This is a genomic window from Stenotrophomonas oahuensis (assembly GCF_031834595.1).
Classification (GTDB): domain Bacteria; phylum Pseudomonadota; class Gammaproteobacteria; order Xanthomonadales; family Xanthomonadaceae; genus Stenotrophomonas; species Stenotrophomonas oahuensis.
Window position 1 is genome coordinate 4318117 of sequence record NZ_CP115541.1, and the last position, 54719, is coordinate 4372835.

The window sequence follows — 54719 nt, forward strand, 5'->3', positions numbered from 1 at the left end:
CACCGGCCAGGAAGTACAGATCATGCAGAGAGCGGGAGTTGTAATACAGGTTGTCTACGGTGTCCTGCGGGAAACCCTTGAAGATTTCGTCGCGGTCAGCCGCAGGCAAGTCTTCGATCCGGAAGTTCGGATCGGAGGGAATCTGGCCTTCGACAAGGAATCGTGCGGCTGCATTCGGGGTCGAATCAGTCTTCGCCCACAGCTTCACGAAGTTGACGAAGGAGGTGTCCGGCTCAACACCGGTGGTGTCGGACGGAGCGTAGAGAGTCGGGGCAACGGACGATACTTCGTCCGGCATAGCTACTTTGTCCAAGGCGGACTGGTATTCGTTCGTTGCCATAAGGGCCTCTGTAGGTTACTGGAGCATCTGACGGGCCATCGGGTTGTCCGGGCTGTAGACGCGATCAAGGGTGTTGCGGTACGCACGGCCCTTGCGGGCTTCTTCCTGTGCCTTCTGGAAGTCCACCGCAGGCTGCGTCTTGCGCCATTCGTTCGTGAGCGCCGACAGGTCGATTGCCGGTCCCTGGCCGATGCCGTGGGCATCCACCATGCGGACCTGCACGTCGTTACCGTTGGTCGGCGGGGTGAACTGGAGACGCATCCCCTTGGCACCCTGGAGACCGTCATCGGTCGCCTTCTTGACCAGCATCGGCTGCGCCCATTCAAGGACCGCCTTCAGCTGGTCAGGACTACCTGCGGTCGTCGGAACCACGACGGACTTGCCGTTGATTTCGATGGCCTGATTGGTTGCCTTGAAGCGCTCGGTGGCTAGACGCAAGGCGGCGTCGGGGGATTCCCCCATTCCGGTGTAGTAGCCCGCAAGTTCTTTCAGCTTGGCCGACGCGTAGTTCTTCGATCCGTTGTCGAGGTCAGCAATGGCAGTATCGCCGTCGCCGAACAGGAAGCCGCCACCGATGGTGTCGAGCTTTAGAGAGTCGATCTTCCGCGCGATCTGCGCCTTCTGCTGCTGCTGGGTTGCCTGGAACGTCGGGTCGCCGTAGCGGGCGATGTTGCGGGCGATATCCTCGTCCTTCGCGCCCAGGTCACGCTGGTTCAGGGCAGACTCAAACACTGCGGCCTGCTGGTCGTCAGTGAAATACTGCGAGGTCAGGCCCGAGGCTTTGATGGCGCGGTAGGCGTCAAGGCGGCGAACCACGGTCTGCCCGTTGGACAGGTCGATGTTGTTCATCGCGCCCTTCAGGGTGTCGTTGGCGGATCGCATCCGCTTCGACAGGACCAAGGTCTGCTGGAGCGCCTTCGGGTTGTCCAGGATTTCGGGGCCGGACAGCTCCTTACCACCACCGACGGTGGCCGCGAGGATTTCGTTCTGAACCCGCGAGTTCCACTGAGCTGCCTCGGAGGAAGTCTTCGGGCCGTTCTCCACGCCCACAATGTCGCGGAAGGTGTCAACGCCGAAGGTGGACAGCAGGGACTTTTGGTCGTTCCACTTCTGTGCCTTGTCGTGGCGCTCCTTCATCGCGGTCTGCGAGCGGTTCACGTAGGACCACGCGGCCTCGCGGGATAGGACTCCCGACTTGACCAGCGGCTCCATTTCGGTGATCGCAATGGGCAAGCCGTTATCGATTCGATCCTCAAACGGCGCGAGCTGAACGGTGTTCTCCCACTCCTTCTGAGGCTTGGCGATGGTGTCGGCGTACTTCTGATTCCGCTGACGGGCCACCGCGATGCGGGCCTGGGCCTTCACCCCGTTGATCGGGGAAGCGACCTCGCGCCCGTTGGCGTCGATGTAAGTCTTCGGGATCAGCTCCAGCAGACGGTCGTCATGCTGCGACTCGGCGAGCTGGGCGACTTGATCGATGTAGCCTTCCCAGGCGGCGGTGCGTCCCAGGACGCCCGAGGCGGTCTGAATGATCGAACTCGGGGTGAGCGTGCCGTTGGCATCTGCGCCGTCGGCAAGGGCTGCGATCTGCGCACCCATGGCGCTCTGCGCGTTGGTCTGGTGATCGCCCTGCAGGCCGTGCACACGGGCACCGGCGAAGCGCTGGTAGGCATCCTGAATCAGCGGAGAGAGGGCCTTGCGGGCCGTCGGGTCCGTCAGGAGCGGTGCCATCTGCTTCTGCACCAGGGCGTCGAACTGAGCGAGCTGTTCCCCGATGGGTGCGGTGTGGTCGATATCCTCGTCAGCCGAGGTGAACACGTCAGCCAGCGCGGCGTTGCCCTGGGTGATCGACGCGGCGTGCGTGACGCCCTGCTGGTACGCGGCGTGTGCGGCGTACTCAGGATTCACCTGACCGGCGATTTCGTCGGCCTGCCCCTGGGCCTGCCATGCTCCGGCGTTGGCCTCTTCCTCGCGCTTGGCTGCGCCGACGGCAGAAGCGCCGGTGGTCAGGATGCTCTTCAGGGCATTCCACGACTGCTGGGAATTGTCGCGCGGGGCGATGATCTGCGCCGAAACGGAAAGCTGCGGCTGCGAGACCGGCGCTGCGTTCTGCTGCGTGCGCTGGCGGGAAGCGGTGACAGTCTCACGTGCCATGAGGTTTCCTTATGTTGCGTTGGGTGGGCGCTGGGCGAAGGAGCCGCCTGCGGAGCTGTATGCGCTCGCGCCTGCGTTCAATGCGCCTGCGGCAATCTCCAGGCCGGAGGGCTTCACCACACTGGAGATAGCCACGTCGAGGGACGTTCCGTTCGCCTTGATTGCGTTGTTGAGGTTCTTGCTCTGGAGGCCCTGGGCCTCGTCAAGCTGCTGGTCGAAGGACTGGAGCTGGGCCAGGAAGGAACCGGAGGCAAGGTTGATGCCGGCACCCGACGCGGACGCACGGGCACTTGCGGTGGCCTTGCGGATTTCCTTGGCGCGGGCGTTGAGTTCCTGCGAGGCTTGATCGGCGAGCTGCTGGGCACGCTCTTCAGCCTGCTCCTTCAGCAACTGCTCCTGCTTCTTCGCCTTCTTCCGCTGGTCCACGGCAGATGCAATGGACACAGCAGCGGTTGCAGCAGAGATTGCCCACGCAACGGCGGGCGCTACTACCACACACATTGGTGGAATCTCCGAATGGGGAAGCCCCGTTCGTTGATGACCGGGGGATCGATGGTGTAGCCCAGGCTGGCAAGCCAGCGCAGGCTCTCGGTGTTATCGGCGTCGGCGAAGTTCGCCAGCGTCGTGTACTTCGTCAGGAGGTGCTTGTGCCAGTTGACGGCAACCCAATGGAAGAACTTTCGGTTCTCCTTCAGGTGGTCCGTGGCAATCATCCAGGGCACGCCCTCCCCTTCAATGTCGGGGTTGGAGGCGCACCCATAGATGCAGAACGGCACACCGTCAGCGTCACGAATGACGTTCACTTCGTCGGAGACCTCTGCGGAGTACCGCATCGCGGCCAGTACGGACAGACCGGTTGCCCGGTCCACCTCCTGCACGTCTGCCCCACGCGCGTTGAACGCAACGTGGGTGATATCGCCGTAGGTGGCGACGGTCGTGTGGGTCATCGGAATTGCGCTCGCTTCTGCCAGAACAGCTCCACCTCGGCGCTGGTGAACCAGCTTCCCAAGTGGCTGTCGTTGACGATGGAAATGACGGCGTCCTGCGCGTCGCCGTAGACTTGGAATGAGTAGTCCCCGTCGGTGAACGTGGGCGAACCCACAAGCAGCTCGGCGTTGCCGATGGTCTTGCCGGTGAACTGCGAAAGCAGACCAGGGACCACGGGCTGCACATCGGGCGACACGCCGTAGGGCGCGACCTCGGTGGCGAAGTAGCCGGCGCGGGTGTACGCGAGGGTTACCGTGCGAATCTGAAGGCGACCGGACAGGTCCGGGTTACCCTGAGAGTTCTTCTGATACCAGCGCGAGAACGTCCAGCGCGAGGTGTACTGCACGCCCAGGTAGGAAACGCCCTGGCTCACATTGCCGGGCACCGTCATGGTGTACTGGTCAATCCACCGGTAGCCGTTCGGGTCCACAAGTCCGCCGGCACCCGAAGGCGCGTTAGGCCCACGCACGACTTGCCACAAGCTGCGCTCGTTGTCGGGCACGGCGAAGGGGAAGTCGAAGATGGTGATGTTGTTCACCGCGTTGTAGCCCCCCTGAAGCGCCATGCGGCGGTCGAGGAACACGTCGTAGGACATGCCAGGAGCAACTGCGGTGGCCGAGAGGTTGATGCTCTCAAGGTAGGTGCCATCGGCCCGCGCAGTGACAAGCCACAGGGTGCCGTTGAGCGCCTTGATGGCAAGCACATGGTCACCTGCCGGGAACTCCCAGCGGCCCCACGCGGACTGAGCGAGCTTGTCGCCGTCGTAGAAGAACTTGTAGTGGTAGACACAATTGGGCGCACCGTCGGTGATGACGAACGCGGCCTCAAGGTCCGGACTGACGGTCAACCCTCGGACACCTTGCGGAATGTACCGGGGCACATGCGCGGTCACGTCGTCCGCTTCCGTTGAGTTCGTACCGTCCTGGCGGACGAAATACTGAAGCACCTTCGCCCAGCCGCCCTCTTCCGAGGGGAAGTAGATATCGCTACCCGACGCTTCGGGGGCGACACTCTGCGTTGCCGGGTAGGACGTGACAGGCGACAGGGAACAGTTGCTCGGCGTGAATGCGCCGTTGTTGCCCTTCTCCATGCGGAACTGCGTTTGATCCGAGAACAGCAGGATCGAACCCAACATCGGCAGGGCGTGAAGCATCTTCGTGACCTTGGCTTCGGATGCCTGGATATCAATGAAGTCGTCGTCAAGCTGCTGCGTGACGGTCATCCGCCAGAACATGCCGAAGTCCCCTGCCCGGCTCAGGACGATGTTCTCGTCACAGAGGAAGCCCAGGCGGTTCTCCACGAACAGCACGTCTTTGATCGTGCGGCCCAGGAACGAGGGACCGGGATTGGTCGCAGCGTCACCCGCGCGGCGCGGCCCCCAGGAGAACGGGGCGACCTCAAAGACGCCATCCGGCTGACGGACCAATGCCCAAGGCATCGTCTTCTCGTCAATCGTGTTGTTGGAGTCGTTGTCGGTGACCTCGGCCCAGGTGCCTTGCGTGCGGCGCACGTAGTACCCGACGAAGTTGCTATCAGCGGTGGACTGAATCTTGTAGGTGGCACCTTCGGCAGACCCGGTGGGCAAGTCTTGGAAGGTCTGCACGATGCCGTAGTACGTCCCCTTCTTCGGGTTCGGGGCATACGTGCCGTAGACAGCGCCGGTCTGGCCCGGAGGCCGGTTCGGGCTGTAGTAGTCGTATCCGTTGGTGGTGCGGTCAGAGTCCTTGACGCCCTGCTTCACTGTCACGGACTTGTTCACGATGAACGTGTAGTCAGTGACGGTGGTAGCGGCGAAGGTGTCCCTTGCGGTGGAACCTGCGGGGACGCTGATGTACTGCTTGCCATACGGCCAGTTGACGGCGTGCTGCCTGCCATCCATGCCGAACACGAGGATATCGCCGTTGGTGATGACCACCACGTAGCGCTCATTCACGTCACGATTGATGATGTGGATATAGGCGTCCGACAGGATCGCGGCGGAGATTTTGGCGACGTGCTGGCGCGGTGCGCGCTTGCCGATGCCGTCCACGATGGTGGGCCAGCAGTTGACCATTTCGCGGAGCTGAATGTCGCTTCGGAGAGTATCCGGCTGCTGCGATACGCCGCCGTACAACGCGGGGATCGACTTTGAAGTAAGCATGTCACCTCCGGTTGTAGATGCGGTTGATCGCTGCCGGCGAGCTGAAGAAGTTGGTCGTGCGGCTGCGGAGCTGATAGCGGTCGTGTTCCGCTGCGGCCTCGCTTTCCATCTGGAGGTTGAACTGATGGAGAATCTGTGAGCCGACGATTTGTGCCTGGAAGAGACGGCCTGCGCGGCGCTCGATGTACTTGCGCGCGATCTGCGGGAGGTCTTCATAGGCCAGGAACCACGTCACCTCTGCGGTGACCTTGGCATCGACACCGACGGTGAACGTGCGGTTGCCGGTGTCGTACAACTTGCGTGCGCGCTCTACGTAGGTGCCGTCATCGGGGACGACCTGAAGCGCGTTCGCGGGAATTGGAATGGTGCCGTCCACGTCCCGAGGCATCGGGTAGGCGGTGTCCACGTTGTAGCTCCAGCCCTTCGACTGCACCTCGCGTGAGGTGTCATGAAGGATCATCTGAGCGATACTCACGTCCTTCACGCCGGGGACGCTCAGGGTGTTGACCGGCGACTGACCAATGGACAGCAGCAGGTTGTTCACCGAGTCCAGTTCGGACACGGGAACGTAGTTCAGCGGCGGGAGGGCCATGAGGTGTTCCTAAGTAAAAAGCCCCCACCCCCGGTTAGGGAGTGAGGGCATGCGGGGGCTTACTTGCCCTTCAGCGCCACGGCGCACTTGTTGCGCAAGGCACCGCCGCCAGCGGCCATTTCGGCAACCAGCAGGGTGGCGCGACGACGTGCGTCCCAGGTCTGCTCGGTGTTCAGGTCCAGCACGTGCAGCATCGCCGCAGCGTCTTCGGTGAACACGAGGCCACGGATCTTCGACAGATCACCCTGGTACTTCGACGCGATGTTGGCCGGCAGGCGGCGAACGTCGGTCGGGTGGCCCACCAAGCCATTGGCATTGGTCGAGGCGTTGTACGCGGTCACGTTCTTGCCGAACATGAAGTTGTTCGACTTCAGCACTTCGATATCCGAAATGGTGCGCAGGACGGTCGAAGCGGTCGAACCCTGACCGCCGAAGTCGCGGTTGATGTTCTTGTCCGAGTTCGCGATCAGCGACCACTGGAGCGGCAGGAACACAGAACGCAGCACCGAGGTGTCCACGTCCTGCTCTTCCAGGCCCAGCTTGGCCGAGTTCAGCGCGTCGATCAGGTCCAGACCGGAGGTCATGAAGTCCTGCGAAGCGCCCTCGGTCAGGGTGATGCCGCCACCGTCGCCGGGGAACAGCTCGGCACCCTGCGAAGCCTGATAGACCAGCATCTGCGCCATCACGTCGTACACGCGGGCCAGACCGTTGCCCTGGGCCTTCGCGTACGGGCCGCGCAGGTCGTAGTGGGTCATCATTTCGTCGATGCGGTCCACGTAGATATCGTGGATCAGCAGGCCATCGGCTTCGATGGTCACTTCGTTCTTCAGAACGTCCTTACCGGTCAGCTCGGCACCCGGAGTGTGCAGCTCCGCGAACGCCTTGAAGAAGGCCGGGAACTGTGCGGTGCGACCGCCGGTGATCGAACGGTTGCGGATCAGGCCGTTCATGATGACGTTCGATTCAAACGCCTCCAGAACTTCGCCTGCGTACTGAGTCAGTCGCAGGGCTTCGGTATCCGAACCGACCTGTGCGCCGTAGGAAATGGTTGCATTGCTCATTGCGTTTCTCGCTGTTAGTGTTACGGTATGTGTGGGTTATTGCGTGCGTGCCTTTAGACCAGTCGAAGGCGAGCGCCTGGTTCTCCGCCGTAGCGGGCCAGGGTCAGAACTTCGCGGTCTGCATTGCCTGCATCGTCAGTGCGCCACACTGGTCCACGAGGACTTCGTCGTTGCACTCGTCTGTGCGTCCGAGAGTCCAGTAAAGGGCGTGGAAGTATTCGTGCCAGAACGTCCCCAGCAGCAGCTCTTCCCGGTGTGTCTCCGAAGGTGCCCGAAGATAGATCGTGAGTTCGCCAGGAACCCACAGTCCGTAGACTGCGAGTCCTGCACGCTCATTGAGCTTGTCTTCGGGAAGCACCTTGACGGTGATCCGGTAAGGCCCCAGGGTGAAACTCTTGGGAACCTTGGTCATCAGCGCCGGTTGATGCTGACGCCCAGGTTGACGTTGTTCTTCACAGCGATGGCCAGCTTGCGCTGCACCTCGTCGCGGAAGGACTGGTCCTTCTTGTATTCCGGCTTCCGCATATCGGCCAGCCATTCCGACTTGGTGGTGTAACCACCGGTCAGCTTGTTGGCGGATTCGCCGGTAACCATGCGAGCGTCGATGCCCATGTCGGTGTCGTACCTGTTCTTGAGGGTAGCCACGGCTGCAACAGCAGCGGCCTTGTCTTTACCGAAGATGACGGAGTTGAACGACTCGGCCTCTTCAGCGGTGTAGTTGCCTGCAACGGCCCAAGCGACCATGGCCTTGTAGTTGTCCTCGCCGCCGGCCGCGCCGACGATCTGGAGCGTGCGCAGCTCGTTGGCATCACGCTGACCCTGGACGTAGGTATCGACCTGGGCGCGGGTGACACCGCCGGTCTCCGTCAGGAGTGCGTAGGTCTCGTCGGTAATCGAATCCGACTGCGCCAGCTCTTCGGTGGCCTTTGCCACGGCAGCGGCGTAAGCGGCTTCGTCACGAACAGGCACCTGCGGGGAAACCGCAGCGGCAGCAGCAGCGGCCACTCGGGCGGCTTCTGCATCGGCGTCGGCTTTCGCGCGAGTAGCCTGGGAGGTTTCCAGCTCGGTGTAGGAAGCCAGGAGGGCGTCGGTATTCACCGCGCCGGTCTCGGCGTTCCAGAACTTCTCGGGAACGTTGTCCGGGCGCTGCGGTGCGCCCTCGTTGGTGTTGGTGGTGTCGGTCATTACTGAGCCTGTTGTGCCGCCGCGAGCTGCGACAGCTGTGAAGGATCGATGTCACCCTTCGCCATCGCCGAAGCGAGCGGCGCGGTAGCCTTATCGAGCATGTTGGATGCCATCTGCTGCTGAGCGGCCTGCTGCTGCTCCATCGCAACTTGGTCCGGCGTCTTGACGATTTCGGATGCGTTGGTGACGCCCCAGCCGGTAGCGAGGCGCTGCGCCAGGACGGGTGCCTGGACGAGACCCACGGCCACCTGCGGAGTCACCAACTGGAACAAGTCCTGCATGAAGCCACGGAGCTGGTTGAGCTGATGGTTGCGACCAAGTGCTTGGAAGCCGGTCACAATGACAGGCATCACGGAACCCTTCGGCAACACCGGGATCAGCCGCTTCTTTTCCAGAATGGCAATCGTGCGGTTCACCCAAGGGAACTGAAGGTCTTGCGACTGGACCGTGTAGATGCCGCCCACAACGTCCTCAAGCTCCTGCGCGGTGGCGCGGATTTCCTCTGCGGTGACACGCTCTGCGTTTCGCGTGGTGCCGGCCTGCAGGAGGAATGCCTGGGAGAGACGTTGGGCGAGGTCTTCAGCGGTGCGTTGGGCGACCTGGAAGTCCGCGTACTTGTCGAGCTGGAGAATGTCGATATCGGCTCGGGAGCCAGTAACGCAGTCGCCGGACTCGGCGTTGGCGATATCCTCCATGCGCGTCGAGGACGACGGATGCTTCAGGAAGACGATCTTCGCTGCGGCTGCGGCGAACTGGACGATGGCCTGACAGATGCCGTCGTAGGAAATGAGGTCTCCCATCAGCTCTTCCACGTGGCCTCGGCCATAGTGGGAACCTGGGATCGCCTTCCAGCGACCGACGATCCACGGCGACTTCGCCTCGGGCGCGGAGCCTTCGGAGCCGGGGATGCGGATATCGTTGATTTCCTGCCACCACGTCACGGTGCCGTTGCGCCACTGCACGCCGGTGAACATTTCAACGTCGTTCTTGTCGGTCGGCTCGATGCCGACTGCGGCGCACACGTCAAGGTCCAGGGCGGCCGGACTGACCTTCTCCAGAATGGCGAGGTCGATCATCTGCCCCGAGGGCGCACGACGGGACCGGAACTGGTCCAGGGTGAACATGCGCATGGACTGCATGTCGGGGTAATACAACGTTGCGTTGCCACCGACGATCAGATGCAGGAAGTATTCGTAGAGGATCGGTCGCTGCGGGGATGCTTCGACTTGATCCATAATGTCGGACTCGCGCTGCGCCAGGGCAGCTTCGACCTCCGACGTGTCCTCGTTGCCGGCACCCTGCTGGGCGACCTTCGACAACGTGTAGCGGAACGGAGCGGAACCGGGCGGGAACAATGCCATGAGCATCTTCGACGCGAGGTTGTTGACGCCGCGTGCCCCAAGGGACTGGTACGGCTGCGTCAGGTTGGAACTGTCGTTGTTGCCTTCGGGCGGCAACAGAGAGGGAATCGTCAGGGCCGACGCAGCACGGGCACGAGTCAGCGGCGCGGAATGCGCATTGCCGTTATCGTTCCAGAGACTGCGTGCGGATACCTGCGGTGCCCCCGAGGTATCCGGGGTTGCCATTAGATCGCCAGGAGTGCTTCGCGCACGTTCCGATACCCACCGCTACCACCACCGACGGACGGATTGGCGGACGGGAGGTTGGACGTGGGCGGGAGAGTGGACGGTTCCTGCGAGGTGTCGTACTGCGACGCCACTACAGGGATTCGCTGCGACTGACCGGAGAGGTCCATGCGCAGGTTGTTGCGACCGATGACGCCTCGCGAGGTGCCCGTACCGTCGAGCCAAAAGTTGCTCAGGTACTGGATCGGCTTGTCCTCGGGGGTCTCTTCAGCCGCCGGGTCGTTGGGAAACAGGCCACCGGGGTCGGCCAGCTTCTCCACGTTCTTGTCACCGATGACCTTGTTCAGGCCGGGATGGGTGATCTTGGCGAGCTTCTTCTTGGTGATAGAACACATCAGCGAACCCTCGCGTTGTCGGCAAGGTGCCGTAGGTGATCCAGAAGTCGCTTCTCGCCCAGCTTCATCCAGACCTCTCGGTCGGAGTCAGTGATGCGGGGGGTGGTGTCGCGGGTTTCGTTCAGGAGCTGGACCAGCTCGGAGGCGTCGAGTGCGACCGCTTCTGCCCAGCGCTCGTTATGCGTAGGCATGGGCGCGTCTCGAAAAAAAAGGCCCGCATCAACAACCCTGGGAGAGAGACAGGATTGCCGACGCGGGCCGTGTTGCGATGCCGTCCGTGTGCTGAAGCTACGGACGATCTGTTGCTGGTAGCGGAACCTGGGATCGAACCAGGGACTTCCGGGGTATGAACCCGGCGTTCTGCCTCTGAGCTATTCCGCTGTTTGGCTTCCCCTCCCCGGCTCAGTCACTTGTGACCCAATGGGTTCAGTCGTTTGTGGCCGGGGCTGCGGCGCTCAAGGCGCGGGGGAATCTGGCTGGCAAGGCAGGGATCGAACCTGCGGCCACGCGGTTAACAGCCGCGCGCTCTACCTACTGAGCTACTTGCCAAAAGATGGTCGCCCCTCGGTCATGTTCGACGGTCGCAATGACGTGTCTCTACTGACGGTGAGGGGCGATAGAAGATGGTCGGCCGATTGTCGCCCCCTGATGAGGGGCTATCGTCGGCCGATGGAATGTGGTCGAGGCGGTAGGGTTTGCACCTACACTGACGGCAGATTCCGCCGCTGCTCTACTAGTTGAGCTACGCCCCGTGATGGGATGGCCCCTGCATTTCGAGCGGGGGCCGGGGGATGCCCTTAAGAGACCTTGAGTGTTCTCTTTAGGTATATCTGTCCCTCGAGGGTGCGGGGTGAAAATCACCGGGCTACCGGAGGACTCCACAGACGCACCTTCTTGGCCTTGAAGTCCCAATCGTCGGCACGCAGAATGCGCGCGCATCGGGCCTGCGCCAGGGCGTCGCCTTCCGTCTTCCCCTTCGACTCGTACCCCTTCTTGACAAGCGCCCACATTTCCCGAATGTCCTTGCAGTCGGACAGGCCGGTCACGTAGGGAGACTTTGCGCCAATCCCCTTGCAACCCGGGTAGCCGTCGGTGGAGTCACCGGTCAGCGTCTGCTCCATGAAGTAGCGGTCCGCGTCCCATTGGGACACCTTGACCACCTGCCCTCGCTTCATCTTGCCGGGGGCGTGGAGTTCGCCTGGGATGGTCTTCAAGTCCTTGTCGTCGGACACGACGATCTTGCGGCCCTTGATAAGGGTCGGATGCGTGGACAGAATGCCCATGCAGTCGTCGGCCTCCAGGCCAGGACGCTTGTAGGTCTCGTATTCTTTGGCGAGGAAGTCCTTGACAGCGCGCAGGAGTTCCGGCTTGCGGAGACTCTTTCGGTTTCCCTTGTACTCCGGGTAGACCCCGTAGCGGAAGTTCTCGTCGTCCGTCAGGCAGACCACGATGCGCGTGGCTTTCAGATCGTTGGCGACCTGTTCAACGTCGTTGCGTGCTTTTGCGAACGCCTCGTCCGGGTAGGTGACTACCGACGGTTCCTCTTCCGGACCGTTCCAGTAGTACACCTTCTCGGCGACCGACGCTGCGGCGAACGCGAAGATATCCGCGTCCACCAGCAGAGTGACCGGCGTCACCATTCGATACCGAGGGCCAGCAGAACGTCGCGCGCCTGATGCGCGTTGCCGTCTTCTTCGCCACGGTCCCAGGCGTCATCGACGTTGGAACCCACGCAGTCGTAGGCGGTAATGTCCTCGTCGTTGTCGATGGCATCCCGCAGGGTTTCGCGGCGGGCATCGTTCTGGAGGGTTGCGATCAGATCGTCAGGTACGGTCAGGATCATGCGGAGAATGCTCCTTGGGTCGCCCACTCGATAACGGCGGCGGCGACAATGGCGGAAATGAGGACGGTGAAGGCGATCACCGTGATGGCGTAGCAAACGTCAATGATCTTGTCGATCACGACAGGGCTTCCTGCACTCGGTCGGACATGAGGTGGGCGGAGGTCTTCACCACGCGGTCGGAAGTCGGCCGGCCTGCGTACTGGCCCACGCCGCCGTCGCGGTACACCGTCACGCTCTTGAACTTGCCGTCCGGCATGACGCGTCCGATGTTCGTGTAGATACTGCTACAGGACGCGTGGGCGTACACGAAGTAGTCGCCAGCTTCTAGGGGGTTGCCCATCAGGTCTTTCATGCTTTCTCCGGGTGCCGCTTGTACCACTCAGCGAGACGTGCTTCGTACTCGCGGTAGCGCTGTTGATAGTCGGGGCCGTCACCGTTCGGGTACTCGCGAACGTCGCAGACATAGCTCTCCTGAACAACCGGGATGGACACCGTGTTCGGATAGACGCCCATCGTTTGGTAGGTGATGTAGGAGTCGTGGTGCCCCTTGAGGCATTCGCCGTAGTCGCCGAAGAACGGCGGACTCGGCTTCCAGTCGGGGACCAACATCAGCACGAGGAACCCCAGGAACCCGCTGGTGAGGACGCTTGCGCAGAACCAGTCGCGGCCCCTCACAGCGACCACCGATCGGCGTCGATTTCGATTGCCAGGAACTTGCCGGGGATGATGAACTTCCGTCCGTCGCGCGTCTCAAGCCGGTGATTCGTCGGGCGGATGCAGATGGAGACCACGTTATCGACGCGGATGGTCTGACCCCCCGCGAAGGTGTAAACGCGGGAGCGTTCCTTGACTTTATTGAACGTCAGGCCGGATGCGCTCATGCGGTGATGACGCCCATCCAGCGCAGAACGAGAACCACTACATAGACCGCCAGCGCCAGCGGCAGGACGGTCGCGGCAACATACATGGTGGCCCACAGCAGGGCGGCACAGATTCCAACGATGATACGCATAGGTGTTCTCCAGGGAATTAGTTGATGGGAAGGCCAAGGACGGCGCGACCCACGGCTCGCACCTGCTGCTGGACCAAGGAGTCAACGAAGTACCGGCCAACGCCGGCGTCACTTTGGGACGCCACGTAGGTGTCGAGCATCCCTTCAGCGCAAATGAACTCGTCGTCCAGCTTGGTGCGCAGACCCAAGGCCAGCGTGCGGGTGCCTTCGTTGAGCGATACGGACCATTCGCTGTTGTCGAGGTTCGGCAGGGTCAGCTTCATTTGCTCTCCAGAATCTTCAGGACGCTGGCCTTGTCGGCGTTGCAGCGCAGGAACCCGTCCTCGGCATTACCTCCGAACAGGTAGAGGGTGTAGGTGGACGACACGGGATCGGCCATCACGGCGTCGAGGGACTTGTAGTTGCCCTCAATGACCGTCGGTTGCAGGAACGGTCGCGGGTCCGGGCGCGACACCGAAGTGGGCGCGGCGCAGCTCGTCAGGAATGCGCTCGTCAAGATAAGCGCGAGTGATCGGATCATTGGCTCTCACGGTTTCGATGCGGGTGACCGTCTGCAAGCGCGCGTCACGAATGGCGGCGTCAAGCTGCTGACGAGTGATGACCTCGGTGGCGAGGGTGTCCTGGGCGCGCTGGAGGGCGGCTACCTGCGACTTCAGTGGGTCGATCTGACCCACCTGCTCGCTCATGTGGTTGTAGTTCCACACGAAGTAGCCGCACACCCCCAGGAACGCCAGGAGGACAAGCCCCTTGGCGGTCTGGAGATATGCGTCCATCACTTCACCGGGCGTGCCAGAAGGGCGTCGCGGAGCGCAGGCTTCCACCAGCCGAGGCCGGCAAGGAACGCGTTCCACAGCGCCGGGGTGACCAGTGCGGTGACCAGTGCAGCCACGTTGGCGTCGGCGTCTTTGCCGCCCCAGGTTGCGAAGGTGACGCTGAAGGCGACGAGGAACACCACGGCCTGCGTGGCGACCTCATGGGACTTGTCGTCCCACTTGTCGGGCAGCAGGCGGCGGATGCGTTGGGTCAAGCCGAAGCCGGCGAGGATGCCGGCAGCGACGGACCACACTTCACGCGGAACCTCGTTCACCTTCGACAGAGCGGAGGTGATTTCAGAGAGCATCGATCAGACGCTCCACGGTCTCGCCGCCCTTGCGGAGGCTGAAGGTCGCACCGGTGACGGCCACACCCACGAGGATGAAGGCCAGCCACACGACCAGCGAGAACGGCAGGCACCACGCGTAGTACGCGCCGATCTTGAGGTCAGCCCAGGCACCCTTCGCGAGAGCCTTGATGTGCGGCATCACGTAGTTCCGGGTGACGGCGCGGTTGAACGCCTTCTCTTCCTTCAGGATTTCCTTGGCACGGACACGGGCGACGTACAGCTCGCGCTCCAGATCGGCCACGTCGTCGTACAGGTCGAACGCCAGTTCGTTGATGCCGGCCTTCGATTCCGACAGGTGTTCCTTGATGGCCGGGAGTTCAGCCTTGAGGTTGCGGATTGCGGTGCGAATGCTCATGCGGTTACCTGTGATGGGTGGTTCGCTTCAAGAGGCCGAGGGCTTCCTGTACGCGGGTACGGGCGCTGCCCTTGGGAAGTTCGCGGAAGTGGATGCCCAGGTATGCCTGGGGGCCTTTCTCCACGAGGAACGGTTCGATTGCTTCCAGCACCGTCTGTGCCTTCGCGCCGTAGACGCGCCAGACCCACGACAGACGGGTCTTCTCGTCGCCGGTGTTGTGCACGTCGATGGCACCGCCGAAGGCGGCTTGATACCGCTCCAGCGTGGGCTTGTAGGTGTTGGTGATGCGGACACACAGAGAGCCGCCGGCAGTGCCGATGGAACCCTCACCGTCGAAGAAGCCGGCCAAGTAGGCCAGCTCCTTCTCGGTCATCGGCTCCGGAACGTCAGTGGGTTTCTGACCAGTTGGCACCAATGTCAAAGGCACCGGCGAGCGGACACCGGAAACCGAAATGCTCACCGGCGAGTCGGATGGAGTCAGCGGCAAGCTGACCAAGTTCTGTTGCAACATCGGGATGGGCTTCCATCTGGAACTCGTCGTGCACGTTCGCTACGAACTTGACTGCACGCATGAGGGGGTTGGGGTGGACAGCGAGTGCTTCGGCCAGGATGACCAGGGCCTTCTTCATGGCGACTGCGCCTGCGGATTGGAGAAGCGTGTTGAGTGCGGCGTGCTGACCGCGAACGTGCAGCAGACGACCGTCGATGCCCTTCAGGTGGCCGCGCTTGGCGGCAGCAGCCTTCACGGCCTTGGTCAGCTCGGCGAGTGCCGGCAGACGTTCCATCAGGCGTGCCCGGCGCTTGCGCCCCAGGGTTGCCAATGCGCGGTCTCGGTCCTTCTTCGCCCCTTCGGACGCGTCGAACTTCTCCTGCTGCACAGGCGTCATGTCGTCGTAGATCACGGAACCCAGCTTGTGATCGCCGGCACCGTAGATCAGCGCGTAGATGAACGTCTTCGCGGCGTCACGCTTGTTGAGGCCGACGGCGTGCTGGTTCACGGTGTGAACGTCAGTACCGTCTTCCTTCTTGCCGTTGACCACGGCCTCGCCGTAAGCGCCGTTGTCCCAGCGGGCCATGTAGTGCGCCAGGGCGCGAAGCTCCAGACCCTCGGCGTCACAGCCGACAAGGACGAGACCCCAGCCTGCGATCCACAGTGCACGCATGGGCTTCCACTTATCGGCCTGCGCCACGTTGGGCTTGCTGTGCGTCATACGGCCCGTCACGGCACCGTTGGTGTTCACGCGGCCATGGATGCGGCCATTGCGGCACGCCTTCAGCCACGCTTCCTTGCCGTCTGCGAGCTGGCCCAAGCGCTTGACGATGGTCAGGTACTCGGTCAGCTTCTTCGCTTCTTCCCACGGCAGCGCCGAGAGAACCGTTTCGTCCACCTTGGGCTTACCGCCGTCGGTGAACTCCGTGGGTGTCCACCCGTAGAGCGTCTTCAGACGATCCGCGATGTGGTCACGGGAGCCAGGGTTGAACACGACGGTCTTCCAGACCTCGTACACCTCGCCTTTGACGCGGCCCAGCTTCTTGTTGTTCACCTTGGAAATGGCGCGCTTCGCCAGAACCTGCCACGGCGGGAACACGTCACGCAACGACTCGTCCAGCCCGATCTTCTCCTTCAGGAGCTGGCCGTGCAGGACGGTGGCACCCTCGTAATCGAAGGCGAACCCGTTGGCGGACTGCTGCTGAATGATGACGGCGACCGCCTGCTCCAGCGTCAGGCACTCCAGGGAGTAGTCCTTGCCGTCGATCTTGTCGAACCACGCATCGGTGACCGTCACGTCCTGCGCGCAGTAGTCGTCCATTTCCTTCAGGAACGGAACGTTCGCCCAGGTGTACCCGAAGTCCTTGGGGTCGAAGTCGCCCTTGTGGATGCCGAGGCGGTAGCCCCAGGCGGCGAGCTTGTGCGTGCCGATCAGGCCCTTCTTCCGGAATTCTTCCGGCAGCTTGCCGGCGCGGAGTAGACCGAAGTCCACGTCCGCCATGTTCGTCCAGATGACGCGGGACTCCACCAGGGTGTCTCGCTGCACGGTCCCCGGGGTGGGCTTCCAACCGTACAGCTTGAAGAACACCGGATCGTCGTAGCCGACGATGTTCTGACCACCGATTGCCGGAGCGTCCGAAAGCATCTTCAGGCCGTCAGCAATGGTGCCGTCACGCGGCGTGGGGGTGCCGCAGTGGTAATGCGAGTGGTCAGTGAAGCGGTACACGCGCTTGGTGGCGCGGTCGAGGATGTTCAGACAGTGGACCTTGGTGACCTCTTCGAGGAGGCCATCGGTCTCCGCGTCATAAATGAGCATGAGGTTCCTTGGTCAGTAGCCCCCGGCGACGCGAGGGAGACGTGCGATGTAGCGATAGGCCGTGACGGTGGACACGAAGGCGCGTGGACTCAGGTACGGGCCGTCGGTGTCGTAGAGGTCGTCCTGAATCTCGTCCAGGGCTTCCGGACGATCCGGCTCCAGGTGGTCCTCCAGCGACACGTCGAGCGTGTAGCCGTAGTCCTGCACGTAGTGGTTGATGCGCTTCACCGTGCGGGGGGTGCCGTTGTTCACGAGGATCACGAGAGTCTTCGTGACGGCATCGCCGACGGCACCGTGACCGAACAACGTCCGGAGACCACCGTCGGCGTCGTACCACGCGGCCATGCGGCAGCAGCGGAAGTCGAAACGCGCGATGGTGTCTTCCGGCGTGCCGTGCATGAAGCCAATCAGGTTGAACTCCATGCCATCCACGTTCCGCTTGAACACGGCGCTGCGGCCCTTCCACTCCATGAAGGTATAGTCCCGCGAACACATGGCGACGAAGGCCGCGTCGAAGTCCTCCCGGTTCTGGAAGCACAGATCAACGTCGGCCAGCTTGGTCTTGTCGTAGTAAGCACGGAGGGCACCGCCCGCGAGGATCGCGGTACGGCGAACAGCCTCCGGCAGCTCCGCGAGCAAATGCTTCGCGTAGCGCGTGACGGTCTGAGTCATGGTTGTTCCAGTTAGAAGGCCGGACCCGGTGGAATGAACAGTTCGGGGTCAGGCAGGTTGTCCCCGGAGGGCCAGCTATCCACGAAGGTGCGGAGCATCACGAGGTTGCACATCATGTGACCGATGTGGCTCTCGCCGGATTCGGCATCAGTGGCCTCGCCGTCGATGTACTGCAAGGCGTGACGTGCGGCGCACGCCAGGGGGATATTCCAGTCCATGCCCTTGGCCCAATTCCACTCGGCGTACTTCTTCCTGCCGTAGTCGAACACCTTGGCGCACGAGGACCAATGGTCCTTCAGGTAGCCCAGGGAGCGCTCAAGGTGCGCCACGTCGCGTTTCGTCTGGAAGTCGCCAAGCGCCTCCAGGGACTTCAGTACGTCGATCATCGCGGAGCCGGGAACCAGCTTCGGCCCCAGCTCACGACGAATGGACCGCGCAATGACTGCCAGCGGGATCAGGTCGAGCGGGGCCTTGCCGGAGTTGTAGCGCGCGCCGGAGCCGCGTGCGGTGGAGTTCACGTCACCCACCGCCCCTTTCGGGGCAGTCGGCGGGAACGATGCGGTGGGGATTTTGAAACCGGGATAGACAGGTTGACGCGGGAACATGTTCTCTCTCAGAAGTCGTTGTTGGTTTCGTCGCGGAAACCGTGGTTGCTCTCTTTGCGTTCCTCTAGGGAACACTCGGTCATCCGACCGGTGCCTTGGTCGTACATCAGGCCGAGGCAGAGACCGTTGGAGTCGCCCGTGAAGCGGTCTTTCAGGACGCGCAGGATTCGTGGGGAACCCGGCTCCTGCTTGTTGCCTTCGACGGCGAAGATGAAGTGGCTCCAGAAGACGATGGAGCGCGAGCCGCGAAGGTGCTTCTCCAGCACGCGGCCACCCTCTTCGTGGGACTTACCCTCGGGCGTGGCGCAGTGGCTGATGTAGTAGAGCGTGGAGTCCAGCTCCATCATCAGCGAGGCCAGCTCGGCCATCATTCGGTCGATCTGCTTGCGCTCGTCGTCGCCTTCCATCACCGCAGCCAGGGCCGTAATGTGGTCGAGGAAGAAGTCCTGCACGCCGAACGCGTGGCGCATGTACCGCATCTGCTCGATGACACGTTCGTAGGTCAGACCGCCGAAGTGATCGAAGAGATAGACGCGGCCCTTCAGGCCACCCAAGGTGGACTTCAGCTTGTCCTTGTCGTACTCCACGCCGGGGACGTGGTAGCGCACGCCGTCGAGGACGCCAGCGATGGTCTTTGCGGTGTGATGCGGCGGTTCTTCCAGATGGAACAGACCGATCGGTCGGCGTTCCTTTTCGAGGATCGACGCCTGGACTTGCTTGAACACCGTGGTCTTACCCATGCCGGTGCCGCCTGCGAAGCCGTAGACCTCACCGCGACGGCGACCGTACGTCAACGCGTTGAGCGTCGGCCATGCCCATTGCAGCTCGGACATGCTCACGTCTTCCGCAGCCTTGTCGGCCACGTCTTCGATTGCAACGATGCCGTCCGGACGGTACTCCTTCGCACCCCAAATGGCGTCGATCACGCGGGCACCCTCGCCTGCCAAGTGCGCCTCGTTGGCGTCCTTGAAACCCGCGATGCGGGCGACCTTGCACTGGCCCGGAGCGAACAGCGGTGCGCACTCCTGCGCGGCCTTCTGCCCCACGTCGTCGTCATCGAACATCAGGACGACTTCTTGGAACTTCTGGAGCCACGTCAGCATGCCGGAGAGCGTCTTCTTCGCCGCCGGTGCGCCGTTCGGCAGAGAGACCACCGGCCACTTGTGGGACTGGAGCTGCGAGACCGTCAGTGCGTCGATTTCGCCTTCGACCACCACGACGCGCTTGCCGCCGTCGCGCCACAGCCACTGGCCGTACAGGCCGACATGCTTGAAGTCGCCGACGGTCTGGAAGGTCTTGTCCGCCCACCGCAGCTTCTGTGCAATGGGCCGGCCGGCTTCATCGCGATAGGTCGCGATCTGGCACAGCTCGTCGGTCTTGGTCTTCGGATGCGGGACGCGACCGACCGTGTAACCCCACTTCTTGCAGGTCTCTTCCGTCAACCCTCTCTTTGCGAGGGCGCGCACATCGCCGTGGTGCATCGGGCGGCTCTTCTTGCCACCCTCCTGCGCCTGCGGTGCTGCGCCCTCGCCGGGCGTGTAGTGGTTACAGACGAAGCAGTAGGCGTGTCCATCGGTGTAGAGCGCATTACCATCGCTGCTGCCACATTCATCGCAGGCACCCTTGCTTACGAGTTCGCTGTCGTTATACGTCTGTTCCACGTTGGAGATACCTCAGATGGGGTTATGGATCAGCCACTCCTGTACGTCGAAGGAGGGGCAGGCTTTGCCGGAGTTGAGTTCGCGGTGACCGACGATCCGTGCATTCGGATAGGTCTCGCGGAGGCGCTTCAGCAGGAACTTCAGCTCGTGGTACTGCTGCGGAGTGAAGTTCGCTTCGGGCTTGTTCACGTCGCGCTCGGAGACGCCGCCGACAAGGCAGATGCCGAGAGACTTGGCGTTGTAGCCCTGCGCATGCGCACCGACCACGGAGTCCTTGCGGCCCTTTTCCAAGGTGCCGTCACGACGGATCACGTAGTGGTAGCCCACGTCGTTGAAGCCGCGCTGGAGGTGCCACTGGCGGATTTCCTTCACGCCAATGTCCATGGACGGACGTGTGGCCGCGCAATGGACCACCAGATACTTCACGTTCTCGGGAGTCATGCGCCGGACACCTCAACTTCGATGCAGTCCTCTGCATCCCAGGTCTTCTCGATGTAGAACGAATGGACCAGCTTGTCGTCTGCCCATACCTGGGCATCGGTCATCGCATCGAGAACGCCCTTGGCGTAGTTGTCCACGTCAGGTGCCGGCGCAGCCAGCTTCGTGGTCTTCGGCTTGGCGACACGTACGATGATTCGCACGGCCACCGGGGTGGTGATGATCGAATCACCGGCGGTCTGCTCACGGATCATCCGCGCCAGCATCGCCTTGTATTCGGTGTATTCCTTCGGGTGGTACATGGACACGATGGCCTTGCCACCGGGTCGCGGAATCGCACGTCCACGCGGACGCGGCGTAGGCATTGCCTTCGCCTGGAGAATGAGTTGCATGGGTAGGCTCCAGAAACGCGAAAGCCCCCTTGCGGGGGCCTTCGGTTTCATCAGGGGGACTTAGAAGTCTTCTTCGGCCGAGGTGTCGCCGGCATCGCCGTCGGCATCGCTGTCGTCCACTTCACCGGCGCTGTCGTCCACGGCGTAACCACCGTCCTCGGCACCGAAGCCGTAGGCCGACGCGTTGCGCTGACCGCCGGTCACCAGCTCGATGACCTGCACAGCTTCCAGACGCAGCGTCACGCCAACTGCGTTCTCGTTGGCGGCGTAGTACGGGAACAGTTCCACGGCACACTTCACGAGGCTACCGCCGTAGATCAGCGGGGGCTTCTTGCCCAGGGACTTGCCCTGGCCGTCGAACAGCTCCGGCTTGCGCTCCCAGGTCTGGCCCGTCTTCGGACCCGACTTGTACTTGCCGCTGGCCTTCATCTTGACCTTCAGGATGATGCCGCCGGTTTCGTCGCCGGTGGCGTCGTCCAGCTCCGGTTCGCCAATATCGCGGGCGGTGATTTCCTTCGCCTTCTTCTTGGCCTTGCCGTCACCGGTCATCAGCTCGGCGCGCTTCTCTTCCAGGAATTCGTCGCGGACCTTGACGGCCAGCTCCAGAATTTCCGGCAGCGTCATGCGGGTCTTGCCCCGCAGACCGTCCACGGCCTCTTCCGGGTTCCCGTAGCGCAGCTTGGTTTCGTACACGCCATCGGCGTCGAACTTGGTGTCAGCCACGTTCAGCTTGGGGAACACTGCCGGTGCGCGCGGCAGGAGAATCTTCGGGTAGGACGGACGGTTGTTGTTTGCCATTAGGCGGTTACCTCTTCAGTTTGCGTTGCCGACTTGCGGGCGGGGCGGGTGGGAGTACGCGGAGCCGGCGTCGGAGCGGCGGATGCCTCTTCCGTGCCGTCGTCCACGATGACTTCCCCGGTCGTCACGAACGCACCACGCATCGGAACGCGGTCGATGACGAACAGGAAGGCATGCTGGGAATATTCAAAGTCCACGGTGCCGTTGATGGCTACCGTCAGGCCGCGCGTCAGGGACAGCACGGTGCCCTTCTCGTCCACCTCGGCGACCGAGACGACGGGCTGGCAGTTGCCCGCGCCGCGTTCGGCGTTGCGTGCGATGGCTTCGTGGTCCATCAGGAGAACCTTGCGGGAACCTTCGGGAAGAATCTTGGTCATGCGGTAATCAGCCTTTCGCGCAGTGCGCGGGTATAGAGAAGTTCCATGAAGGCATCGACCTGGGTCTCGCCGTTCGGGATGGTGTAGAGGACGTCCAGCTCTTCGTAGGTGATCGTCCGGGTCTCGTCCAGCATCTGCTCGGCGAACCACGTGCACGCGGCCTCGTAGTGGCAGATCAGCGCGAGCATGAAGTCGCGGGTGATGGTGACGCGGGCGGTGTACGCCTCGTCCACACTGATGTTCCTGTAGTCGGAGACCGCACGAGCGAAGCGCGTCCGTCCGTAGTTGCAGGCGTAGATGCCCTTGGCGTCGAGGTCAGGCAACGCGAACGCGTACAGGCCGTCGGCCTTATGCGTGGTAGTCATAGAAGTCCTCACCGCTGCTCTGCGCGACCGCGAACACCACCTCTTCGGCGGACATGCGGCTCAGGGTTTCGTCGGCGATGTAGCCCTTCTCGTTCAGCTCGCACAGAGCGTCAGTGACTGCACCGGTGCGCATTACAGCTTCCCGCCCAGGAGCATCATCAGGATCACCTGACGCTGACCGTCGGAGAAGTGCGGCGCACGCAGGATGCCCGGCTTACGGCGGCGGATGGCCGACGCGAGGATGCGCTTCTGCTTGCGGTTGAACGGACCACGGGTTTCGACCTGATTGGTCATGCTGCTCTCCTGTTATGCACGGCGAAGCTCGGCCTTCGCGTAATCGCGGAGTGCCTGGAGCTGATGGGTGAAGGGGGATTCGGCGTCGGCCATGGCGTTGCGTGCCACGGCCACCACGTCGTGAGGGTTGAGTTCGCACGCCTCGCTCATTGCGACGAGGGCCAGGGCGGTGCCGACCATTTGGTCAACGGGACGTGCCTGCTGAACGTGGTTCACCGCCGCGACGGCGAGTTGGCGACACGCCGGGATTGCCGGCATGCCGAGTTGGTCACGAACCTGTCGGGGTTCCATGGGTTGCTCCGTGAGTGGTCACCACGAGAACTGCGTGGCGTCGAGGTAGACCTGGGAGTGCCTGCGCATGACGCTCAGGACCGGGCGGTCGGGTGCGATGGATCGGTGGGTGAGCCGGACGAAGACGCGCCAGCCGGCCTCGGTGGCCTTGGTGCCGCGATGCGGCGTGCGCTGATTCATGGAGTACCAGTGCTGCGGCTGGATGGGCTGCGTCGGGTTGCCGTGGTCACGGATCGCCTCGGCCAATGCACGGTGGCTTACCGGCTCCTTCGACAGCGCCAAGGGTTCAGCCAGGAACTCAGTCAAGGGACCGTCGGACACCCACAGCAGCATCGGCACGGTCCACTCGTCACCGGTGAGGGAGTAGTCCACCTCGCCGTCAGCGCCGCGCGGCACGTTGTCGCAGTGCCAGTTGGGGATGCATGGGTACTGGTTCGCCATGAGCATGTGGACCTTGACGTCCACCTCCCACTCGTCCGGGTTGAACACCGGAGCGTTGTCGAAGAGCGGCTTCAGGTCCGGCATCAGTTCGCCCGCCTGCACCAACGGGCAGCGGAACAGGCCGTTGTGCATTCGCTGGATAGTGTCCTGCGGTAGGTCGAGCGGCGCGTGGCCGGCGTGGTGCGGAGTGTGGAAGTAGAACTTGCGCATGGTCTCTCCATGTGTGCGAAGGCCCGACCGAAGTGGCCGGGCGTTTGTTTGTGCGAGGGTGTGGGGTGAAACCCGGAGCTGCCGTCCATGGCAGCACTTCCACTTGTGGAAGTATCAGGCAAACAGATACAGGGAGTCCCTGACACCCTCAAGGTTGAGGTTTCCGACTGGGGGCAGCTCAGGAATCTTCTCGATCAAGTCCGGGTGGTCCTTCAGTTGTTCGATCAGCTCGTCCCGCATGTCGGCCAGCAGGTTGCCGGCGTACTGTTCAATGAACGCCTCGCGGATCACCGCGTGCAGCATGTCGGTGTCCGCCGCGTGGGTGCCGAAGGAGTCATGGATCACCGCGAGGGCGGTTAGGCCGTTCTCCTTCCCCCACAGCGCGGTCCGCATCAGGTGTGCACCGTCCAGGCTGTGAACGTAGTTCGGGGCCACGCTGCTTGCCTGCTTCCGACCGTCGATCTTGTCGGTGTCGGTGACGAGGGTCAGGGTGACGCGCTTGCCGTCCACAAACGTCTCGATGCGCTGGCCCTCTTCGACCCAATACGCCTGACGCACCGGCAGACCCATTGGGGTCGTCCAGCGCATCGGCTGATTGGTCGCTGAGATTACCTTGGAGGCGGACTGCACCCAGGTCATCGCGCCGCGAGCTGCGACCACGATTTCGCCCAGCGCTTCCCAAATCACGTCGGCGGCGTACACGGACGACTTGAACACGTGTGCGTCCTTGCCCAAGTAGTCCTCGCCCTCCCCCTTCACGGCCTTGGCAATCATCTTCGCCATGCCCAGCTTGGTGGCCGCGTAGCACAGCGTCATCGTCGGCTGCTTGGCGATGGACCGCTTGAACTTGCCGTTCCAGGCGACGCTGAACTCCGGCTGCTTCTCCAAGCGTCCGTCGGACAGCTCCTGGCCCTTGTTCGACACCTGGGTGTAGATATCGCCGGGCTTGTCCTGCGGCACGAGGTTCACCGCAGCGCCGCCCACCGGGTCGCGCAGCAGGGCCGAGAAGTGCTGAAGGCCAGAACAGGAACCGTCCATGTGGATCGGCAGACGGGACACGTGCCCTTCCCCGTTGTAGGTGTAGGACACGAACTCCATGCACGCCGCCAGTGCCGACACCGGGCTGTCTGCGGTCTCCCAAAAGCGCTCGCCGTCGCGCGGGTCCAGGCCGCTGTCCAGCAGCTTGTCCGCGTTCTCTTCGACCCACTTGATGCGGTCCGCGAAGGACACCTTATCTACACCGAACAGGTTGGCGATGTGGACCTTGAGCCAGTACGCGCCCCGGGCACCCAGCGGCTTGCCTTCGGCGAACTGCAAGAGACCCTTGGCAACGTCGTCGCCCTGCGGGTTGAGGTAGGCGGCGAACGGATAGACGCGGCCCCGGAAGTCGAGGCTGTGCGGGAAGTAGATAGCCTCTTCCGGCGCGAACCGGTCGGCCACGTACAGCTTCTGTGCCATCTGCACGCGCTGGCTGGCCCGATGCTCGTTCTCTTCGTAGACGGCGGCAGCGGCCATCTTCCATTCCTTCAGGGCTTCCTGCTGGTCCAGCGTGAGCTGGGCGACAGGGACACCTTCGGGTACATCATAGGGACGCGGCGGCAGGGGTTCGTCCCGGCGCTGAACGAGGGCCGGCGAGTTCTCCTGCGCGTCCCACATATCGCGGATCACGTCGAGGACACGCGTATTGATCTGCCACGGGGTTGACTGGATGGCGTTGATGGACTCGTAGACCTGGCTCAGGTCCGCGTTCTTCAGGTCGTCAAGGTACTCCCGGCTGTTGGTCCGGACGAGGCGCGGGTTCAGCACCTGGGTCACGTAGCCGCCGTGGTACGGCGAGGTCCAGTCACGCGGCGGGTGGACCATGGGGAGGTGGATCGGGCACAGCAAGGCGCACTTGGCGTGGGCCTTCTCCAGCTCGGCCAGATGCTCCGGGGTGAAGTGGAGCTTGATGGGGGTATTGGCGGACCCGTCGGTCATACGGGCCGCAACCACCATGCCGGTGGCCTCAATGAACAGGTCCAGCAGCTTCTTCCCCACCAGCAGCTTCTCCCGCTCGTCCCATGACACGGCGCGCTTGCCGTGCTTGGCGATCACGCGCTGGAAGACGGCGCTGCGGTGCCGGCCGCTGGTGGACTTCTTCAGTTGCTCCGAAACCTTGTGGAAGAGGCCGGGCTGGCTGTCAGCCATCAGCTTGATATCGAGGTGCGCCTGAATGGCGTTACCGATGCTCAAGGCGACCGCCTGAAGCATCCGGGCATCCGCTGCGCCGTTGATGGCACACCGGGCGGTCAGGTAGGCCGCTTCCTCGGGGTCGATCCGGGCCACGTAAGGCAGCGCGTTATGACGCGGGCCGCTCTTACCGGTCTCGGCCTCTTCAATGAACTGGACGATGCGCTCGGCGGTCGGCAGGACGGCCTTCCGCAGCATGCTCACACCCGGGCGAGTCTCGGCTTCCTGCCCAGCTTCATGAGACTTCTCGTATGCCTGTGCACCGAGGGCCAGGGACTCAGCCTCCAGCTCCACCTGCCGTGCGAACAGGGGGGTCTCACTTAGGTTGCTCTTAATGTTCACTTTAGGTTTCTCTTAAGGTTTAGGGCTTCGCCCGAGGGTGTGGGGTGAAACGCAGAGGCCCCGTGGAAGTAGTTCCACTTGTGGAAGCTCCGGACAAAAAAAGGGCGAACCGGGTGTGCCAAACCGCTGGCACACTCAGCTCGCCTCAGAGGAAATGTGTGGCACACCGGCCGTTTTATGTGCCAGATGTGCCACGGGGACTTACGCTATGTCATTGAACTGCCTAGCTTTAAAGAGGATCGAGTCCCACCTTCGGCACCATGGAAATGAAAAGGCCAGATCGAAAGATCTGGCCTTTTGTTTTTCAATCCAGCCTCATTGGCCCGTAACGACCATCAACTTTCCTGCGACGTCACTTACCGAAGATGTAACGCGTGCGAGCCTCCAGGGACCACTCACCCAGCATTCGATCACCCCCCTCCTGCACATGGCTGAGGGGGCGCGGTCCCTGGGTGATGTCACGGCCAGCTGCCCGCATCGCAGACTTGCTCAAAGACGGATCGTAAAGCACGCGGTGAACCGCTTCGGCCACCATCTGTCTTGTGCTTTTACCTGCTGTCATCGGCACTCTCCACCGCAGAATCCGTAACGATGCTAGCACCGATGCCAACTGGCGAACGATCGTTCAGGACAAGAAACGCGACCAGGAAAAGCAACGAACCGAACAAGATCGAGCTCGCAATGCCCCCGGCCACGCTCAATCCAAACTGCGGCCAGAACCGCCGCCCCTGACGTATTTCCCCCATCAGCGCAGAGTGCTCAACGTCCTTCCGGACCGATTCGGAAAACGCAGCCTGAACCAAATCTGCGTGGTTCTTCAGAATCGCCTCTGCAACACCCTGAGACCTGACGAGTGCAGCCGCAGGCAGGGCCTCGTACCAGCCCCGAACCTCATCATCAGTTGCGCCCCGTCCCATGTGCTCGGCGTGATGCTTCATCCACTCAAACTTCTGCTCCTCAACTACCGCATATGTAAGGAGGCTGAGTAGCCAACTTCCAGGAAGGTCCTGCATCAACTGGTCGTAGATCTCTATCGAACCCGTGAACCGCGCCATGGATACTCCCGAGATTGGATGAATCCATGGTTACACGCGCGAAGTCGGCATCGAAGCTGATCGACGCCGAACACAACGTCAGAGTTCCCGTACATCACTGTAGGCAAAACGCTACGGCGTCAGTAGAAGAAACGAAATCAACGCCTCCGCGCCACCACCGGCACACCCGCCTGCGCCGCCAGCGCACGTGACAGTTCCTGCGCTGGCAGGATGTTGAACAGGCGCGAGTAAAGCGCGGCCATGCGCCCCAGATCCCACACCCCGAAGCGGGCGCAGATGCCGGTCACGGTGTCGCCAGGGCGGGCACTGCGCAGCGCGCTGCGGATCGCATGCAGGCGCTCCACCACATAGAACTGGCGCGGGGCCATGCCGAAGGCGTCGCCGAACGCGCGGTTCAATGACCGCTGCGAAGCCCCCACCGCGAACGGAATGTCCGAGAACGGCACCTCGCCGCGCAGGCTGCGCTGGATGTGGTCAATTCCGCGGCGCACGATCTCCTTGCGCGGCAGCGGTGGCCGACCGCGCCGGCTGGCTGCAAGCGAGGGACACACCGGCAGCGGCCGGCACTGCAGCACCGCCGTAGTGATCTGTGCAGCAAAGGCCTGCTGGGCAGCCGGCTCGGCAAACGCCTCCGGGTTCTCTGCATGCACGTCGAAGGCGCGCTGGGTCAGCGCCACCACCTCGGCCACGGCCTGCGGGTTGGACCGCACATGCGTGGTCCGGTACAACGCCTGGGTATCCAGCCCCATCCGCACCGCCTGCCCCAGCACCCGCGCTTCCGCCAGGTCCACCCCGAGGAAGCGCGCCGGCACCCGGGTGAATCCCTGCATCTCCTGGCGCGGGGCCATCCAGATGTAGCCGTCGTCGCCGACCTGCTCGCCTTCCAGTTCGGTATCGCTGCCCGGCAGCGACAGGTACACACCAAAGCGGGCGGCGTGCAGCGCGCCACGATAGGTCACCGACGCACCATCCATGCCGTGCAGCACGCCGATATCGCCGATCTCCAGCGTACTCAATACCCAGGCCGCGTCGCTGCGCCCGGTAACCCGCATTTCTCCGTCAATTCCGTTGACCGCGTTTGAGTACGCCTCGAAGTCCGGAAAGGTCAAAGAAGGCATTATTTATAATGAGTGGATAATGTTTGAAATTATGTGCGGAGCGGTCAGGAAAACTCACCAATCCTCACGCGGCCGCATACTCTACGCGGATTTGACACCGGTTGTGCACCGCCATTGGTAGGGGGTGAAAGGCCGCTTTTTTGGCGGTCTTTACGTAGCGAACCGCCTTCACCGCCCCTAAGAATGTGAACACCCTGCAGCACAACGAATGGACGGTGGGGGCTGTCCAAACGAAAGGTTGCAGGGTGTGTTTGTTTCGATCCGGGGGAAAATATCCGCATCGCGCGGTGTGGCCGCGGACTTAATAGAAAGACCGGTTCATCCGGCATGAGTCCGCAGTGCCGCCCGAACGGGGGTTGGGCACGGATTGTCCAAGGGGTGTTTTCGCATTACCTGCCGTACGAAAAGGGCCAGATTCCCGATCTGGCCCTTTTCTCTTATACGAGTCGCAGCACCGGCTGCCCGGCCGCCGCAGGCTGTCGCGAACCCCGGCTGGCTCCGACGTCCACCTTGAACCCGGCCACGGTGTGCAGCAGTTCGGTGGACTGCTCTTCCATGCTGCGTGCGGCCGCCGAGGCCTCTTCCACCAGCGCGGCATTCTGCTGCGTGCCCTGGTCGATCTGGTCGACCACGATGTTCATCTGGCCCAGGCTGTCACTCTGCTGGCGCGCGGCGTCGCTGATCTCGCGGATCAGGTCGCTGACCCGTTTCACGTTGCCGACAATCTCGTCCATGGTGCGCCCGGCCCCCTCCACTTGTCCGGTGCCGATACCCACCTTGTCGACCGAGTCGCCGATCAACTGCTTGATCTCCTTGGCAGCGGTAGCCGAGCGCTGTGACAGCGACCGGATTTCCGAGGCCACCACGGCGAATCCGCGTCCATGCTCGCCTGCCCGCGCGGCTTCGACCGCCGCGTTGAGTGCCAGGATGTTGGTCTGGAAGGCGATACCGTCAATCACCCCGATGATGTCGACGATGCGCCGCGACGACTCGTTGATCAGCGCCATGGTGCTGACAACCTCGTGCACCACCTTGCCGCCCTGCGCGGCGACATCGACCGCACCACTGGCCAGCTGGCTGGCCTGGCGGGCGTTTTCGGCGGTGCTGCGCACGGTATCGGCCAGGTCCTTCATCGACACCGCGGTTTCTTCCAGCGAAGCCGCCTGCTGCTCGGTGCGCTGGGAAAGGTCGGCGTTGCCCTGGGCGATTTCGCTGGCGCCGAGTGCGATGGTATCGGCGGCGAATTTGATCTGGCCAATGATGCCGGCCATGGTCTCCATCAGCGCATTGACGCCGTGGCACAGTTCGGCAATCGGTCCGGTCTTGTCGTCCGTGGCGATCTGGTGAGTGAGGTCGCCCGCCTGCGCGGCCGCGACCACCTCGCGGGTCTGCGCCACCGCCGCCTGCAGGGCATTGGCATCGCGCACCTGGGCAGTCACATCCGTGGCGTACTTCACGACTTTGAAGGCGCGGCCGTTCATGTCCATGATCGGGTTGTACGAAGCCTGGATCCAGACCTCACGCCCGCCCTTGCCCAGCCGCCGGTACTGGCCGGCATCGTATTCGCCGCGACCCAGCTTTTCCCAGAACGCGCGGTACTCCGCGCTTTCCCGGTACGCCGGCTCGACGAACATGCTGTGGTGGCGGCCGCGTACTTCATCCAGGGTGTAACCGGTGGTGGCCAGGAAGTTCTCGTTGGCCCCCAGGATGCGGCCGTCCAGGCTGAACTCGATCACCGCCTGCGACTTGTTGATGGCCGCCAGCTGGCCGGCGAAATCGGCCGCCTGCATCTTCTGCGCGGTGATATCGGTGGCGAACTTCACCACCTTGTAGGCGCGCCCGTTGCTGTCGAACACCGGGTTGTAGGAGGCCTGGATCCAGATCTCACGCGCGCCTTTACCGAAGCGACGGTACTGCCCCGCATCGAACTCGCCACGCCCCAGCCGCTCCCAGAATGCACGGTACTCCGCACTCTGTGCCTGGACCGGGTCTACGAACATCGAATGGTGATGCCCCTGCACCTCCGCCAGCGTGTAGCCCAGCGTCTGCAGGAAATTGTCATTGGCGGTGAGAATGGTGCCGTCCAGGGCAAATTCGATCACCGCCTGGACCCGGTGCAACGCCGTCACCTGGGCTTCCAGTTCCTCGCGATGACGGGCTTGCGCCGCATCGTGATCCCGACGCACATCGCGACGGGCATGGAACAGTGCGCGCAGTCCGCGCCACGGGGAAGCTGGCAGCGCCACGGCACTGCGTTCGGTCAACGGCATCTGCATGCCAGAGATAAGCATTTTTGCGATCCTCGATGTTCGGTTGGCGGATGGGCTACGAAACAACGCAGACGTCCGGGGGCAAACAACGACGTCACTCCAGCCAGCCCCATGTGGAGCAGGCGCAGAAGGGTATCGACTAACTTGAGATAACCTTTAGTAGAAACTCGCGTGATAATGAATAATTAATATCAAAACCAGGTCACAGTTTTATATCGCCCATTCATTCATGTGTAAATACCCGTCGGGGATTCACTCAGAACCGCCATCATCTGGCGAGTCGAGCGGATCCGGCCCACCGTGCACCGGGTCTTCCACCTGCACGTTGTTGCGGCCCAGCGCTTTGGCGCGATAGCACTGGGCGTCGGCCGCGGCCACGGCCGCATCCACGCTGGTGCCACCGTGGATGGCGGCGATGCCGATGCTGGCCCCCACCCCCAGCCGGGTGGTGTCCCAGGGAATGGTAAGCACCTGCAGGGAATGCAGCAGATCGGTGCCGATCCGGCGTGCCCGCCGCAGTGAGCAGCCGGCCAGAATGACGGCGAACTCGTCGCCCCCCAGCCGTGCCACGATGTCGGAATCACGCACGCCGTGGCGCAGGGCGTTGGCCACCGCCCACAGCATGGCGTCTCCGGCCAGATGACCGTGGTTGTCGTTGATCGGCTTGAAGTTATCCAGATCGATGAACATCAGCGAGGCCGACTGCCCGGTCCGGGCCACGCGGGTGATGGCCTGCTGCAGGTGGGCCTCGAAGCCACGGCGGTTGGTGAGTTCGGTCAGCGGGTCAACCTCGGCCAGATGTCGGGCCTCGCGCTGACGGGCCCGCTGCTGGGTGACATCACGGATGACCCATACCGCGCCGTTGATCTCGCCTTCGTCGTCGCGCAGCCAAGCCCGGGTCAGGTCCACCGGCAGCAGGTGGGCCCCAACCGACAGCAGCAGGTCAGAATGCAGATCCACGGCATTGCTGTCCGGGTCCAGCAACACCTCCAGTTCCAACGGCGAGCGCGGCGCATATTCCGTGGTGAGCTCGACCACGTCCTGGATCTGGCTGCCGGTGAACGACGCAGCTCCTTCCCCGGCCAGGGCACGGCTGGCGGCGGCATTGGCATATTCGATGCGGCCGCGCAGGTCCAGACTGAGCACCATGTCGGCCACCGCATCGAGAGTGACCCGGGTGCGCTGGGCCGATTCGCGCAACTGCTGGCCGCTCTGGTGCTGGGCGGTGATGTCTTGGATCTGCGACACGAAATGCAGGGGTTCGCCATGCGGGGCACGCACCAGCGACACCGACAGCCGTCCCCACACCAGGTGCCCGCCCTTGCCCAGGTAGCGCTTGGTCATGTGGTAATGGTCGCGCCGCCCGGCCAGCAGGTCCTGCACCATGGCCAGATCGGCGTCCAGGTCGTCGGGATAGGTCAGAGTCTGGAAGTCGATCTCCAGCAGTTCCGCGCGGGTATAGCCGAGAATGCCGCACAGCGCATCGTTGACGTCCAGCCAGCGCCCTTCCAGTGACACCAGGGCCATGCCCAGTGCGGCTGAATTGAAGGCACCGGCAAACTTTTCCGCCGCCAGATGGGCCTGCTCGCGCACTTCCAGCAGCGGGGTCAGATCCACCGCCATGCCGACGTAGCCCATCCGCTGACCGTCGCCGCCATTGAGCGGGCTGATCGACAGCCGCACCTGGCGATGTTCGCCATCCTTGCGCACGAAGGTCCACTGGTGCGACCAGGTGCCTGTAGCCGCGCGCGCGGTCAGCGCCTCGAACACGGTGGGCACGCGACCGTCGGCATCGGCCTCGGGCTGCAGGTAATCGTGCATTTCATGCGGATCGTGGAACAGGCCTGGATTGACCCGGCCAATCACCTCTTCCGGGGTGTAGCCCAGCAGTTTCTGGGCCCCGCTGTTGAACAGGTTGACCACCCCGTGCACATCGGTGGCGATGACCGCGACTTCATCGGAGGCGTCCACCACGGCCTGCAAGCGCTGACGGGTATCGGCGGCGTCCTGGCGGGCGTTCTGCAGGTCGCTCACGTCGGCGTGCGCCCCGGCCATGCGCAGCGGTCGCCCCTGCGCGTCACATTCGTACACCCTGCCCCGGTCCTGCACCCAGATCCAGCGCCCATCCTTGTGTCGCATCCGGCACAGGCTTTCGTACTGCGCGGAGCGGCCCGCCAGATGCTCCCGCAGCAGCGCATTGGACTGCGCCACGTCGTCGGGATGCGCCAGCTGCAGAAAGGTGTCCGCCGTGATGGGAGCCAGCTCCTCACGGGTGTAACCGACGATCTGCGCCCAGCGCTCATTGACCTGCATCTGGTCGGTGCGGCAGTTCCATTCCCAACTGCCCATGCCGGTGCCGTCGATGATCATTTCCAGCCGACGGCGCTCCTCGGCCTCGGCCTGCAGGGCAGCCTGCGCATCGAGCAAGGCAGCCTGCGGCGTCACGCGCGCGCCACCGTGCGGGCGCGGTTTCCCGCCCCACCCTCGACCGGACTGCACTGACGTGCCTGCTGTTCTGTCATCTGGCCCCTCCGCCAGTTCGCAGCGTACAGGGATTGAATGCAAAGCGTGATCAAACTTCTGTCAACGCGCCTCCGCAAACGACACAGGCTGCCCCGAAGGCGGCCTGTGATCAGGACAAACGCGGGTTCAGCTACCGCGCTTGGCCCGGGCAAACGCGTCAGCCAGCGCGTTGTTGGCGGGGGGTGCCGAGGTGCCTGGGCGCGGACCACCGCCCTGCGGACGCCCTCCAGGACGCGGGCCGCCACCGTCGCGACGACCGCCCCCGGCCGGCCGGGCATCACGTTCGCCCGGAGCCTTGGCCGGTGCCGGGCTGTCTTCCAGACGACGGGTCAAGGCGATGCGCTTGCGCGCCACATCCACTTCCAGCACCTTGACCTTGACGATGTCGCCGGCCTTGACCACGTCGCGCGGGTCTTTGACGTAGGTGTCGGACAACGCCGAAATGTGGATCAGGCCATCCTGGTGCACGCCAATGTCGACGAACGCACCGAACGCGGCGACGTTGCTGACCACGCCTTCCAGCACCATGCCCGGGCGCAGGTCCTTGATCTCTTCGACGCCATCGGCAAAACGCGCGGCCTTGAACTCCGGGCGCGGGTCACGGCCGGGCTTTTCCAGTTCCTTCAGGATGTCGCGCACGGTCGGCACACCGAAGGTTTCATCGGTGAACTGCTCGGCCTTCAGCTCGCGCAGGAAACTGCCGTCACCAATCAGTGCCTTGATCGGGCGCGCGGTGGCGGCCACGATGCGCTCCACCACCGGGTACGCTTCCGGGTGGACCGACGAGGCATCCAGCGGCTGGTCGCCATCGGCGATGCGCAGGAAGCCGGCGCACTGCTCAAAGGTCTTGTCGCCGAGGCGCGGTACTTTCAGCAGGTCCTTGCGGCGTTTGAACGGGCCGTTCTCGTCGCGGTGGCGCACGATGTTCTCGGCCACGGTGGAGGACAGGCCAGACACGCGTGACAGCAGCGCTGCGGAAGCGGTGTTGACGAACACGCCCACCGCATTCACGCAGTCTTCCACGCGCGCATCCAGCGCGCGCGCCAGGCGGTACTGGTCGACGTCATGCTGGTACTGGCCCACGCCAATGGCCTTCGGCTCGATCTTGACCAGTTCGGCCAGCGGGTCCTGCAGGCGGCGGGCAATGGACACCGCGCCGCGCAGCGACACGTCCAGGCCCGGGAACTCCTTGGCAGCGAATTCGGAGGCCGAGTACACCGAGGCTCCGGCTTCGCTGACCACGATCTTCTGCAGCTTGGCTTCGCCCAGCAGCTTGATCGCTTCACCGGCCAGCTTGTCGGTTTCGCGGCTGGCGGTGCCATTGCCGATCGCGATCAGGTCGACGTTGTGCTTGGCGCACAGATGCTTGATCGTCTGCAGCGACTGCTCCCACTGACGCTTGGGCTCATGCGGGTAGATGGTGTCGGTAGCGACCAGTTTGCCGGTGGCATCGACCACGGCGATCTTGCAGCCGGTGCGGATGCCCGGGTCCAGGCCGAGCACGGCCTTCGGTCCTGCCGGTGCGGCCAGCAGCAGGTCCTTGAGGTTGTCGCCGAACACCGAGATCGCCTCGGCTTCGGCCTTTTCGCGGGCCTGGTTGAACAGGTCCAGCAACAGGTGCATGTGCAGCTTGGCGCGCCAGGTCAGGCGGCAGGCGTCCAGCAGCCAGCGGTCACCCGGTCGGCCGGCATCGCGGATGCCGGCGTTGAAGGCCACGCGGCCTTCGGCATACACATGACCCGCTTCGGCATCGCTGCCCGGGTCGAGCTCCAGGAACAGGATTTCCTCGCGGCGCGCGCGGAACAGCGCCAGCAGGCGGTGCGAGGGAATCTTTGCCAGCGACTCGGCGTGTTCGAAGTAGTCGCGGTACTTGGCCCCCTGCTCTTCCTTGCCTTCGGCCACGCGTGCGCGGATCACCCCGTGTTCGCCCATCCAGCCGCGCAGTTCGCCGACCAGGGTGGCGTCTTCGCCCCAGCGCTCCATCAGGATGGCACGGGCCCCTTCCAGCGCGGCCTTGACGTCGGCGACACCCTTTTCGGCATCGACGAAGCCTGCTGCGAACTGCTGCGGATCCTGGCTGGGGTCGGCCAGCAGGCCGTCGGCCAGCGGCTCCAGCCCGGCTTCACGGGCAATCTGCGCGCGGGTGCGGCGCTTGGGCTTGTACGGCAGGTACAGATCTTCCAGGCGCGACTTGGTGTCGGCCCCCAGGATCTCCGCGCGCAGTTCGTCGCTCAGCTTGCCCTGCTCGTCAATGCTGGCCAGCACGGCCGCGCGACGGTCTTCCAGCTCGCGCAGGTAGGTCAGGCGGGTTTCCAGGTTGCGCAGCTGGGTGTCGTCCAGGCCACCGGTGACTTCCTTGCGGTAGCGCGCGATGAACGGAACGCTGGCACCTTCGTCCAGCAGCGCGATGGCGGCGCGGGCCTGGGCGGTCTGGGCACCGATCTCATCGGCGATGGTCTGGGCGATCTGCAGGGCGAGCTTGGTATCTGACATTGCTTCCGGCCGGGGCCGCTGTGCGGAAAACCCCGATTGTGGCAATGCCGGCCCGCCGGGGAAACCCGTTGACAATCGACCCGCGTTGGGGGCGGAACTGCCTTGGCCGTTATCGATAATGCTGGGCGGTACGCTGACGCACCGCGTCGTCGAGCATGGTTTCCAGCGCCATCACCCGCACGCGGCCAATGCCCTGCAGCTCCATGAAGCGTTCGGTATAGATTTCCGGCCCCTGCGCGGTGTCGGCTTGGGACTTGCTGAAACCCAGGGGCACCACGCCCTTGTCGCCATCCTTGCTACCACCGACATAAAGAACGATTGCCATGTGATGTGTTTCTCCTGATACGTCTACAACAGCATGCAGCTTACGCCACCCATGCTGAAGATTCGGCGTGCAGGCTAATAACGTTTGTTTGCATGCAGATGACGTCGCGATAGCGACGCTTTACTTACACGAAATTAACGCCCAGATAACGTCGTGGGCCACCAGCCCTTTCCGGTAAGCGCATAGATGTCGGCCGCGCGCTCGAACGGATTGCGCGCGCTTACCCCGCCACACGCCAGATACACGGGCAGGTAAAGCGGCCCGAGCACCAGATACTGGTAAACGTGGGCGCGCTCATGATCGTGCAGGCCGATCACCGGCTCGCTGCACCACCCGGCCTGGTGGGCATAGGTGCGGCACGGCACATCCAGGGTTGGACCGGTATGCAGGACGACGTTGCCGAGGGTAATCGCGCCACCTGGACCCCAGGGGTAATGGCGGAACACGATCGCCAGGTCGCGTCCACTCCAGTAGGGCCGTGCACCAGCGAACAGACCGGCCAGGCCGCCGAGCAGTCCGACCACGGTGTTGGGCACTGTCCACAGCGCACCCAGCCCCTGCAGCAGGCGCAGGGCCGCTCGCGACAGGCTCAGTCGGCTTCGTTCGGGATGAGCAGCCATAGGATCAGGTAGACCAGAATGCCGGGGAAAGCGGCCGAGGCAATGGACACCACCACGTACAGCACGCGCAGCAGGGTCACGTTCCAACCAAAGCGATGTGCGATGCCGCCCATCACCCCGGCGATCATACGGTCATTGAGCGAGCGCGACAGCGTTCGCGGGGCAGTGTTCATGGGCAGGTCCTCCAACGGTGATTGAAGGCTACGGTAGCGCCCGCCGTGTCTACGGCGTGCGTTGGGGGTGTGGTTGCCGGGCAAGCCCGGCACTACGTCCGCGCCTGCAGCCACTCGGTGATCGTCGACGGTACTTCGCGCTGGGCGCGACCGGACACGTAGATACCGATATGACCACCGCGGAAGCTGCTTTCGCTGTAGTCCTTGCTGCCTATCCGACCGCGCAGCGCGCGCGAGGCATCCGGCGGCACCAGGTGGTCCTGCTCGGCGTAGATGTTCAGCACCGGCAACGTCACCTGCGCCAGGTCCACGGTTTCGGTGCCGATGCGCACGCCGTCATGCATCAGCCCGTTGCCCTGGTAGAACTGCTTGATGAAGTCACGGAACGCTTCGCCAGCCAGGTCGGGCGAATCGAAGATCCACTTTTCCATGCGCAGGAAATCCTCCAGCGCCGCCTTGTCATCCAGGATGTCCAGCAGCCCCACGTACTTCTGCACATTGAGGCGGAAAGGCTTGAGCATCAGGTAGCTGGCGTTCATCAGGTCGGCCGGGATATTGCCCAGCGTATCCACCAGCAGGTCCACGTCCACGTGCCGCGCCCAGTGCGAGAGCATGTTGTCGGGCGTCTGGAAATCCACCGGGGTGACCATGGTGATCAGGTTGGCCAGCTTGTGCTGCCGCAGCGCGGCATAACACAGCGCGAACACGCCGCCCTGGCAGATGCCGAGCATGTTGATCGGGTTGCCGTCATGGGCCGCCACCAGATGGTCCACCGCGCCATCGACGAAGCGCAGAAGATAGTCTTCCAGGGTCTGGTAGCGCTCGGAGCGGTCCGGGTAGCCCCAGTCCAGCACGTACACGTCATGGCCCAGTGCCAGCAGCCGCTGGACCAGCGAGCGGTCGGCCTGCAGGTCGACCATGTAGGGCCGGTTGACCAGCGCGTACACGATCAGCAGCGGGGTGCGATGCACCGGTGGCTGCTCGCTCACGAAGCGGTACAGCCGCACCTTGCCGTCGCTCCAGACTTCTTCGCGGGCGGTTGCACCGTAGTCCACGTCGTCCACCGACGGCAGCAGCTTCAGGCCGTCCATCAGCTTGCGCTGCATGGACAGGGTTTCCTGCAGCAGGTCTTCGGCGTTGAAACCGAGGGGGCCTTTCATGGCGTGCGTTTCCGGGCAGTGGATTTGGATTCCGATTTGGGTTTCGGTTCCGATTTGGGTTTCGGTTCCGATTTGGGTTTCGGTTCCGATTTGGGTTTCGGTTTCGGCTTGGCCTTGGGTGCCGGGGCCTGTGCGGCCGCCATGCGCCGTACCATCCGTTCCAGCTCGGTGATGCGTCGGTGCGCGGCATCCATTTCGGTGCGGGTGGGCAGGCCTAGTGCTTCGCAGAGCCGCTCCACTTCATGCTGCGCCGCCCCGCGCAGGCGCATCTGCGCATTGCCCAGCGACGCATAGACCTGCTGGAACGGCTCGGACAACGCCACCTTGGCGTAGGCCTCCTCGGCCGCCTCGATCCACAGATCGAACATGGCGCGGGCGCTGGTCAACTGGTTGCCGGGCTGCTCGTGCTCGGCCAGGCGCTGCTCGAACAAGGCGTAGGCGTCGTCCAGCGCCTGCCGGATCTGGTCCACGTAGGCGCGGGCATGTTCCTGGAAATCCTGCTGCGCGCGCATCAGCGCCTGCCAGCGGGCCTGGTGCTCGCGTGCCGGGCCGAATGCCGGGCTCTGCAGCCAGGGTTCCAGGTCTTTCTGCAGCCGCTCCAGCAGGGCCAGCAGATCCGGGCCACCGGCCTGGGTATGGCCGCGCGCGCCCTGCAACATCCACTTCAGCATGCCGTCGCCCTGCCCCTCCACAGCCTGCTTCCAGGCCTGGGCGATGTCGGCGCTGCTGGCGTCCTGGCCGGCAAACTGCGCGGCCACCGCCTGCATGGTGCCGTACCAGCCACCGGCCTGCTCGCGAAAGCGGTGCACGGCGTCTTCGGCCTGGCGGTTGCCGGGCGCGTGGCCCGGGGCGGACATCAGCTGGGCCCAACCTTCTATTGTCTGCTGCCAGCTGCCCGGAGCATGCTCCCCCCCCGCACCCGCCGTACCCGCCGCCTGCCGCAGTGCATCGCCCCAGGCGCTGAAGTACTGGCGCGCCAGCGCCTCGAAATCTCCTGCGTCGTGGTTACCGCCAGCGCTGCTGCTCATGGCTTGGGAATTCGCAGGGTCTTGCTGATCATCAACGAACCCGACAAGGCAAACAGCAGCACCATCGGGTGCAGCTGCCAGGGGCCCAGCTGCCAACCGCCCAGCCACAGATCCGGGCCAATGGCCCCCAGGCTGGCCGCCACGGCCAGCACCACTACCAGCGCCAGGCTGGTGGGAATGGGCGTACCCTCGAAGTACGGCACCTTGTCGCCCTCACCCGCCAGGGCTTCGGCGGTGACGTTGTAGCGGGCCAGACGGCTCACACCGCAGCACACGAAGTAGCTCAGCACCAGCCAGTCCCAGCCGCCCTGCATGCCGCAGGCATAGGCCAGCGCAGCCGGGGCCACGCCGAATGAGATCACGTCCGACAGCGAATCCAGTTCGCGGCCCAGGGTGGAACTGGACTTGCGCCAGCGCGCGATGCGCCCGTCAAGGGCGTCGAAAATGAAAGCCAGCGGGATCAGCGCCATGCCCCACAACAGATAGCTGCGCTCGCCATCCTGCAGGTAGCGCATGGCCGCGAACACCGCACCCGTGCCGCAGAAGGCGTTGGCCAGGGTGAACCAGTCGGCCAGCTGGAACTCGCGCAGCATCGAGAAGTGACGTTTCATGGAAGCTCGAAGAACGGTAGTGCGGAAAGAGTACCGCGAGCAGCCCAGACCGTGACAGCCTTCACCATACGGTGCCTTCGCATGGCGCTCACGCGATGCCGACCTGCGGTGAATTTTTAGCCACCCATCTTGACAGCGAGGGGGGCTGGGGGCCGTCGGCGTTTATCCACAAACTTGCCCACCGGTCATCCACACCCCCTGTGCATAAGTCACAACCGCGTATACGACCACGACTCCATGCTGCCATCCCTATACGGCATCACCCCGTGGAACGGGCGCGGGTCGGCATCGAACACCAGCGGCAGGAACTGGCGGTCGCCCTCCCACATCGGCAGGGTGTCCAGCTTGTCCACGTCCACCCACTCCAGCGTCCCCTCGGGATTGGCCGCCAGCGGGGTGCCGGTGTAGTCGTCAATGACGAACACGAAACCGAACCAGTCCTCGCCGTGCTTGCCAAACCCCGGCCAGCTGATGGTGCCGCGCAGGCGCATGCGGCCGCAGTCGATGCCGGCCTCTTCCTGGATTTCCCGGCGCATGCCGGCGGCCACGTCTTCGTCGCGCTCGACTTTGCCGCCGAGGCCGTTGTACTTGCCCAGGTGGTGGTCACCAGGACGGGCGTTGCGGTGGATCATCAGGACTTGCCCGCCATCGGGCGAAAGCACGTAGCCGAGGGTGGCCACGATGGGGGTGTAAGGCATGGTGTACGGGTTCTTTGGGGTAAGAGTTGGTTTATGCGGCCAGGAGCAGCCGGGCAAGCCCGGCTCTACGCGGTGGCGTGCGGCATTTCAGCGAGGGCCGGAACCACGTCACCGTCGCGACGCAGGGTGGCGACGCCATGGCCGCGTTCGGCCAGGTACTCCAGCCATTTGCCCAGGAAGGTGTTCATGCGCATGCGGTGGCTGATCAGCTCGGCCGGCGGCGGGTACATCCCGACCACGTCCTGCCAGCGCCGGCCCACGTAGCAGTGGGTAGTTTCGGCCTGACGGGCGTCACGGTACAGGCGCACGTAGGCCGAGGGGTCCGGCTGGCCGGTGACCGGGTCGGCGAAATCGTAGGTCAGGCGTAATTCCACGGTGTAGCGGTGGCACTCGATCACGTCCAGGCGCACGTCAAGCCCATCGCCGACCGAGGACACGTAGCTGCCTGCGGCCAGCTCGGACGGGGCGAACAGCCGCACCAGATGCCGGTAGTTCTCCGCGTACAGGCCCATCAACCAGCTCAGACGGCTGAGTCGGGGGATGCGTTCAATACGGGGCGATGCCTGGGCCATGAATCCGATCCTACACGTTGGTAGATCAAACGTGGGGATGGATGAGACCGGCCAAAAGGGATGCTGCCGTCACGACCAACGATCGTGACCTACCGGTTCAGGCATCCCAGACGGTAGGTCACGACCGTTGGTCGTGACCCGGCCCACGCATCAATAGTGCTCGCGTTGCAGCCCCAAGGTCGCCAGCACCTTGCTGGAAATCTCCTCAATCGAGGTATGCGTGGTGCTCAGGGTCGGAATGCGCTCCATCCGGAACATGGTCTCGGCCGCTGCCACCTCGCGCCGGCAGGTGTCCAGGTTGGCGTAGCGCGAGTTGGGGCGGCGCTCCTGGCGGATCTGCTGCAGCCGGTCGGGGTCGATGGTCAGGCCGAACAGCTTGTGCCGGTAGGGGCGCAGCCGGGGCGGCAGGCGGTCGCTTTCCAGGTCTTCGTCGGTCAGCGGGTAATTGGCCGCCCGTACCCCGAAATGCAGGGCCAGGTAGATGCAGGTCGGGGTCTTGCCGGCCCGTGAAACCGCTACCAGGATGACGTCGGCATCGTCGTAGTTGATGGCAATGCCGTCATCGTGGCTCAGCGCGAAGTTCATCGCGTTGATGCGCCGGTGGTAGGTCTCGAAGTCCACCATGCCGTGCGCCTGGCCGACCCGGGAATGCCGGTTCACCGCCAGCTCACGCTCCAGCGGCTCGATGAAGGGGGCGAAAACGTCGAGCATCAGGCCCCCGCTTTCGGCCAGGATCATGCTCAGGCCGCTGTCGACGCAGGAGCTGACCACAATCGGCCGGACCTGGTAGCGCTCCCCCGCCGCGCGGATCCTTTCACAGGCTTCCCGCGCTTTTTCGGGGTCGTCGACGAACGACATGCGGTCGGTAATGAAGCTGAATCCGGAGAACTGGGTCAGCAGGCTATGCCCAATGGTTTCAGCGGTGATACCGGTTCCATCGGATACGTAGAAGACCGGACGGATCATCGTCATGTGCCTGTGAACCCCTCTGAAGCCTAAAAAGGCCGTCGATACAAGCTTGTGCCGACGGCGGTCTGCCCGGCATCATATCGGCTTCTTCCTACGGACGTGGCCATCCAGCCCGCCTCGGGCGATGGCCAAACGGAGCATCGCGCTTGAACGAGAACATCCTGTGGTTGCACGAACTGCGCCTGGCCGACCTGGCTCGCGTGGGCGGCAAAAATTCGTCGCTTGGCGAAATGATCGGCAATCTGGCCGGTCTGGGGGTTTCTGTCCCCGGCGGTTACGCAACCACCGCTGAAGCCTTCAAGGACTTCATCGCACACAACGATCTTTCCAAGCGCATTTTCGACAAGCTGGCCACGCTGGACGTGGAAGATGTCACCGCGCTCACTGCGGCCGGCAAGGAAATCCGCGGCTGGGTGATCGACGCCCCGCTGCAGCCGCAGCTGGACCAGGACATCCGCGCCGCCTATGTGCAGCTGAGCAATGAAAACGGCGGCGGCGACGTGGCCGTGGCCGTGCGCTCCTCGGCCACCGCCGAAGACCTGCCGGATGCCTCGTTTGCCGGCCAGCAGGAAACCTTCCTCAACGTGACCGGTGCCGACGATGTCGTGCACAAGGTCAAGGAAGTGTTCGCCTCGCTGTACAACGACCGCGCCATTGCCTACCGCGTGCACCACGGCTTCAAGCACGAAGACGTGTTCCTGTCCGCCGGCGTGCAGCTGATGGTGCGTTCGGGCGTGGGTTCGTCCGGCGTGCTGTTCACCCTGGACACCGAATCGGGCTTCCGCGACGTGGTGTTCGTCACCTCCAGCTTCGGCCTGGGCGAAATGGTCGTGCAGGGCGCGGTCAACCCGGACGAGTTCTACGTCTACAAGCCCACCCTGACCGCGGGCAAGCCGGCGATCCTGCGCCGCTCGCTGGGCAGCAAGGCGATCCGCATGGTCTATTCGGATGTGCCGGGCGAACGCGTGCGCACCGAAGACACCCCGGCCGAACTGCGCCGCACCTTCTCGATCAGTGACGAAGACGTGCAGGAACTGGCCAAGCAGTCGCTGGTCATTGAAAAGCACTATGGCCGCCCGATGGACATCGAGTGGGCCAAGGACGGGGTCAGCGGCAAGCTGTTCATCGTGCAGGCCCGCCCGGAAACGGTGAAGTCGCGCAGCCACGCCACCCAGATCGAGCGCTTCGCGCTGACCGAAAAGGGCGGCAAGGTGCTGGCCGAAGGCCGTGCCGTGGGTGCCAAGATCGGCTCGGGCGTGGCCCGCGTGGTCAAGACCCTGGACGACATGAACCGCGTGCAGCCGGGCGACGTGCTGATTGCCGACATGACCGACCCGGACTGGGAACCGGTGATGAAGCGCGCCTCGGCCATCGTCACCAACCGCGGTGGCCGCACCTGCCACGCCGCGATCATCGCGCGTGAACTGGGCGTGCCGGCCGTGGTCGGCTCGGGCAATGCCACCAAGGTGATCGAAGACGGCCAGCAGGTCACGGTCAGCTGCGCCGAAGGCGATACCGGCTTCATTTACGAAGGCAGCCTTGCCTTCGACCGCACCACCACGGACCTGGGCAACATGCCACCGGCTCCGCTGAAGATCATGATGAACGTGGCCAACCCGGAACGTGCCTTCGACTTCGGCCAGTTGCCGAACGCCGGCATCGGCTTGGCGCGCCTGGAAATGATCATCGCCAGCCACATCGGCATCCATCCGAACGCGCTGCTGGAGTACGACCGCCAGGATGCCGCCACCAAGAAGAAGATCGACGAGAAGATCGCCGGTTACTCCGACCCGGTTGGCTTCTATGTGGACCGTCTGGCCGAAGGCATCGCCACGCTGACCGCCTCGGTCGCCCCGAACCCGGTGATCGTGCGCCTGTCGGACTTCAAGTCCAACGAGTACGCCAACCTGATCGGCGGCAACAACTACGAGCCGCACGAAGAAAACCCGATGATCGGCTTCCGCGGTGCCAGCCGCTACGTCGACCCGAGCTTCGCCGCCGCGTTCGCACTGGAGTGCAAGGCCGTGCTGCGCGTGCGCAACGAAATGGGCCTGGACAACCTGTGGGTCATGATTCCGTTCGTGCGCACGCTGGAAGAAGGCCGCAAGGTGGTTGAGGTGCTTGCCCAGAATGGTCTGAAGCAGGGCGAGAACGGCCTGAAGATCATCATGATGTGCGAAGTGCCGTCCAACGCACTGCTGGCCGAGGAGTTCCTGGAGATCTTCGACGGCTTCTCGATCGGCTCCAACGACCTGACCCAGCTCACCCTGGGCCTGGACCGCGACTCCTCGATCGTGGCGCACCTGTTCGACGAACGTAACCCGGCGGTCAAGAAGCTGCTGTCGATGGCGATCAAGGCTGCCCGCGCCAAGGGCAAGTACGTCGGCATCTGCGGCCAGGGCCCGTCCGATCACCCGGATCTGGCCGAGTGGCTGATGCAGGAAGGCATCGAGTCGGTGTCGCTGAACCCGGACACCGTGGTCGATACCTGGCTGCGCCTGGCCAAGCTGAAGGCCAACAGCTGAGCGCTGCGCTGACATGATGTTCATCGCGTTCGGTTCACACTGATCGCATCCAAAGCCCCGCCTATGCGGGGCTTTGTTTTTCCAGCCTTACCCCGGAGACCCCATGCTCGCTACTGCCGCGCCGATCACCACGCCCGCCTTCTTCCGCCAATGGAACTGGCAGCACATTCTGGAAACCTATGGTGTGCCGCTGCTGTCGGCACTGGTGGTGCTGCTGATCGGCCTGTGGCTGGCACGCCGCCTGTCCAATGTGATGCCGCGCGCTACCGCGCGGGTGGGCGTGGACCCGATGCTTGGTACCTTCCTGCGCAATGTGGTGTATGCCGCCGCGCTGGTGATCGTGGTGGTGGTGGCGATTGCCACGCTGGGCGTGCCGGTGTCACCGCTGCTGGCGGTGCTGGGTACGGCCGGCCTGGCGGTGGGCCTGGCCCTGAAGGATTCGCTGTCCAATATCGCTTCGGGCGTCATGCTGGTGACGCTGCGCCCGTTCCGCGTAGGTGATGTGGTTACCGTCGCTGGCCAGACCGGTAGCGTGCGCGAAGTGCGTATTTTTCAGACGGTGATCACCGGCGCGGACAACCAGCACACCACCATTCCCAACAACCTGATTACCGCCGCGCCGATCATCAACCTCACCGCCGAGCCGACCCGGCGGGTGGAACTGGTGATCGGTATTGGGTATGAGGACAACATCCAGCTGGCGCGCGATACCGCGCTGGCGCTGGTGAAAGCCGATCCGCGCGTGCTGGAAACGCCGGCCCCGGACGTGGTGGTGTATGAGCTGGGTGCGCATTCGATCAACCTGGGCATCCGCTGCTTTGTGAAGTCCGCGGACTGGTTCGGGACCAAGGTGACCTTGCTGGAGCAGATCAAGCTGGGCTATGACCAGGCCGGGATCAATATCCCGTATCCGCAGCAGGACATGCATCTGTATCTGCACGGGAAGGATGGTGGCGTCCAGACCGCCGATGCGCTGATTCGCGATCATTGATACGTTGACACGCATGGCGTGTCACTACGTAGTGACGCGCCATGCGCGTCATCACGATGCGTCGGAACTCCCCGCCACCACTGCATACGCCGCGCGCACCGTCTCATACCCATACGTGCGCTCCAGCCGACGCACGATGAAGTGCCCGCGCGCCATGTCCTGGTAGTAATCGGTGAACATGGTGTTCAACGTCGCCCCCGCCACCGCGCCGACAATCGGCACCGCCTGCGCGGCGAACTTCTCGGTCACCACCACGCCAAAGCGTGCGGCCACCTTCTCCACGATCTTGGCCAGCCACTTGCCGGCTTCCTTGGGCGTCAACCCGATCATCACCCCGCCTCCGCCCACGGCCACGCCGGTCAGCTCGGCCGACAGGTGCCGCATCACCTCGGCGGTGAAGCCACGGGTGATGTAGTAGCCCGTTTCGCTGGCATCGTCCTGCCCCGAATTACCGCCCAGTGCGAACACTTCCAGGCAGGCATGGCGGGTGGCCATGTCGCTCATGTCGAAGCCTTCGCTGCGGGCCACGTCGGCCACCGCGCGCATCATGATGGTGGTGGACAGCGGCAGCTCGACGAACAGCGCGGTGAAGCCAAACGCCCCGCCGATCGCGCCGGTGGCCGCGGCGGCCGCCTTGTGCCAGCGCGTGGACGCGGCCTTGCCGGGCGTGTTGTCCATGCTCCACAACGCCGCCTGGGCCGACTTGAACAGGGCCGCCTCGACCGCACCGTGAATCCGTTTGGAGACCGACTTCGGCAGCTTTTTGACCGCGAACTCGAGGGGCGAACCGATCAGGTTCGCCATCTTCGCGGTCAGCGTGGGCGATTCCAGCAGCGCCACCGCCCTGCGCAGGTCAGCGTAGTCCCGCGAGGTGGGCAGGATGTGGGACTGCAGCGGCGGTGGAACGGCGGGCAATGAGGTGGTCATGGCCCGGATCATAGCGCCGCATTGTTGAACGAACCGTTGTTGCGTGGGTACCGACCAACGGTCGGTACCTACCGATCAGGCGGTACCGGTAGGTCACGACCGTTGGTCGTGACGCTCTTACGCCGGCAACCCCGACAACGCGCCCATGAACTGCCGGTAATGGCGCAGCTCGGCAATCGAATCGTGCACGTCGCTCAGCGCGGTATGGCTGGCGGTCTTGCCCACCCCGGCGGCCACGGTCGGAGCCCAGCGCCTGGCCAGTTCCTTCACCGTGGAGACGTCCAGGTTGCGGTAGTGGAAATACTTCTCCAGGCGCGGCATTTCACGGTGCAGGAAGCGGCGGTCCTGGCAGATCGAGTTGCCGCACATCGGCGAGGCACCGGCGCGGATCCACTGCGCCAGAAAATTCACCGTCGCTGCCTCGGCCTGGCCCAGGGTGACCTGGCTTTCGACCACGCGCTGCCACAGCCCGGAACGACGGTGCTGGTTGCGGTTCCATTCGTCCATGGCTTCCAGCCGCTCCACCGGGTGGTGAATGGCGAACTCCGGGCCCTCTGCCAGCACGTTCAACTGCGCGTCGGTCACCACCGTGGCGATCTCGATGATCGAGTCGTTGTCGGTATCCAGACCGGTCATTTCCAGGTCGATCCAGATCAGTCGTTCGCCTTCCGCGCCGTTGTCGGCCATGTGTTCAAACCTTGTACGAAAGCAACATGATACCGCAGCCCCGGCCAACGGCCGGACATCAGCCAAGCGTCGGCAGCAGCGGCGGCTTGCCGCGCTTGGCGCGGAAATAGTTGGTCAGCCGGGTGCTGGCTTCTTTCGCCAACACCCCGCCATGCAGCTCGACGCGGTGGTTGTGCCGCGGGTCTTCGAGAAGATTGAACACGCTGCCGCAGGCCCCAGTCTTCGGGTCCGTAGCGGCGTACACCAGCCGCGCCACGCGCGCATGCACCACCGCCATCGCGCACATCGCGCACGGCTCCAGGGTCACGTATAGCGTGCTGCCAAGCAGCCGGTGATTGCCCAGCGCCCTGCCCGCCTGGCGCATGGCCACGATCTCGGCGTGTGCACTCGGATCATGCTCGGCGATGTTCAGGTTCCAGCCCTCGCCCAGCAGTTGACCTTCACTGCCGACCAGTACAGCACCCACCGGAATCTCGTTGAACTCGCGCTCGGCACGCGCGGCCAGTGCAAGCGCATGCTGCATCCAGTATTCGTCCTGGTCGTGCACCGGCACGCCCAGCGGCGGCGGCGGTGGCAGCCGCTCAACCATGGCCGTTGGCCTTGCGCAGGAACGCCTCGAATGCGGCCAGGGTGGCTTCACTCACGTGATGCTCGATGCCTTCGGCATCGCGCCGGGCCGAATCAGCATCCACGCCCAGCGCCAGCAGAAAGCGCTCCACCGTCTGGTGGCGGGCGCGCACTTCCACCGCCAGCTGCTCGCCGGCCGGGGTCAGGAACACCCCGCGATACGGGCGCTGGATCGCCCAGCCTTCCTTCACAAGCCGCTTGAGCGCCTTGGCCACCGTGGGCTGGGCCACGCCCAGGCGGGTGGCGATGTCGACCTGACGGGCCTCGCGGCCATCGGCAATCAGGTCCGCAATCAGCTCCACGTAGTCTTCCACCAGCTCCGAGCGGCGCGCTTCACGCACCTGCGCAAAGCCCTCCACATGAACCTGGGCGTCGATCAGGGGGGCGGGCTTGCGGCTGCTGCTCGGCATGCGGGCAATGGTCCGTGGCGGGGCCGATGGGGAACTGGCGTGTAGTCTAACGCAGCCGGCCGCCCTGCCCTCAGCGCCGGCTCAGCCGCGCATGCGACGCTGTAACCGGGTCTCGAACAACACTTCGCCGTCCAGATTGCGCGCGACCAGCGCACCGCCGTGCGCGCGGGCGAACTCGTGCGCGATGAACAAGCCCAACCCCAGCCCACGGCTTTCGTGGAAACTGGCCTTGAACGGCTCAAACAGGCGCGGCAACAGGGCTTCGGGAATCTGACCCTGGTTGCGCACCTGCAGCAGCAGCGATTCGCCCGGGTTGCCGCGCACCTGCACCTGCACCGGCGAGCCGCCCCCGTGCAGGACGGCGTTGCCAACCAGGTTGGACAGCAGCTGCGCCAGCCGGTCCGGATCGCCGTGCAGGCAGGTGTCGCCCTCGATCTGTAGATCAATGCGCGCCTGCGGATGCGCCCGCGACAGCTCCGCCACCACCGCGCCGGCCACTTCCGCCACGTCACAGTCGCTGTGGTGGATGCGCAGCCCGCCACTGCGAATGCGCGAGAAATCGAGCAGCTGCTCGACCATGCGCCCCATCCGCTCGGCACTGTTTTCCAGATGCTTCAGGGTCTGCTGGACTGGCGGATCTTCTGGCAGGTCCAGCGAGAGTTTGTCGGCACAGAGCAGAATCGCCGACAGCGGCGTGCGCAGATCGTGGGTCAGCACGGCCATCATCGTTTCATTGAGCTTGAGCGCGTGCTCCAGCGCCTGGTTGCGCGCTTTCAGCAGTTGCTTCTGCTGGTACAGCTCGATGAACACATTGACCTTGCTCATGATCACCTGCGGCTCGATCGGCTTGTGCAGGAAATCAACCGCACCACTCTCATAGCCCTTGAACGCACGCACCGGGTCATTCGGCGATGCGGTGAGGAAGATGATCGGCACGTCGCGGCTGCGGGTCGAGCCGCGCATCAGCTCGGCCAGCGAGAAACCGTCGATCTCGGGCATGTGCACGTCCAGCAGCGCCAGCGCCACGTCATGCTCCAGCAGCAGCTCCAGCGCCTGCGCGCCCGAGGCGGCGCAGAGGATGTTCAGGCCGTCGCGTCGCAGCAGCGCCTCCATCGCCACCAGGTTCTGCGGAATGTCATCGACAATCAGCAGGTTCACGCACTCGGTCGGCGCATTCAACGCAGTGGGCTCGATCAGATTCATCGGGCAAGACCCTTGATACGTGTACAGATGGAAGAAAGCGGCAGCACCGCGTCGGCTCCGGCATGGGCCAGCGCGGCGGCTGGCATGATCGGCGAAAACGCGTCGTCCGGACATTGAATCCACGCGTGGCCGCCGGCCTGGCGCACTGCCGCCACGCCGGCACTGCCGTCGTTGCTGGCCCCGGTGAGCAGGATCGCCAGCACGCCCGCGCCGAACACCTCGGCCGCGCTCTCGAACAGCGGGTCGATGGCCGGGCGCGAGTACAGCACCGGGGCGTCGACCGAAAGCGCCAGCGTTGCGGCATCCTCGACCAGCAGATGATAGTCCGGCGGCGCGAAGGTGACCGTGCCCGGCAGAAGCGGCTGCTTGTCGTCGGCCTCGCGCACCGGCAGCGGGCAGCGCATGTCCAGAAGGTCAACGATGCGGCTGGGCCGGTCGCGCGGCAGGTGCAGCACCACCAGCACCGGCAGCGGCAGGTCGTCAGGCAGGGCGGCCAGCAGGGTCTGCAGCGCGCTCACCCCGCCCGCCGAGGCTCCCACCACCAGCAGCTTGAAGTCGACGCGCGGGTCGGCAGACAGGCTCATGCCACCTTCCGGTACAGGCGCTGCTCGCGCGCGCAGGCTTCAAATTCATCGGCATGCTCGCCGAACTGCAGCGATTCCTTGCTGCCCAGGCCCAGGAACCCTCTGTGCACCAGCGCCTCATGGAACAGGCCGATGGCCCGGTCCTGCAGTGCGCGCTGGAAGTAGATCAACACGTTGCGGCACGACACCAGGTGCACCTCGGAGAACACCGTGTCGGTGGCCAGGCTGTGGTCGGCGAACACGATGTTGCGCTTGAGCACACGGTCAAACACCACACTGCCGTAGCCACTGTTGTAATAGTCCGACAGCGATCCGGTACCACCGGCCGCCAGGTAGTTGCGGCTGAACTGGGCCAGCCGGTCCAGTCCGAACGCGCCGGCTTCCGCGGCGTGCAGCGCCTCGGGATTGATATCGGTGGCGTAGATGATGGTGCGGTCCAGCAGCCCCTCTTCGTGCAGCAGGATCGCCAGCGACCAGACCTCTTCGCCGGTGCTGCAGCCGGCGATCCAGATCTTGATCGACGGATAGGTGCGCAATACCGGAATCGCGTGCTCGCGCAGCACCTTGAAGTAGGCCGGGTCGCGGAACATTTCCGAGACCTGCACGGTGAAGAACTGCATCGCCTGGGCGAAGGTATCGGGTTCGCTCAGCAAGCGGTGCTGCAGATCGCCCAGATTGGCACACTCGAAGCGAGCCATTGCGTGACGCATGCGCCGACGCAGCGAGGCCAGCGCGTAGTCACGGAAATCATAGTGATAGCGCTGGTACACCGCCTCCAGCAGCAGCTTCAGTTCCAGATCGAACAGCTCGGCCTCGTTCATCGACGCGAGCACCATACGCGGCACAACGAGACCAGCTTGTCCACGTCGATCGGCTTGGAGATGTAGTCATTGGCACCGGCCTGCAGGCAGTGCTCGCGGTCATCGGGCATGGCCTTGGCGGTCAGCGCGATGATCGGCAGGTCGCGCCAGCGCGCCTCGCTGCGGATCTCGCGCATGGCGGTCAGCCCGTCCATTTCCGGCATCATGATGTCCATCAGCACCAGGTCCACTTCCGGGCTGAGTTTTTCCAGCGCTTCGCGACCATTGCGGGCGATCTCCAGCTTCACCCCCAGCGGCTCCAGCACGCTGGACAGCGCGAAGATGTTGCGCACGTCGTCTTCGGCCAGCAGCACGGTACGTCCGTCCAGCACCGCATCACGGCGGCGCGCCTCGCGCAGCAGGCGCTGCTGGTCGGTCGGCAGCGAGGCCTCGACGCTGTGCAGGAACAGGGTCACCTCATCCAGCAGACGCTCGGGCGAGCGCGCGCCCTTGATGATGATGCTCTTGGAGTAGCGGCGCAGGCGCTGTTCCTCATCGCGGGTCAGCGCGCGACCGGTGTAGACGATCACCGGAGGGAAAGACAGCGCTTCGTTGGCCGCCATGTGCTCCAGCAGGTCGTAACCGGTGCCGTCGGGCAAGGCCAGATCGGTCACCATGCAGTCGAAGGTGGACCCGGCCAGCGCCGCCATCGCCTCGGCAATGGTGCCCACGCCGACGATCTCCAGCTGGTCGCGGCCCAGCAGCAGCTTCAGGTTGGAGCGCAGTTCGCTGTCGTCCTCGACGATCAGCAGGCGGCGCACGTCGCGTTGGTTGGTGGCTTCCAGCTGCTGGATCGCCTCAACCAGGCGTTCACGCGTGGCCGGCTTGATCACATAGCCGATCGCGCCCAGCTCCAGCGCCACCTGCGAGCGTTCCAGGCCACTGACCACGTGCACCGGAATGTGCCGCGTGGCCGGGTCGCGCTTGAGCCGTTCCAGCACGCTCAAGCCCGACACGTCCGGCAGACCGATGTCGAGCAGGATGCCGTTCGGGCGCAGTTCGGTGGCCAGAGTCAGCGCTTCTTCGGCGGTCTGGGCGACCACGCAGTCGAAGTCGAGCTCATGCGCCATCTGCACCAGCGCGCTGGCAAACGCGGCATCATCTTCCACCGCCAGAATCATGCGCCCGGCGCGGCTGCGGCGGCCCCGGTCGTCGATCACACGCGGGGTTTCGCTGGCTGCTGCCAACGGCGCTGCGACTGGGGCCTTGGCCGGCTGGGGCGCTGCCACGGGCTGGCGCACATCCGGCGCGGCATGTGCCTCGCCCAGGGTCTCGCCGTTGTTTGCGATCAGCGGCAGCTCCAGGGTGAAGCTGCTGCCCCGCCCGGGCTCGCTGACCACGCTGATGCTGCCGCCCATGCGCGCCGCCAGATCGCGCGAGATCGACAACCCCAGCCCGGTGCCGCCATAACGGCGGCGGGTGCTGCCATCGGCCTGGCGGAAGGCTTCGAAGATGACTTCGGTCTGTGCCTGCGGGATACCGATACCGGTGTCGGTCACGGTGAACTGGATGCGGCCCGAGGCGGTGCCACGCACGCTGAGGGTGACGCTGCCGTGCTCGGTGAACTTCACCGCATTGGCCAGCAGGTTCTTCAGGATCTGCTGCAGGCGCTGGCTGTCGGTCACCAGCTGCGCGGGCGCGTCGGCGTCGGCCTGCAGCACCAGGCCCAGGCCCTTCTGCTCGGCCAGCGGCTGGAAGGTGTCCTTCAGACGCTGCAGCACGCTGGATACCGCTACGTTCTCGTCGGTCAGCTCCACGTGGCCGGCCTCGATCCGCGACAGATCCAGAATGTCGTTGATCAATGCCAGCAGGTCGTTGTTGGAGGAATGAATCGCCTGGGCGTACTTGACCTGTTCTTCGGACAGGTTGGCATCCTTGTTGTCGGCCAGCAGCTTGGCCAGGATCAGCGCGCTGTTCAGCGGCGTGCGCAGCTCGTGCGACATGTTGGCCAGGAACTCGGACTTGTAGCGCGAGCTGGCCTCCAGTTCATTGCTGTTCTGGACCAGCTGGGCCTGCGCCAGCAGCAGCGCCTGCTGGCGCGACTCCAGTTCATGGGTGCGCTCTTCCAGCTGCACATTGGTCTGTTCCAGCTCCACCTGCTGCTGTTCCAGATTGGCCTGGGAGTGCAGCAGGCTGCGGCTCTGTTCTTCCAGCTCTTCGTTGGCCACCCGCAGTTCTTCCTGCTGGGTCTGCAGCTCTTCACTCTGGCGCTGGGTCTCTTCCAGCAGCTCCACCAGCTGCTCGCGCAGCAGTGCTGCGCGCATTGCCACGCCGATAGGCTCGGCCACCTGGATGAGCAGTTCCAGCTCCAGCGCACGCGCCGGCGAGGCCCCCACCCGACCCAGCTCGATCATGCCGATCACCTTGCCATCGGCGGTGATCGGGCCCAGCAGGCGCTGGTGCACCGGGGTCATGCCCAGCGGGCTTTCAATTTCCAGCACGCTGTCGCCCTGGTCGAGCCGGCGCGGCTCGCCCAGGCGCAGCACTTCACCCCACTGCCCGGCCGCCGAAGGCAGCGCCTCTGGCAGCCGTGCCGGCAGGGCCGCGCCACCCACCAGCATCAGACGCTCGCCCTGCAGGCGGTACAGCGCGCCGACTTCCGCGTTCAACCGCGCACACAGCGTGCGCATGGCCTCGTCGGCCAGCACGCGCGGGTCCGGGTCGCCGCGCAGGCTGACCGTGACCGCGTTCTCGCCTTCCTGCAGCCACAGCGCGTCGGCGGCGATGCGCCGCGACTGGATCGCCTTCATCACCGTCAGTGCCATCAGCAGGAAGCAGACGCCACCGATGGTGCGGTTGACGAACGAGAACGCCGAATTCGTGCTGGCCGGGGCGATGTGGTAGCCGATCATCAGCAGGATGGTGGAACCCACCGCCACCAGGAACGGCACTTCGACCCGACGCTGGAACAGGGTCACCCCGACCGCCATGAAATACGTCAGCCACACCGCATAGCCCAGCGGCACCACGAACTCCAGCCCCATGGTCAGGGCCATCAGGCCTGCCGATGCCAGCCAGATCCAGCGGTCGCGTGCGGTGGGCGCAGAATTCATGGGGTGTCCAGATACAAAAGGTTTCTGATGTTACCTGAACGCGTTAAAGGGTGTTATGCGTCAAAAGTAAGCACTTCATGCACTTTTCTTGACATTTCTTTCACAAATCACCCCGGCGAGCTGCTTGTGATACATCCAGGGCTCGTGTGTCCCAGTTTTGGTAGTGTCTTTCGGCCTACCGCCGACGGCCGTGAATCGCGTACAGTTGCGTATTGATCCGTTGCACCTGCCGACGCCCGAACCGGGCGCAGGTGAATGCGCGCGGGTCATCATCTGTCTTAGAGGAAGCCGAGCATGTCTGAACCCCTTCGCGTGTTGATGGTCGAAGACCAGCAGGACCTGCGTGAGTTGATGGGACAGGCCCTGCAGGACTTCGGCATCGAGATCCACACCGCAGTGGACGGCCCGGCCGCGGTGCAGATGATCGAACAACACGGCGATTTCGACGTGGTGTTCAGCGACATCAGCATGCCCAACGGCATGACCGGCGTGCAGCTGAGCGAACACGTGGCGCGCGCCCTGCCCAATGCCCGCATGATTCTTTCTTCCGGCTACGCCCGCTCTCATCTGGAAGAGCCGCTGCCCGAGCATGTGGAGTTTCTGCCCAAACCCTACCGGCTCAATCAGTTGATCAAGCTGCTCAAGAGCCCGGCCACCACGTCCTGATCGTCATCGGCGTGAACGCTTCATGTCGCGCTGCGACACTTCACGCCAGCTTGCAGCACAGTCGCGATAGTGAACCTGTCTTCCGTATGACAGGGCACACGGAATGCTCGACCGAAGTCAGGAACTGGAGCGGATTGCGCTGATTGAAGCGCTCAATGTGCTGGACCCCGCACTGGGCCGCGCGTTGGACCCGATCACCGAACTGGCGGCATTTACCTTTGACGTACCGATCGCGCTGATCTCGATTGTCGACAGCGAGGCGCAGCACTCGATCTCACGGGTGGGGCTGGATTCGGTGGTCCGGGTGGAACGTCAATGGTCCATCTGCGCCTGCGCGA

At 63.9% G+C, this 54719-nt stretch carries 64 protein-coding genes and 3 tRNA genes (2 of these 67 only partly in view); 4 read left to right on the forward strand and 63 right to left on the reverse strand.

Annotated elements, in window-relative coordinates; all coding sequences use genetic code 11:
* The 55 genes from PDM29_RS19210 to ppsR form a co-directional block, all read right to left on the reverse strand.
* Window positions 1-298: the beginning of a hypothetical protein gene (locus PDM29_RS19210; protein ID WP_311191625.1), read on the reverse strand. It extends 4328 nt beyond the left edge of the window; only the first 298 of its 4626 coding nucleotides appear in the window; its start codon is at window positions 296-298; its stop codon lies beyond the left edge, outside the window.
* Between the two features lie 57 nt (window positions 299-355).
* Entirely contained in the window at window positions 356-2494 is a 2139-nt protein-coding gene (locus PDM29_RS19215) for a hypothetical protein (protein ID WP_311191626.1), read from the reverse strand.
* 9 nt (window positions 2495-2503) lie between these two features.
* The gene (locus tag PDM29_RS19220; protein WP_311191627.1) at window positions 2504-2938 is read right to left on the reverse strand and encodes a hypothetical protein; all 435 of its coding nucleotides are present in this window, start codon (window positions 2936-2938) and stop codon (window positions 2504-2506) included.
* A gap of 44 nt (window positions 2939-2982) precedes the next feature.
* On the reverse strand, window positions 2983-3441 hold the full coding sequence (locus PDM29_RS19225) for a hypothetical protein (protein ID WP_311191628.1): 459 nt from the start codon (window positions 3439-3441) through the stop codon (window positions 2983-2985).
* Window positions 3438-5621, reverse strand: a complete 2184-nt coding sequence (locus PDM29_RS19230) for a phage nozzle protein (RefSeq protein ID WP_311191629.1) — start codon at window positions 5619-5621, stop codon at window positions 3438-3440. Before PDM29_RS19230 ends, PDM29_RS19225 begins: the two co-directional genes overlap by 4 nt.
* Window position 5622: 1 nt before the next feature.
* Window positions 5623-6213 carry a hypothetical protein gene (locus PDM29_RS19235; RefSeq protein ID WP_311191630.1) on the reverse strand — a complete coding sequence of 197 codons (591 nt, stop codon included), beginning with the start codon at window positions 6211-6213 and terminating at the stop codon, window positions 5623-5625.
* 59 nt (window positions 6214-6272) lie between these two features.
* Window positions 6273-7274, reverse strand: a complete 1002-nt coding sequence (locus PDM29_RS19240) for a major capsid protein (protein WP_311191631.1) — start codon at window positions 7272-7274, stop codon at window positions 6273-6275.
* Between the two features lie 103 nt (window positions 7275-7377).
* Window positions 7378-7686: a hypothetical protein gene (locus tag PDM29_RS19245; RefSeq protein WP_311191632.1), complete on the reverse strand. Its 309-nt coding sequence runs from the start codon at window positions 7684-7686 to the stop codon at window positions 7378-7380.
* Window positions 7686-8459, reverse strand: a complete 774-nt coding sequence (locus PDM29_RS19250; RefSeq protein ID WP_311191633.1) for a capsid assembly protein — start codon at window positions 8457-8459, stop codon at window positions 7686-7688. The genes PDM29_RS19245 and PDM29_RS19250 overlap by 1 nt, the downstream gene beginning before the upstream one ends.
* On the reverse strand, window positions 8459-10045 hold the full coding sequence (locus PDM29_RS19255) for a portal protein (protein WP_311191634.1): 1587 nt from the start codon (window positions 10043-10045) through the stop codon (window positions 8459-8461). The genes PDM29_RS19250 and PDM29_RS19255 overlap by 1 nt, the downstream gene beginning before the upstream one ends.
* A complete protein-coding gene (locus tag PDM29_RS19260; protein WP_311191635.1) occupies window positions 10045-10440 on the reverse strand; it encodes a hypothetical protein in 396 nt (131 codons plus the stop codon). Before PDM29_RS19260 ends, PDM29_RS19255 begins: the two co-directional genes overlap by 1 nt.
* The gene (locus PDM29_RS19265; RefSeq protein ID WP_311191636.1) at window positions 10440-10631 is read right to left on the reverse strand and encodes a hypothetical protein; all 192 of its coding nucleotides are present in this window, start codon (window positions 10629-10631) and stop codon (window positions 10440-10442) included. The genes PDM29_RS19260 and PDM29_RS19265 overlap by 1 nt, the downstream gene beginning before the upstream one ends.
* A 115-nt stretch (window positions 10632-10746) precedes the next feature.
* Window positions 10747-10821 (reverse strand) — tRNA-Met (locus PDM29_RS19270).
* Window positions 10822-10913: 92 nt separating this feature from the next.
* Window positions 10914-10989: transfer RNA gene (locus PDM29_RS19275), tRNA-Asn, on the reverse strand.
* 128 nt (window positions 10990-11117) lie between these two features.
* Window positions 11118-11192, reverse strand: a tRNA-Phe gene (locus PDM29_RS19280).
* Between the two features lie 105 nt (window positions 11193-11297).
* The gene (locus PDM29_RS19285; protein WP_311191637.1) at window positions 11298-12080 is read right to left on the reverse strand and encodes a hypothetical protein; all 783 of its coding nucleotides are present in this window, start codon (window positions 12078-12080) and stop codon (window positions 11298-11300) included.
* A complete protein-coding gene (locus PDM29_RS19290) occupies window positions 12074-12283 on the reverse strand; it encodes a hypothetical protein (RefSeq protein WP_311191638.1) in 210 nt (69 codons plus the stop codon). Before PDM29_RS19290 ends, PDM29_RS19285 begins: the two co-directional genes overlap by 7 nt.
* A complete protein-coding gene (locus PDM29_RS19295; RefSeq protein WP_311191639.1) occupies window positions 12280-12402 on the reverse strand; it encodes a hypothetical protein in 123 nt (40 codons plus the stop codon). The genes PDM29_RS19290 and PDM29_RS19295 overlap by 4 nt, the downstream gene beginning before the upstream one ends.
* Window positions 12399-12635, reverse strand: coding sequence for a hypothetical protein (locus PDM29_RS19300; protein ID WP_311191640.1), 237 nt, complete (start codon window positions 12633-12635; stop codon window positions 12399-12401). The genes PDM29_RS19295 and PDM29_RS19300 overlap by 4 nt, the downstream gene beginning before the upstream one ends.
* Complete coding sequence (locus tag PDM29_RS19305) at window positions 12632-12898, reverse strand: hypothetical protein (protein ID WP_425508694.1); 267 nt, start codon at window positions 12896-12898, stop codon at window positions 12632-12634. Before PDM29_RS19305 ends, PDM29_RS19300 begins: the two co-directional genes overlap by 4 nt.
* Before the next feature lie 56 nt (window positions 12899-12954).
* The gene (locus PDM29_RS19310; RefSeq protein WP_311191641.1) at window positions 12955-13164 is read right to left on the reverse strand and encodes a hypothetical protein; all 210 of its coding nucleotides are present in this window, start codon (window positions 13162-13164) and stop codon (window positions 12955-12957) included.
* The gene (locus tag PDM29_RS19315; protein WP_311191642.1) at window positions 13161-13295 is read right to left on the reverse strand and encodes a hypothetical protein; all 135 of its coding nucleotides are present in this window, start codon (window positions 13293-13295) and stop codon (window positions 13161-13163) included. Before PDM29_RS19315 ends, PDM29_RS19310 begins: the two co-directional genes overlap by 4 nt.
* Before the next feature lie 17 nt (window positions 13296-13312).
* The gene (locus PDM29_RS19320; RefSeq protein ID WP_311191643.1) at window positions 13313-13558 is read right to left on the reverse strand and encodes a hypothetical protein; all 246 of its coding nucleotides are present in this window, start codon (window positions 13556-13558) and stop codon (window positions 13313-13315) included.
* Window positions 13559-13702: 144 nt separating this feature from the next.
* On the reverse strand, window positions 13703-14068 hold the full coding sequence (locus PDM29_RS19325) for a hypothetical protein (protein WP_311191644.1): 366 nt from the start codon (window positions 14066-14068) through the stop codon (window positions 13703-13705).
* Complete coding sequence (locus PDM29_RS19330) at window positions 14068-14415, reverse strand: hypothetical protein (RefSeq protein WP_311191645.1); 348 nt, start codon at window positions 14413-14415, stop codon at window positions 14068-14070. The genes PDM29_RS19325 and PDM29_RS19330 overlap by 1 nt, the downstream gene beginning before the upstream one ends.
* Complete coding sequence (locus PDM29_RS19335; RefSeq protein WP_311191646.1) at window positions 14405-14812, reverse strand: hypothetical protein; 408 nt, start codon at window positions 14810-14812, stop codon at window positions 14405-14407. The genes PDM29_RS19330 and PDM29_RS19335 overlap by 11 nt, the downstream gene beginning before the upstream one ends.
* 4 nt (window positions 14813-14816) lie before the next feature.
* Window positions 14817-15185, reverse strand: a complete 369-nt coding sequence (locus PDM29_RS19340) for an LAGLIDADG family homing endonuclease (RefSeq protein WP_252744626.1) — start codon at window positions 15183-15185, stop codon at window positions 14817-14819.
* Window positions 15186-15198: 13 nt separating this feature from the next.
* Window positions 15199-17118, reverse strand: coding sequence for a DNA polymerase (locus tag PDM29_RS19345; RefSeq protein WP_311191647.1), 1920 nt, complete (start codon window positions 17116-17118; stop codon window positions 15199-15201).
* Between the two features lie 12 nt (window positions 17119-17130).
* On the reverse strand, window positions 17131-17790 hold the full coding sequence (locus PDM29_RS19350; RefSeq protein ID WP_311191648.1) for a Gabija anti-defense Gad2 family protein: 660 nt from the start codon (window positions 17788-17790) through the stop codon (window positions 17131-17133).
* An 11-nt stretch (window positions 17791-17801) separates the two neighbouring features.
* Window positions 17802-18395: a dATP/dGTP diphosphohydrolase domain-containing protein gene (locus PDM29_RS19355; protein ID WP_311191649.1), complete on the reverse strand. Its 594-nt coding sequence runs from the start codon at window positions 18393-18395 to the stop codon at window positions 17802-17804.
* An 8-nt stretch (window positions 18396-18403) separates the two neighbouring features.
* Window positions 18404-20056 (reverse strand): toprim domain-containing protein, encoded by a 1653-nt coding sequence (locus PDM29_RS19360; protein WP_311191650.1) that lies wholly within the window; start codon window positions 20054-20056, stop codon window positions 18404-18406.
* Between the two features lie 12 nt (window positions 20057-20068).
* A complete protein-coding gene (locus PDM29_RS19365; protein ID WP_311191651.1) occupies window positions 20069-20497 on the reverse strand; it encodes an N-acetylmuramoyl-L-alanine amidase in 429 nt (142 codons plus the stop codon).
* Window positions 20494-20886, reverse strand: coding sequence for a RusA family crossover junction endodeoxyribonuclease (locus tag PDM29_RS19370; RefSeq protein ID WP_311191652.1), 393 nt, complete (start codon window positions 20884-20886; stop codon window positions 20494-20496). The genes PDM29_RS19365 and PDM29_RS19370 overlap by 4 nt, the downstream gene beginning before the upstream one ends.
* Window positions 20887-20946: 60 nt before the next feature.
* Complete coding sequence (locus PDM29_RS19375) at window positions 20947-21684, reverse strand: hypothetical protein (protein ID WP_311191653.1); 738 nt, start codon at window positions 21682-21684, stop codon at window positions 20947-20949.
* Window positions 21684-22061, reverse strand: a complete 378-nt coding sequence (locus tag PDM29_RS19380) for a hypothetical protein (protein ID WP_311191654.1) — start codon at window positions 22059-22061, stop codon at window positions 21684-21686. The genes PDM29_RS19375 and PDM29_RS19380 overlap by 1 nt, the downstream gene beginning before the upstream one ends.
* Window positions 22058-22426, reverse strand: a complete 369-nt coding sequence (locus PDM29_RS19385; RefSeq protein WP_311191655.1) for a hypothetical protein — start codon at window positions 22424-22426, stop codon at window positions 22058-22060. Before PDM29_RS19385 ends, PDM29_RS19380 begins: the two co-directional genes overlap by 4 nt.
* Window positions 22410-22559, reverse strand: coding sequence for a hypothetical protein (locus tag PDM29_RS19390; RefSeq protein ID WP_311191656.1), 150 nt, complete (start codon window positions 22557-22559; stop codon window positions 22410-22412). The genes PDM29_RS19385 and PDM29_RS19390 overlap by 17 nt, the downstream gene beginning before the upstream one ends.
* Complete coding sequence (locus PDM29_RS19395; RefSeq protein ID WP_311191657.1) at window positions 22559-22720, reverse strand: hypothetical protein; 162 nt, start codon at window positions 22718-22720, stop codon at window positions 22559-22561. The genes PDM29_RS19390 and PDM29_RS19395 overlap by 1 nt, the downstream gene beginning before the upstream one ends.
* 12 nt (window positions 22721-22732) lie before the next feature.
* Window positions 22733-23011, reverse strand: a complete 279-nt coding sequence (locus PDM29_RS19400) for a hypothetical protein (protein ID WP_252744638.1) — start codon at window positions 23009-23011, stop codon at window positions 22733-22735.
* Between the two features lie 18 nt (window positions 23012-23029).
* Entirely contained in the window at window positions 23030-23662 is a 633-nt protein-coding gene (locus PDM29_RS19405; protein WP_311191658.1) for a hypothetical protein, read from the reverse strand.
* Window positions 23663-23776: 114 nt separating this feature from the next.
* Window positions 23777-26233 carry a DNA-directed RNA polymerase gene (locus PDM29_RS19410; RefSeq protein WP_311191659.1) on the reverse strand — a complete coding sequence of 819 codons (2457 nt, stop codon included), beginning with the start codon at window positions 26231-26233 and terminating at the stop codon, window positions 23777-23779.
* A gap of 548 nt (window positions 26234-26781) precedes the next feature.
* Window positions 26782-27288: a hypothetical protein gene (locus tag PDM29_RS19415; RefSeq protein ID WP_311191660.1), complete on the reverse strand. Its 507-nt coding sequence runs from the start codon at window positions 27286-27288 to the stop codon at window positions 26782-26784.
* Window positions 27289-27425: 137 nt separating this feature from the next.
* Window positions 27426-28406: an AraC family transcriptional regulator gene (locus tag PDM29_RS19420; protein ID WP_311191661.1), complete on the reverse strand. Its 981-nt coding sequence runs from the start codon at window positions 28404-28406 to the stop codon at window positions 27426-27428.
* Window positions 28407-28843: 437 nt separating this feature from the next.
* Complete coding sequence (locus tag PDM29_RS19425) at window positions 28844-30697, reverse strand: methyl-accepting chemotaxis protein (protein WP_311191662.1); 1854 nt, start codon at window positions 30695-30697, stop codon at window positions 28844-28846.
* 231 nt (window positions 30698-30928) lie between these two features.
* Window positions 30929-33121 carry a PAS domain S-box protein gene (locus PDM29_RS19430; protein WP_311191663.1) on the reverse strand — a complete coding sequence of 731 codons (2193 nt, stop codon included), beginning with the start codon at window positions 33119-33121 and terminating at the stop codon, window positions 30929-30931.
* A gap of 204 nt (window positions 33122-33325) precedes the next feature.
* Window positions 33326-35692, reverse strand: coding sequence for a Tex family protein (locus tag PDM29_RS19435; protein WP_311191664.1), 2367 nt, complete (start codon window positions 35690-35692; stop codon window positions 33326-33328).
* 109 nt (window positions 35693-35801) lie between these two features.
* On the reverse strand, window positions 35802-36017 hold the full coding sequence (locus PDM29_RS19440; RefSeq protein ID WP_311191665.1) for a hypothetical protein: 216 nt from the start codon (window positions 36015-36017) through the stop codon (window positions 35802-35804).
* Between the two features lie 134 nt (window positions 36018-36151).
* A complete protein-coding gene (locus PDM29_RS19445; RefSeq protein ID WP_311191666.1) occupies window positions 36152-36637 on the reverse strand; it encodes a hypothetical protein in 486 nt (161 codons plus the stop codon).
* A complete protein-coding gene (locus PDM29_RS19450) occupies window positions 36607-36810 on the reverse strand; it encodes a PspC domain-containing protein (RefSeq protein WP_311191667.1) in 204 nt (67 codons plus the stop codon). Before PDM29_RS19450 ends, PDM29_RS19445 begins: the two co-directional genes overlap by 31 nt.
* Before the next feature lie 92 nt (window positions 36811-36902).
* Window positions 36903-37970 carry a class III poly(R)-hydroxyalkanoic acid synthase subunit PhaC gene (locus tag PDM29_RS19455; RefSeq protein WP_311191668.1) on the reverse strand — a complete coding sequence of 356 codons (1068 nt, stop codon included), beginning with the start codon at window positions 37968-37970 and terminating at the stop codon, window positions 36903-36905.
* Window positions 37967-38998, reverse strand: coding sequence for a class III poly(R)-hydroxyalkanoic acid synthase subunit PhaE (phaE, locus tag PDM29_RS19460; RefSeq protein ID WP_311191669.1), 1032 nt, complete (start codon window positions 38996-38998; stop codon window positions 37967-37969). The genes PDM29_RS19455 and phaE overlap by 4 nt, the downstream gene beginning before the upstream one ends.
* Window positions 38995-39609, reverse strand: a complete 615-nt coding sequence (locus PDM29_RS19465) for a CDP-alcohol phosphatidyltransferase family protein (protein ID WP_311191670.1) — start codon at window positions 39607-39609, stop codon at window positions 38995-38997. Before PDM29_RS19465 ends, phaE begins: the two co-directional genes overlap by 4 nt.
* Window positions 39610-39818: 209 nt before the next feature.
* Window positions 39819-40307 carry an NUDIX hydrolase gene (locus PDM29_RS19470; protein ID WP_311191671.1) on the reverse strand — a complete coding sequence of 163 codons (489 nt, stop codon included), beginning with the start codon at window positions 40305-40307 and terminating at the stop codon, window positions 39819-39821.
* Between the two features lie 65 nt (window positions 40308-40372).
* A complete protein-coding gene (locus PDM29_RS19475; protein ID WP_311191672.1) occupies window positions 40373-40879 on the reverse strand; it encodes a DUF1249 domain-containing protein in 507 nt (168 codons plus the stop codon).
* A gap of 150 nt (window positions 40880-41029) precedes the next feature.
* Window positions 41030-41851, reverse strand: coding sequence for a posphoenolpyruvate synthetase regulatory kinase/phosphorylase PpsR (gene ppsR / locus PDM29_RS19480; RefSeq protein WP_311191673.1), 822 nt, complete (start codon window positions 41849-41851; stop codon window positions 41030-41032).
* 143 nt (window positions 41852-41994) lie between these two features.
* Here ppsR and ppsA point away from each other — a divergent pair, with 143 nt between their 5' ends.
* Together ppsA and PDM29_RS19490 are read left to right on the forward strand one after the other, a co-directional pair.
* Window positions 41995-44373, forward strand: a complete 2379-nt coding sequence (gene ppsA, locus PDM29_RS19485) for a phosphoenolpyruvate synthase (protein WP_311191674.1) — start codon at window positions 41995-41997, stop codon at window positions 44371-44373.
* 103 nt (window positions 44374-44476) lie between these two features.
* Window positions 44477-45364, forward strand: a complete 888-nt coding sequence (locus tag PDM29_RS19490; RefSeq protein WP_311191675.1) for a mechanosensitive ion channel family protein — start codon at window positions 44477-44479, stop codon at window positions 45362-45364.
* Window positions 45365-45415: 51 nt separating this feature from the next.
* On the opposite strand, the gene PDM29_RS19495 is transcribed toward PDM29_RS19490, so the two are convergent.
* The 8 genes from PDM29_RS19495 to PDM29_RS19530 form a co-directional block, all read right to left on the reverse strand.
* A complete protein-coding gene (locus PDM29_RS19495) occupies window positions 45416-46291 on the reverse strand; it encodes an EcsC family protein (RefSeq protein WP_311191676.1) in 876 nt (291 codons plus the stop codon).
* 117 nt (window positions 46292-46408) lie between these two features.
* A complete protein-coding gene (orn, locus tag PDM29_RS19500; protein ID WP_311191677.1) occupies window positions 46409-46978 on the reverse strand; it encodes an oligoribonuclease in 570 nt (189 codons plus the stop codon).
* A gap of 58 nt (window positions 46979-47036) precedes the next feature.
* Window positions 47037-47567, reverse strand: coding sequence for a tRNA adenosine(34) deaminase TadA (gene tadA, locus PDM29_RS19505; RefSeq protein ID WP_311191678.1), 531 nt, complete (start codon window positions 47565-47567; stop codon window positions 47037-47039).
* Entirely contained in the window at window positions 47560-48015 is a 456-nt protein-coding gene (gene mntR / locus PDM29_RS19510) for a manganese-binding transcriptional regulator MntR (RefSeq protein WP_282295880.1), read from the reverse strand. Before mntR ends, tadA begins: the two co-directional genes overlap by 8 nt.
* 81 nt (window positions 48016-48096) lie before the next feature.
* Window positions 48097-49218, reverse strand: coding sequence for a hybrid sensor histidine kinase/response regulator (locus PDM29_RS19515; RefSeq protein WP_311191679.1), 1122 nt, complete (start codon window positions 49216-49218; stop codon window positions 48097-48099).
* Window positions 49215-49802 carry a chemotaxis protein CheB gene (locus PDM29_RS19520; protein ID WP_311191680.1) on the reverse strand — a complete coding sequence of 196 codons (588 nt, stop codon included), beginning with the start codon at window positions 49800-49802 and terminating at the stop codon, window positions 49215-49217. Before PDM29_RS19520 ends, PDM29_RS19515 begins: the two co-directional genes overlap by 4 nt.
* The gene (locus PDM29_RS19525; RefSeq protein ID WP_311191681.1) at window positions 49799-50623 is read right to left on the reverse strand and encodes a CheR family methyltransferase; all 825 of its coding nucleotides are present in this window, start codon (window positions 50621-50623) and stop codon (window positions 49799-49801) included. Before PDM29_RS19525 ends, PDM29_RS19520 begins: the two co-directional genes overlap by 4 nt.
* Window positions 50620-53715, reverse strand: coding sequence for a response regulator (locus PDM29_RS19530; protein ID WP_311191682.1), 3096 nt, complete (start codon window positions 53713-53715; stop codon window positions 50620-50622). Before PDM29_RS19530 ends, PDM29_RS19525 begins: the two co-directional genes overlap by 4 nt.
* Window positions 53716-54009: 294 nt before the next feature.
* Here PDM29_RS19530 and PDM29_RS19535 point away from each other — a divergent pair, with 294 nt between their 5' ends.
* Together PDM29_RS19535 and PDM29_RS19540 are read left to right on the forward strand one after the other, a co-directional pair.
* Window positions 54010-54381 carry a response regulator gene (locus tag PDM29_RS19535; protein WP_311191683.1) on the forward strand — a complete coding sequence of 124 codons (372 nt, stop codon included), beginning with the start codon at window positions 54010-54012 and terminating at the stop codon, window positions 54379-54381.
* A 103-nt stretch (window positions 54382-54484) separates the two neighbouring features.
* Window positions 54485-54719 carry the beginning of a putative bifunctional diguanylate cyclase/phosphodiesterase gene (locus PDM29_RS19540; RefSeq protein WP_311191684.1) on the forward strand. 1550 nt of this gene lie beyond the right edge of the window, so 235 of the gene's 1785 nt are visible here — the first part of the coding sequence; the start codon lies at window positions 54485-54487; its stop codon lies beyond the right edge, outside the window.

Excerpts from the sequence above, each read along its gene's own strand:
- PDM29_RS19215 (WP_311191626.1), bottom strand. The coding sequence starts at position 2,494 with ATGGCACGTGAGACTGTCACCGCTTCCCGCCAGCGCACGCAGCAGAAC.
- PDM29_RS19225 (WP_311191628.1), bottom strand. The coding sequence starts at position 3,441 with ATGACCCACACGACCGTCGCCACCTACGGCGATATCACCCACGTTGCG.
- PDM29_RS19230 (WP_311191629.1), bottom strand. The coding sequence starts at position 5,621 with ATGCTTACTTCAAAGTCGATCCCCGCGTTGTACGGCGGCGTATCGCAG.
- PDM29_RS19235 (WP_311191630.1), bottom strand. The coding sequence starts at position 6,213 with ATGGCCCTCCCGCCGCTGAACTACGTTCCCGTGTCCGAACTGGACTCG.
- PDM29_RS19240 (WP_311191631.1), bottom strand. The coding sequence starts at position 7,274 with ATGAGCAATGCAACCATTTCCTACGGCGCACAGGTCGGTTCGGATACC.
- PDM29_RS19245 (WP_311191632.1), bottom strand. The coding sequence starts at position 7,686 with ATGACCAAGGTTCCCAAGAGTTTCACCCTGGGGCCTTACCGGATCACC.
- PDM29_RS19250 (WP_311191633.1), bottom strand. The coding sequence starts at position 8,459 with ATGACCGACACCACCAACACCAACGAGGGCGCACCGCAGCGCCCGGAC.
- PDM29_RS19255 (WP_311191634.1), bottom strand. The coding sequence starts at position 10,045 with ATGGCAACCCCGGATACCTCGGGGGCACCGCAGGTATCCGCACGCAGT.
- PDM29_RS19260 (WP_311191635.1), bottom strand. The coding sequence starts at position 10,440 with ATGTGTTCTATCACCAAGAAGAAGCTCGCCAAGATCACCCATCCCGGC.
- PDM29_RS19265 (WP_311191636.1), bottom strand. The coding sequence starts at position 10,631 with ATGCCTACGCATAACGAGCGCTGGGCAGAAGCGGTCGCACTCGACGCC.
- PDM29_RS19285 (WP_311191637.1), bottom strand. The coding sequence starts at position 12,080 with ATGGTGACGCCGGTCACTCTGCTGGTGGACGCGGATATCTTCGCGTTC.
- PDM29_RS19290 (WP_311191638.1), bottom strand. The coding sequence starts at position 12,283 with ATGATCCTGACCGTACCTGACGATCTGATCGCAACCCTCCAGAACGAT.
- PDM29_RS19300 (WP_311191640.1), bottom strand. The coding sequence starts at position 12,635 with ATGAAAGACCTGATGGGCAACCCCCTAGAAGCTGGCGACTACTTCGTG.
- PDM29_RS19310 (WP_311191641.1), bottom strand. The coding sequence starts at position 13,164 with ATGAGCGCATCCGGCCTGACGTTCAATAAAGTCAAGGAACGCTCCCGC.
- PDM29_RS19315 (WP_311191642.1), bottom strand. The coding sequence starts at position 13,295 with ATGCGTATCATCGTTGGAATCTGTGCCGCCCTGCTGTGGGCCACCATG.
- PDM29_RS19320 (WP_311191643.1), bottom strand. The coding sequence starts at position 13,558 with ATGAAGCTGACCCTGCCGAACCTCGACAACAGCGAATGGTCCGTATCG.
- PDM29_RS19325 (WP_311191644.1), bottom strand. The coding sequence starts at position 14,068 with ATGGACGCATATCTCCAGACCGCCAAGGGGCTTGTCCTCCTGGCGTTC.
- PDM29_RS19330 (WP_311191645.1), bottom strand. The coding sequence starts at position 14,415 with ATGCTCTCTGAAATCACCTCCGCTCTGTCGAAGGTGAACGAGGTTCCG.
- PDM29_RS19335 (WP_311191646.1), bottom strand. The coding sequence starts at position 14,812 with ATGAGCATTCGCACCGCAATCCGCAACCTCAAGGCTGAACTCCCGGCC.
- PDM29_RS19340 (WP_252744626.1), bottom strand. The coding sequence starts at position 15,185 with ATGACCGAGAAGGAGCTGGCCTACTTGGCCGGCTTCTTCGACGGTGAG.
- PDM29_RS19345 (WP_311191647.1), bottom strand. The coding sequence starts at position 17,118 with ATGCTCATTTATGACGCGGAGACCGATGGCCTCCTCGAAGAGGTCACC.
- PDM29_RS19350 (WP_311191648.1), bottom strand. The coding sequence starts at position 17,790 with ATGACTCAGACCGTCACGCGCTACGCGAAGCATTTGCTCGCGGAGCTG.
- PDM29_RS19355 (WP_311191649.1), bottom strand. The coding sequence starts at position 18,395 with ATGTTCCCGCGTCAACCTGTCTATCCCGGTTTCAAAATCCCCACCGCA.
- PDM29_RS19365 (WP_311191651.1), bottom strand. The coding sequence starts at position 20,497 with ATGACTCCCGAGAACGTGAAGTATCTGGTGGTCCATTGCGCGGCCACA.
- PDM29_RS19370 (WP_311191652.1), bottom strand. The coding sequence starts at position 20,886 with ATGCAACTCATTCTCCAGGCGAAGGCAATGCCTACGCCGCGTCCGCGT.
- PDM29_RS19375 (WP_311191653.1), bottom strand. The coding sequence starts at position 21,684 with ATGGCAAACAACAACCGTCCGTCCTACCCGAAGATTCTCCTGCCGCGC.
- PDM29_RS19380 (WP_311191654.1), bottom strand. The coding sequence starts at position 22,061 with ATGACCAAGATTCTTCCCGAAGGTTCCCGCAAGGTTCTCCTGATGGAC.
- PDM29_RS19385 (WP_311191655.1), bottom strand. The coding sequence starts at position 22,426 with ATGACTACCACGCATAAGGCCGACGGCCTGTACGCGTTCGCGTTGCCT.
- PDM29_RS19390 (WP_311191656.1), bottom strand. The coding sequence starts at position 22,559 with ATGCGCACCGGTGCAGTCACTGACGCTCTGTGCGAGCTGAACGAGAAG.
- PDM29_RS19395 (WP_311191657.1), bottom strand. The coding sequence starts at position 22,720 with ATGACCAATCAGGTCGAAACCCGTGGTCCGTTCAACCGCAAGCAGAAG.
- PDM29_RS19400 (WP_252744638.1), bottom strand. The coding sequence starts at position 23,011 with ATGGAACCCCGACAGGTTCGTGACCAACTCGGCATGCCGGCAATCCCG.
- PDM29_RS19405 (WP_311191658.1), bottom strand. The coding sequence starts at position 23,662 with ATGCGCAAGTTCTACTTCCACACTCCGCACCACGCCGGCCACGCGCCG.
- PDM29_RS19415 (WP_311191660.1), bottom strand. The coding sequence starts at position 27,288 with ATGGCGCGGTTCACGGGTTCGATAGAGATCTACGACCAGTTGATGCAG.
- PDM29_RS19420 (WP_311191661.1), bottom strand. The coding sequence starts at position 28,406 with ATGCCTTCTTTGACCTTTCCGGACTTCGAGGCGTACTCAAACGCGGTC.
- PDM29_RS19425 (WP_311191662.1), bottom strand. The coding sequence starts at position 30,697 with ATGCTTATCTCTGGCATGCAGATGCCGTTGACCGAACGCAGTGCCGTG.
- PDM29_RS19435 (WP_311191664.1), bottom strand. The coding sequence starts at position 35,692 with ATGTCAGATACCAAGCTCGCCCTGCAGATCGCCCAGACCATCGCCGAT.
- PDM29_RS19440 (WP_311191665.1), bottom strand. The coding sequence starts at position 36,017 with ATGGCAATCGTTCTTTATGTCGGTGGTAGCAAGGATGGCGACAAGGGC.
- PDM29_RS19445 (WP_311191666.1), bottom strand. The coding sequence starts at position 36,637 with ATGGCTGCTCATCCCGAACGAAGCCGACTGAGCCTGTCGCGAGCGGCC.
- PDM29_RS19450 (WP_311191667.1), bottom strand. The coding sequence starts at position 36,810 with ATGAACACTGCCCCGCGAACGCTGTCGCGCTCGCTCAATGACCGTATG.
- PDM29_RS19455 (WP_311191668.1), bottom strand. The coding sequence starts at position 37,970 with ATGAAAGGCCCCCTCGGTTTCAACGCCGAAGACCTGCTGCAGGAAACC.
- phaE (WP_311191669.1), bottom strand. The coding sequence starts at position 38,998 with ATGAGCAGCAGCGCTGGCGGTAACCACGACGCAGGAGATTTCGAGGCG.
- PDM29_RS19465 (WP_311191670.1), bottom strand. The coding sequence starts at position 39,609 with ATGAAACGTCACTTCTCGATGCTGCGCGAGTTCCAGCTGGCCGACTGG.
- PDM29_RS19470 (WP_311191671.1), bottom strand. The coding sequence starts at position 40,307 with ATGCCTTACACCCCCATCGTGGCCACCCTCGGCTACGTGCTTTCGCCC.
- PDM29_RS19475 (WP_311191672.1), bottom strand. The coding sequence starts at position 40,879 with ATGGCCCAGGCATCGCCCCGTATTGAACGCATCCCCCGACTCAGCCGT.
- ppsR (WP_311191673.1), bottom strand. The coding sequence starts at position 41,851 with ATGACGATGATCCGTCCGGTCTTCTACGTATCCGATGGAACCGGTATC.
- PDM29_RS19490 (WP_311191675.1), top strand. The coding sequence starts at position 44,477 with ATGCTCGCTACTGCCGCGCCGATCACCACGCCCGCCTTCTTCCGCCAA.
- PDM29_RS19495 (WP_311191676.1), bottom strand. The coding sequence starts at position 46,291 with ATGACCACCTCATTGCCCGCCGTTCCACCGCCGCTGCAGTCCCACATC.
- orn (WP_311191677.1), bottom strand. The coding sequence starts at position 46,978 with ATGGCCGACAACGGCGCGGAAGGCGAACGACTGATCTGGATCGACCTG.
- tadA (WP_311191678.1), bottom strand. The coding sequence starts at position 47,567 with ATGGTTGAGCGGCTGCCACCGCCGCCGCCGCTGGGCGTGCCGGTGCAC.
- mntR (WP_282295880.1), bottom strand. The coding sequence starts at position 48,015 with ATGCCGAGCAGCAGCCGCAAGCCCGCCCCCCTGATCGACGCCCAGGTT.
- PDM29_RS19515 (WP_311191679.1), bottom strand. The coding sequence starts at position 49,218 with ATGAATCTGATCGAGCCCACTGCGTTGAATGCGCCGACCGAGTGCGTG.
- PDM29_RS19520 (WP_311191680.1), bottom strand. The coding sequence starts at position 49,802 with ATGAGCCTGTCTGCCGACCCGCGCGTCGACTTCAAGCTGCTGGTGGTG.
- PDM29_RS19525 (WP_311191681.1), bottom strand. The coding sequence starts at position 50,623 with ATGAACGAGGCCGAGCTGTTCGATCTGGAACTGAAGCTGCTGCTGGAG.
- PDM29_RS19530 (WP_311191682.1), bottom strand. The coding sequence starts at position 53,715 with ATGAATTCTGCGCCCACCGCACGCGACCGCTGGATCTGGCTGGCATCG.
- PDM29_RS19535 (WP_311191683.1), top strand. The coding sequence starts at position 54,010 with ATGTCTGAACCCCTTCGCGTGTTGATGGTCGAAGACCAGCAGGACCTG.